This window comes from Chryseobacterium gallinarum (assembly GCF_001021975.1).
GTDB classification, from domain to species: domain Bacteria; phylum Bacteroidota; class Bacteroidia; order Flavobacteriales; family Weeksellaceae; genus Chryseobacterium; species Chryseobacterium gallinarum.
On the sequence record NZ_CP009928.1, the window covers coordinates 1,557,130 to 1,614,800 of the forward strand.

A 57,671-nucleotide genomic window follows, 5' to 3' on the forward strand; every position below is an offset into this window, starting at 1 on the left:
TAGTAATTTTTGGTAGTGACATCTTCAAGATCTTTACAGGAAAATTATAATTTTTTGGAAATTTTCCTAAAAAATATTTGTAGGGTATAAATATTCGTCCTATATTTGCACCACTTAAAACAAAGGACATTCCTCCTTAGCTCAGTTGGTTAGAGCATCTGACTGTTAATCAGAGGGTCGCTGGTTCGAGCCCAGCAGGAGGAGCAAAAGACTTACAGAAATGTAGGTCTTTTTTTTTGCCCGAAAAGAAAGACGAATTAAGAATGAAGTATAAAGCTGGGGAATTAGATTATTTATATTTTGTCTTTTAAATTTGATTTTCATCTAATGTTATAATTGAAAATAGCAAGGTAGAAGCAATTTCATTGCCCTTTCTAGCCTACGAACATCCATACATCCACTATCAAAAATTTCAAAAACATTAACTTATTTTTTCTACACTGAATTTCCAGAACTGAAATTAAAAATATTTCGTATTGAAACTCAATGTATTTAGCCTAAATTTATCGATAATCAGGGAGAAAACTTGACTGATATTAATATTCCTCCTATATTTGCACCACTTAAAACAAAGACATTCCTCCTTAGCTCAGTTGGTTAGAGCATCTGACTGTTAATCAGAGGGTCGCTGGTTCGAGCCCAGCAGGAGGAGCAGAAAGACTTACAGAAATGTAAGTCTTTTTTTATTATATTCAATTTATACCTGTTCCTCCATATTGGGTAATAAACTCCACTCCTATTACTACTTTCCGTTTACTCTTTAATTTCCTGATTCTTCATCTTTTAGCCTATAAAATTTCATATTTAATTTTTAGTAAATCGTAGTATTATTTTCGTTACATTTGCTGTTTTACGTAGAATAAAATTTTTTTTCTACTTTTTTCAATTTTTTAAAATAAACTGCATACTTTTTGTTTGTGCTAATTGCTTGAAGAAACGAATGATGTTAAACAATAATTCTAAACACAATTTTATATTATTTTTCCTGTTTTTCACTGGTTTAGCGTGGGCCCAAAATAAAGCCAGCGGTAAAATTGTGGATGAAAAAAGCAATAAAGAACTCAGCAAAGTAGATATCTTTATCAACGATAATAAAACACCTTCCCTTACCACTACTTCGGGCAACTTTATGGTGCAGTCTGACAGTATTATTACCAAGTTAAGGTTTTCCAAAAAAAATTATACCACAGAAACATTTGATGTTACCCCTGAAAACGCTGAAAACATTTTCGTACAGCTTTCCCAGGCAAAGGTGAGCAGTATTCAGGAAATTGTCATCAACAGCGGAAAACCGAAGTACAAAAACAAAAAAGAAAACCCCGCCTATGCCATCATGCAGAAAGTATGGGCACGGAAAAGGAATAACGGGCTGGAAAAGTTTGATACCTATTCCTATAAAGAGTATGAAAAAACCCAGTTTGACCTCAACAACATAGACAGCGCTTTCATGAAGAAGAAAATTTTCAAAAAACTGGATTTCATCTTCAGTTACGCAGATTCTACCGCAAGCGGAAGATTGGGGCTTCCCATTTTCCTGAATGAAGCCGTTTATGAAAATTACGGAAAAAACAAACCGGAAAAAGATAGCAAAAGAACGCTTGTTGCACAAAAGACTTCCGGATTTCAGGATAACCAGGTCATCACCGTTTCTGCAAAGAACCTCTACAGGGACATTAATATTTATGACAATACCCTGAATTATTTTGATATCGGGTTTCAAAGCCCTGTAGGAACGGATGGATTTGGCACCTATGATTATAGCCTGGTAGACACTATTAGTGTTCATGGTGAGAAAGCTTTCCATATCAGATATCAGCCTAAAAGAAAAGATGTACTCGCCTTTCAGGGTAATCTGTATATTGACACTGATACTTATGCTGTTTTAGGAGCTACCTTAAAATCTACCCAGAAAATAAATGTCAACTTCGTCAACAGTGTTTCTACCGAACTGGAATACGACAATCCTGATGAAACAACGTTTCTTCCTAAAAAGCTGGTTACCGAGTTTGAAATAAGTCCTTTTTCAAAAAAGAGAGGGTCTAAAAGCATTATTGCCAAAAGATCCGTGGATTATTCCAATTATGAGTTCAATAAACCTTTAGATCCCAGTGTTTTTAAACGAAAGGAAGAAGAGTATGAAGATAAATTCACCGACAAGGATGAGGCTTACTGGGCAAAAGCCAGGCCTGACACTTTATCCAAGTCTGAACAAGGTGTATATAAAATGTTGGATCAACTGCAGCAGACCCCTAAATTCAACCGCATGGTAAAGCTGTTTGAAACCCTTGGTTCCCGTTACTATAATGCTTTTAAAGGAGTAGATTTAGGACCAATTTTTTCTGTCTATGGCAGAAACGAAGTAGAAGGAGACAGAATAAGGATAGGGGCAAGATCTTATTTTGGATTAAATGATCCATGGAGGGTTCAGTTTTATACAGCGTACGGCTTCAAAGATCAACAGGTAAAATATGGTGTTGATGCAAGGTTCATGTTCAACAGGCTTAACCGGTTTATGATTGGTGCAGGAACCAGTAGGGATATCGTTCAGCTTGGCGGACAGCTTACATCAGGAGATGGAGTTGCTTCCAGATCCTTATCGTCAAGTACCTTTTTCGCCAGAGGAGAAAATATATCATTAAGCTCTGTAAACCAGACCAATGTTTTTGTAGCAATCGAACCCTGGAAAAACATTCAGTTCAGAGTAGACGGAGTAATGCAGAGTATTAAATCTGCCATTCCCGAGAAGTTCAACCTTATGTATTACCAGGATGGGCAATTAAGAAAAACAGTAAACGATTCTCATGTTACAATCAGTGTCATCGCAAAACCTGGTGCTAAATTCTCTCAAACAGGGATAGACCGGTACCAGGCAAGAAACCTAGCTCCCACTATCGTGCTGAGATACACCCGTGGTATTGAAGGACTTTTTAATGCCGATTTTAATTATGACAAATTACAATTTATGTTTTATAAACCCTTTCTTATTGGAACATTGGGTAAAACAGTTGTCAATTTTGAGGCAGGAAAGAACTTCAATACTGTTCCTTTAGCATTGCAGAATATAATCCCGGCCAATCTTTCATATGGGCTGGTTCCTAATACATTTTCACAGCTTAATTACTATGAGTTCGTAGCTGATGCTTACACCACCCTTCATCTGGAGCATCATTTCAATGGTAAACTGCTTTCTTATATTCCTTTAATCAAGAAATTAAAGTTCAGGGAGGTTGCATTCATCAGGGCGGCATACGGAACTTTAAGTGATGCTTCTAAGGCTATCAACGTTGAAGGCTTTAAATATTCTGCTCCAAGTGAACATATTTATTACGAGTATGGATTTGGCATTGAAAACATAGGAATAGGCAATCTAAGACTCTTCAGAGTAGATTTTAATTGGAGAGGAAATTATCTTGACAGACCAGATATTTCCAAATTTGGCGTTAAAGCCGGAATTCAGGTAGGATTTTAAATAGTTTCATCTATAATAATAAACAGTTGGGCGGCTTCTTCGAAGCCGCCCAACTTTATTTCCAATTGTGATTTAATTTCATCAATACCGGATAATTAAAAGCTAAATGCTTAGAACATCTTTCTCAATTATTAATAGCATCCACATCCGTCTTCTACATCCAGTAAACAACGCATCTTCTGCTTAGGGGTTAGTCCGCACCATATATCGCATGGATAGGTTTGGGTGGACACAATGCCGCACTGCCATTAATTGCCTTGAGGCTCTTCTTGGTTAATTTTTTAATTTTGATAATTCGTTTTAATGTTTGCCTACTCTACATGCTTTTCGGCTATCGCAATTTACTGAAAACAAATAGTCAACACGCACAAAAAAGCCTCTGCAAAATAATGCAGAGGCTTTTATTTTTTTATAAAACGCTTGATTACGCGTTTGGTTCTACAGATACGAAAGATCTGTTGTTTGCTTTCTTTCTGAAAACTACTTTACCATCTACTAATGCAAACAAAGTGTGGTCTTTACCGATTCCCACGTTATCACCTGGGTGGTGCTGAGTACCTCTTTGTCTAACAATAATATTTCCGGCAATAGCTGCTTGTCCTCCGAAAATCTTCACACCTAATCTTTTAGAGTGAGACTCTCTACCGTTCTTGGAACTACCGACTCCTTTCTTGTGTGCCATTTTATTAGTGGATTATTATTATTTGTTAAGTGCTTTAAAGTTTTCGATATTCTTAGCGATTGCTGCATCTACATCTTCATGAGTAAGAACATCTTTACCTAATTCAGCTTTTACTTCTTTACCTAAAGCGATTAAAGCTTCTCTGTTTTCTTTAGACTGAGACAATCCGTTTTTCTTAAGGTGGTAGTTCAATTCGTGATCTTCACCAAAGTTAACAGTTGCGTTGTCAGAAAGAACTTCTCCTTTCACAGTTTCTTTTTTAGCAGCTTTTTTAGCTCCGCCCTCAAAACCTGTAATACCAGTGATTACAATTTGAGTTAAAGATTGTCTGTGACCGTTTTTCACTTTGTAACCTTTTCTTCTTTTCTTTTTGAAAACGATTACTTTATCAGCTTTTACGTGATCAAGAATCTCTGCTTCTACAGTGATTCCGCTTACAGCTGGGGCGCCTACAGTGATTGCACCGTTTACAGTAAGAAGAACTTTATCGAAAGAAACTTTTCCTCCTTTGTCTCCTTTTAAACGGTTTACAAACAACTTCTGGTCTTGCTCAACTTTGTATTGAAGCCCTGCTATTTCTACAATTGCAAACATTGTTTATAAAATTTTTAGTTATTTCGAGGTGCAAATATACAAATAAAATTCTAATCTGCTTACAATCAAAGCAATGTTTTTTCAAAATTCACCTATTCACTATGTCTTGAATAATTTTTAACATTAAAGTATTCACACATATAAGAATATTTCATACCTTCGTTTTACCAAACTAATTTATATATGAAAAGAAACTTTAATCTCTGCTTTTTAGCAGGTGCCATTGCTGTATCTTCATTGACGGCATGTAGTGATGACAAAATGGATGACACTGTCCAGCCACAAGAAAATCTTAGCGCAAAAATTGAACAACCTGGAGACCGTGAAAAAGTTTGCTATTATGTAGACAATAACTGGAGCTCCACAGCTGTTTTGCTAACAGGTCTTCAAAGTTCTGCAGACACCAGTTTTATGAATTCCCAAATGACTAAAATTGCCGGCATGTGGGGAAGAAGCAATCCAACGCTGAGATTTGTAAATGACCCTTCCAATTACAATTCCACGTACAATGCTATTTCTTATTCTACAGGAAAGATATACTACGGATATGCTATCTATTATGATGCAAAAGCAAAAGGTGGTGATATCGTAAATGCAATGATTCTGGCTCATGAATACGGACATCAGCTACAGTACATTTTCGGGCTTCCTTCAGTAAATGAAAACACAGCAAGACCCAATGAGCTGGAAGCAGACGGCTTTGCAGGGTACTATCTTAGAAATCCTAATGGCTACAACAAAACTACCTTCTCGGAGATTGCTGCCGCTTATGAATTTGCACAAAGCATCGGGGATTACCAGACTTCAAGTCCCAATCATCATGGAACACCTGCACAAAGAAGATCTGCCGTACGTTTAGGATTCCTTTTAGCACAGGCTAATTCTAATCTTACAGCATCCAGCTTTGATTATAACTTCTTCTATTATTATCAGGGAGTTCTTAATGGCACTTACAAAATGGCTAAGAATACGGTAAGTCCAGAAGTTGATGCGTATATGAGCCAATATATTGACGAGCTTAGAAAAATTCAGACCGGGGAAATTTCTGCGGAAGAATTCAAACACTTAAAATAAACAAACATTCATTTTTAGCATATTTTAAGAAGGAGGCAGACGTAATTGTTCTGCCTCTTTTTTATTTAACAGAAGTTTATTTACTTTTGAACCATATTTGATACAATATGAACAGAGATCTTTATATTGATTTTGCCAAAGGAATGGCAACCCTCTCCATTATATTCATTCATACCGCCTTCTGGTCCGGACAGTTTTATATTCCTGCAGAAGTGAGGGTCTTTTCTCTGGTATTTGATGTAGCGCTTTTCTATGCGTTAAGCGGAATTACCTCAGGAGCAAACATTGAAAAAACCTTTTACAGATTATTAAAATTACAGATTACCTATATGATTTTTGTAACGCTTCTGTTCTTTTTAGATTATTTCTTCAAGGTTTTCGGGTTAAGTTTCTTTTCTATGGAGTGGCTTCAGGGCTTTTACTCTACATTTGGGTCAAAATATGCTACAACAGATATTTCCACCACACCGCAGTGGCAGAATCTCGGAAACTGGTACCTTCACCAATATACTAATGCCGATACATTCCCGGTAGTCATGGGAAGCTTTTGGTATCTCAAAGTCTATTTCATACTTACCGTATTTGGGGTACTTATCCTCAGGTTTTTCCCAAAACATATCAACTGGTTTATAGGCCTTTGTGCCGTTTTAACTTTGCTATTCAACATGGTACCGGAATATTATCCAACGGGGCAGGTAGGATATATAGCATTTTATCTTGCCGTTTTTTTAGTCGGCCATAAAATGCGTGGAAAGAAAATCCCCAAAAACATCATTCCTGTATTATATGCTCTGGTTGCCTGTCTCTTAATCGGAATGTTCTGGTATTACGGAAATGACATTTTCTATAAAATCAATAAAAATAAATTCCCTCCTAAAATTCCTTATATTATCTGGGCCCAGTTTTCCCTTTTAACCCTATTTGTTCTTTATAACAGGCTAAAGATTACAAAAGATAATATCATCACCTATATTGGGAAGAATGCTATATTCTTCTATTTTGCTCAGGGAATAAGTTCATCGCTGGTGTATTTCCTTGTGGTTCCTTTAAAGGAAATTATGCCTTGGTGGATTTTAATGATTATCATTTACAGTATTAATATTATCCTGGCATTTATTATTTCGGCAGGGTTGAAAAAGGTAGATACCTTAGGCTGGAATATTCTGGAATTTTTAAGAAGAAAGACTACTTCTTAAGACTTTCGTGACTAAATTGAAATAAACTTAAGTTTTCTTATTTCAATTTGTTTAAATTTACAAAAATTTTATAACATGTTTAAGTTGAAACTTCCTACCGATCCAAGGTGGGCAAATATTGCTGAAGGAAACATTGGAGAAATTTTAACGGATCATGCCTGGTGTGAGCAAAAAGCTGCTACCAATGCCATTACATTGATCACGATGCTTCCCGAATATCCTGAAATTGTTACAGAGCTGCTGGCTATAGCACAGGAGGAGCTGGACCACTTCAATCAGGTTCACGAGATTATTAAGAAACGAGGTTATACTTTTGGAAGGGCAAGAAAGGATGATTATGTGAATGAACTGGCAAAATTTATTATTCAGGGGAGCAGAGAAGATCTGATTGTAGATAAAATGCTTTTTGCCGCCATGATTGAAGCCAGAAGCTGCGAAAGATTTAAAGTGCTTACAGAAAATATCAAAGATGAAGAACTGAAAGTTTTCTACAGGGAGCTGATGATCTCTGAGGCTAATCACTATACAACATTCATTGGATTCGCAAGACAGCTCGGAGATCCGGATAAGGTGAACAAGCGCTGGGATGAATGGCTGGAATATGAAGCAAACATTATCAAATCCTACGGAAATAAAGAAACCATTCATGGTTAAAATATAAACAGTAAAGAACAAACGTTGAAGAAGTCCGCTTTTGAAAATATAGCCAACCTTTTCCTGAAAAACTTTTTTCAGGGGCTGGTAATTATTGGTCCGATAGGGCTTACCATTTTTGTGATCTGGTATATTGTAAGCGCTATTGACAATCTTGTGCCTTCTCTTGCCAGACAGGTTCCTGGACTTGTTTTTGTCTCTACTATATTGTTTACTGCTATTTTAGGATACCTGGGTAATAAATTCGTTGTAGGCAGGTTCTTTTTTGATACCATGGATAGCCTGTTGGAAAAAACACCCGGAGTAAAACATATCTATACCCCCACAAAAGATGTTATGTCTTCATTTGTGGGCGATAAGAAAAAATTCAACGATCCTGTCTGGGTAAAAACCAACGAAAATCCTGAAATATGGAGAATCGGTTTTTTGACACAAAAAGAAATGGCAGACGTTGATAAACATAATTACGTTGCGGTATACCTTCCCCATTCCTATGCGATTTCGGGCTGGGTAATTGTTACTGAAGAAAAAAACATCAAACCTGTAGTAGGTATGACTGCTGCTTCAGCAATGAAGTTTGCGGTAAGCGGCGGTGTGGCCGGGTTCCATTCTGATGAAAACATATTTAAAGCTCCGGAGTAATTTTTTCACTCCCCTTTACTTACTTTGATGAATTTGAAATTATTTTCAAACCATTTTCTTTATCAACAATTTAAAAAACATACTTATCCCATGAATTTACCGTACGCGGAACCCTTCCGCATTAAAATGGTGGAAGAAATCCGTCTATCCACAAGAGAGGAAAGAGAACAATGGCTGAAAGAAGCCAGATACAATCTTTTCAACTTAAAATCCTCACAGGTTTATATTGATCTTTTAACAGACTCAGGAACAGGAGCTATGTCCGACAGGCAATGGGCTGCTCTCATGACCGGAGACGAAAGCTACGCAGGATCCCGTTCGTTCGAACAGCTTCAAAATACCGTTGAAAAAATTACAGGTTTTAAATATTTATTGCCAACCCACCAGGGAAGAGCAGCTGAAAATGTTCTTTTTTCAGTGCTGGTGAAAGAAGGGGATGTAGTTCCCGGCAACTCTCATTTTGATACCACAAAGGGACATATCGAATTCAGAAAGGCGCATGCCATCGATTGTACCATTGATGAGGCTTTTGATATCAATGACCTTCATCCTTTTAAAGGAAATATCAATCTTGAAAAACTGGAAGAAGTTTACAAAAGCCACCCGAAGGAAAATATCCCTTTTTGCTTGATTACCATTACCTGTAATTCTTCGGGGGGACAACCTGTTTCTCTGGAAAACATGAAAGCTGTGAAAGAACTTTCCGATCGATATGGAATCCCTGTCTTTTTTGATTCGGCGAGATTTGCAGAAAATGCTTACTTCATAAAAAAAAGAGAAAAAGGGCAGGAAAACAGAAGTATCAAGGAAATCTGTAAAGAAATCTTTTCATACGGGGATGGAATGACAATGAGTTCTAAAAAGGATGGATTAGTAAACATCGGAGGTTTCATTGCGCTGAATAGTGAAGAGGTTTTCAGAAAAGCTTCCAATTTCACCATCATCTATGAAGGGTTTATTACCTACGGGGGAATGGCAGGAAGAGATATGGCTGCATTAGCTGTAGGACTGGATGAAGCCACAGAATTCGCATATCTTGAAAGCAGAATCTCCCAGGTGGAATATCTCGGAAATAAACTAATTGAGTACGGAATTCCCGTACAAAAACCGATTGGAGGGCATGCCGTGTTTATTGATTCTTTAAACTTCCTTCCCAATATTTCCCGCGAGGAATATCCGGCCCAGACCCTGGGACTTGAAATTTATAAAGAAGCCGGTATCAGAACAGTGGAAATCGGTACTCTATTAGCCGACAGGGATCCAGAAACAAGACAAAACCGCTATCCGAAGCTTGAACTGGTACGCCTGGCAATTCCCCGAAGAACCTATACCAATAATCACATGGATTATATTGCTGCAGCGATTAAAAACGTTTATGAAAGACGCGAGGAAATTTCTAAAGGGTATAAAATTGTCTGGGAGCCTGAAATTTTAAGACATTTTACGGTTCAGCTTGAAAAAGCATAAAAAACAAGGCTGTTTCAAAGGTCTAAAAACAGGCTTTTTTGAAACAGCCTTTTCTTTCTGAGAACATACCTCTTTCCTATTCTCCCCTGGTTTTATTCTCTTTCTTAAAACCTTTCCGGCATATACTTATCCTAATTCTTTTCTTCAATAAAAAATTTAATCAACCACTGTTTTTCTTCCGATATCTGTAAACAGGTCCGTTAACATATTTCCGGTTGTAGTTAATTTCTATCCAAAACTAAAATTTAAAAATCTTTTTTTGTGTTTTTTGAAAAATATGAATCTATTTAAATTTACATTTGCAGTTTCCTTAAAATTTTGCAATTTGAAATTTAAGCACTAACCTGAAAACATATTATTCCGAAATGAAAAATATTGCTGTCGTGGGCGCTGGTATTTCCGGTTTGAGCATGGCGAATTACTTAGAAAAACACAACTTAGACTATCATATTTTTGAAAGAAGAAAGAAAGAAGATCTGGCAGGACATGGATTTCTTCTTCCACAGGAAGGTCTTGAATATCTTTCCCGGATCATAGACTGTCAGCTTCTTTATGAACAGGGAAATTTTTTAGAAAAATATATACAATATTCTCACAATGGAAAAATGCTTGCCGAAAAGAATCTTGATCGTGTTTTTGCTATTTCAAGGCAGGCATTAATCAATATTCTGTCTCAAAACATTTCCCAGGAAAAAATAACTTATGGAAAAACCGTCACCCTTTATGATATAGAAAAAGGGAAACTACAGTACAAGGATGGAAGCTATATGAATGCCGATTTTACCATTATCGCTGATGGCTCAAAAAGCCGTATCAGGGGAGAAGTATTCAAAGAAGAAACAATCAGAACTGTGAGAGAAAGCGAAGTTGTTAATATTGTTAAAAATAAAGATATAGCCCGGTCCATCAGTAATGATTTCATGAAATTTCATCATGAAAAAGGAGGGCTTACTTTCGGGATCCTTAAATTATCTGCGGATACTATTCTATGGTATTCTCAGTTTGATAATGAGAAATATAAGATTAATGAATGTCCTCCCCAGAATTTAAAAGCCTATATGCTTGATATTTTTAATGAATGGCATTCCCTCATTCCATCGATTATTCTGCAATCGGACTATGAAAATGTTCATCTATGGCATGTTTATGAATTGGAAAAGCTCAATCCGTTTTATAAGGACAAAATCGTTTTCATAGGAGATGCAGCCCATCCTCTTATACCATTTACAAGCCAGGGAGTAACCTCAGCATTGAAAGATTGTTTTGCCTTAACGGAATATTTAGTTGAAAAAAGGAATATATACGATGCTTTCAGGAAATATGAAGAAGAAAGAAAACCGGAAATTGAAATCCATATTAAAAACGGAAGAGTTTTATTAAATCAGTTCCTTTTGCCTCTTAATCAATACACAGAAAATATTTTACCCATATCTTATAAATAAAAATGTTCAGCAATAACGATATTAATTTTGAAGCCCTGAAACGGAAAGCCTATAATGGAAGATGGGCCACATTGGAAGACGGAGTTATTCCGCTTACAGCGGCAGATCCTGATTTTAGGATAGCCCGGGAAATAGAACACGGAATCATTGAGTATATCAAAGATGGCTATCTAAGCTATGGCCCTTTTTCCGGATTGCCCGAGTTTAAGAAAAGCGTTGCGGATCATTTCAATAAAGAAAAATCCGGAAACTTTTCTCCTGAAAATGTACTTGCCGTCAACAGTGCCGCACAGGGAATGTTTTTGATTGCCTCCTATGTCCTGAATCCCGGAGATGAAGCCATTATTCTGGACCCCGTTGATTTTTTGTTTAAAAAATCAGTAGAAACGGCTGGTGGAAAAGTAAACCTGTGTCCGGTGGATACCCATACCGGGGAAATTGATTTTGAAACATTAAATTCTCTGATCCATTCAAAAACAAAACTTATCAGCATCTGCAATCCCCACAACCCCCTTGGCAAGGTCTATTCCCCCGATGTTCTGAGAAAAGTAGCCCAAATAGCTTCTGCCCATGATCTATGGGTAATGAGCGATGAAATATGGAGCGATATTATCTATGACAACAGAAATTTCCATACCTATTCATCTGTCTCTGAAGAGGCAAGGAAAAAAAGCTTTACCGTATACGGGTTTTCTAAATCTTTCGGAATTGCCGGATTGAGAATTGGGGCCGTTCTCTGCAATGATGTGGATATTCTTACCGATTTTACAGAAAAATCAAATTTTAACTCTACCATAGAAGGCGTTTCAACATTATCACAGATGGCAGGAAGCATAGCTTTGGAGAAGGCAAAGCCCTGGTATAAGGAATTTTTAAAACATTTACAGGGCAATCGTGACTTTGCGTTTAACATATTAAGCCATTCCGGAATTGTAACGCCTAATCTTCCTGAAGCTACCTTCGTATTATTTCCTGAAATTAAAAACGGATTAAGCAGTGAAGAATTCGCCCGCCATGCCCTACAACACGGAAAAGTAGCCATTGTTCCCGGTTCTGAAAGGTGGTTTGGGAAAGGTGCTGAAGGCCATATAAGAATCTGTTTTTCCACCTCACAGGAAATTTTAGAAGAAGGGCTTAACAGAATGATCTCCAGTTTTAACGATTAATAATTTTCATTAAAAACATCAAAAATGTGATTATTATTCTATATTTTGCTACAAGTAGCATAAAATTAATATATCCTTAACAAATAACGATATTTCATATTGATTTAAAAATAAAAAATGATAATTTTGAGTAAATCACCACTCAAAAGCTTCAATATGAAAATAAAATACATAAGCGCTGTTTTACTGGGGGCCTCTACCTTATCATATGCCCAACAGGTAAATGATACCATTACAAAGGAATCTAAGATAGATGAAGTTGCCATCACGGGAAGCCGGAATAAGAAAAGAACGGTTACGAATACCCCGGTTCCCATTGATATCATTGACATCAAACAAGCCAGCCAGGCAACAGGCCAGGTAGAAGTCAACCAACTGTTACAGTTTGCGGCTCCTTCCTTCAATTCCAACAAACAATCCGGATCAGACGGTGCAGACGCCGTAGATCCGGCAACACTGAGAGGGCTAGGACCTGATCAAACCCTTCTTTTATTAAATGGAAAAAGGTACCATCAGTCTTCTTTGATTAATCTTTTTGGAACCAAAGGAAGAGGAAATACAGGGTACGATATGAATACCATCCCGATCGGAGCTATAAAAAGAGTCGAAGTCCTTCGCGACGGAGCTTCAGCACAATATGGTTCTGACGCAATTGCAGGGGTAATCAATGTAATCCTTAATGACCGGGATAAGGGTTTTGAAGGAAATGCATTTTACGGAATGAACCTTTTTAAAAGTCCCGGCAATAATGATGTTGTATCAGACCATAAAGCAGATGGAATCACTTTTGACTTCAGTGGAAACCTGGGTACAAAAATTGGCAACAAAGGAGGTTTTGGAAACTTTACTGCAGAATTTGTCAACAAAGATTATGCAATCAGGAATGCTAACCCTCAAATGTATAATGCTCCAAGGCAACGTTTCGGAGATGCCAAAGCTCAGAATGTCTATTTCTTCGGAAACATTGAACTTCCATTATCCGACGGCCTGAAATTTTATTCACGTCAGGGATTTTCCCACAGAAATACCAAGGCTTATGCCTGGACAAGAACCCCTGAAGCTAATGGGAACGTTCCGGATATCTATCCGATGGGATTTGATCCTATTGAAGATACAAGCATCAGTGACTTCACCTTCGATAACGGTTTAAAATTTAAAGTGGCCAACTGGGATGTGGATTTTTATAATGCCTTTGGAAACAACAGATTTACGTATGACATAACCAATACTGTCAATGCGACTCTAGGCTCTAAATCCCCGACTCAATTTTATGCCGGCGGGCATTCATTACTGCAAAACACAACAGGTTTTAACGCTGTAAGGCAGTTTAAGGTACTTGAAGGGCTAAATATTGCATTCGGATCAGAATTCAGATATGAAAAATTCAATATTATTAAAGGAGAAGAGGCGTCTTATACAATGTATGATATTAATGGGAATCCTGTAACTCCTGATACCCCAGGTAACTTACTGGCAACCAACCCTCTTGCCGATCCGGAAGATAACATAAGGCCGGGTGGTTCACAAGGATTCCCCGGTTATTCTACTGATATTGGTAAAAGCAGAAATAATTTTGCAGCTTATGTAGATACTGAGCTGGATGTTACCAAAAACTGGATGATAAGTATAGCCGGAAGATTTGAGAATTACAATGATTTTGGAAGTACTTTAAACGGTAAATTTGCTACACGGTATGCAATTACTCCTCAATTTGCCTTCCGCGGATCTGTCTCTACAGGATTCAGAGCCCCTTCTCTTGCTCAGAAATATTACAGCCAGCAGTTCACGAACTTTCAGGGAGGGAAGTTGGTTACCATCCAATTGGCGTCGAATGATAGTGATCTCGCCAACAGATTGGGTATTGAACAGCTGAAGCAGGAAACATCTGTAAACGGGAGTGCCGGATTTACTTTTAATACGGGAAAATTCACCGCAACGATTGACGGATACTATATCAGTGTAAAAAACAGAATCGTTCTGACAGGAAATTTCTCAAGAGATGATTTACCTACCGATGTCCAGAATGATTATCCTTATATTGATCAGGCGCAATTTTTTTCCAATGCCATTGACACAAGAACCAAAGGGATTGACCTTATCCTGAGTTACAGTGAAAGTTTAGGTTCAGGGAAATTAACGGCAACTTTAGCCGGAAACTATAATGATATGGAAATTACCCAGGTCAATACTTCACCCAAACTGCAGGGTAAGGAAGACGTTTATTTAAGTGCCAGGGAAAGAGCTTTTATTCTGGCTTCAGCTCCTAAAACAAAGATTAACCTTAATCTTAACTATAAGATCAATAGGTTCAATGCAAATCTTCAGCTGGTAAGGTTTGATAAGGTTACATTAATTGGGTATGATGATGCTGAACAGATATACAACCCAAAGGTAACAACGGATCTTTCTTTTGGATACGAGTTTTCTAAAAACCTGAATCTGACTTTGGGAAGTAAGAACTTATTCAACCGATACCCTACATTACAAACCACTCAGGTATCAACCGGAAATACCGAATCCGGAGGCATTTTCGATCCCGTACAAATGGGATTTGCCGGACGACAGGTTTTTGCCAGACTTAATTTTAAATTTTAAGAAGATTGGAAGAGTTTTTATTATCATGACTGTAAAGGCTTCCTCTTCCGAACTCCTGTTTCCTTATAACAAGGCCTGCTGAAAAATTTTCAGCAGGCCTTTTTTATTTCTTTGAAATTCTATATAATTTTCCGCTATCTGTTACAGCGTAGAGATTTCCATCCATGCCATCCAGTACATCCCTGAAACGCTCTTTCTGATCGGCAAGAAGACGCTCTTCCCCTACCACTTTATTATCCTTCATTACAATCCGGTCAATATGTTCACCACTTAAGCATCCAATAAACAGGTTGCCTTTCCATTCGTCAATATTCCCTGTGTAAAATGTTATTCCGCTTGGAGAAATTACGGGATCCCAATAGTATACCGGCTGCTCTGTCCCCGCTTTCTGCGTAATCCCTTGTCCTACCTGGTCTCCTGAATACTCAATACCATATGTCACATCTCCCCAGCCGTAATTTTTCCCCGGCCGGATAAGGTTAATTTCATCACCCCCTCTGGGACCCATTTCAACATCCCAGAGATTTCCTTGCGGATCCAGGGCCAATCCTTGCGGGTTCCGTAATCCATAGGCATAAATTTCCGGCTTATATCCCTGTTTACCAATAAAAGGATTTCCGGGTGCCGGCAAACCTTCTTTGGTAATCTTCATAATTTTACCTAAATAATTATCCGTCTTCTGAGCATATACTCTTGTCACTTTATCTGATCTTTCTCCCGTACTTACATATAAATTCTGATCTTTATCAAAAACCAGGCGGCTTCCATAATGCTTATCACCATCATAAGAAGGTTCTGCCCTGAAAATTACCTTGATTCCGGAAATACTTTTAAGATCAGGGGATAATGTTCCCTTGGCTACAGAAGTCAGGTTTCCTTTTCCAAACGGTTCTGAGAAACTGAAGTAAATAATATTATTGTTTTTAAAATCAGGATCCAGCGCTACATCCAGCATTCCTCCCTGCCCTTTTGCATCTACTTTTGGAAAACCGGTAATTTTAGAAACCTGTTTTCCATCTTTGGAAACCACATTCATATATCCTGTTTTTTCAGTGATGAGAAATCTCCCGTCCGGCAGATTAATAATTCCCCATGGCTTTCCGAGTTCTTTATTCAAAACTTCCACTTTATAAGGTGTTTTTGTTTTTACAGCCTTAATTCTTGTCTGTCCCTTAAAGGCTGGCTGATATTCAGAATTTGGTTTTTCGGTTTCCACACTCCCGTCACTTCCTATCTGCTGTGCATTGGCATGGCCTTCTTTACATGATGATAACATCAATAAGACACTCACAGCTGCAATATAAAATTGATTGATTTTCATAACATTATGATTAGTGTTATAAAGATAAATAGAAAAATAATGCCATAAAATTTGTACAATACAATTTTTATTCTACATTTGTAGAACAAAATACAAAACTGTAGAATGAAAGATATCAAATTAACCGACGCCGAGAAAGTACTGATGGAAATCCTTTGGGAGAATAAAAATATTTTCATGAAGGATATCCTGGAGGCTTACCCCGACCCTAAGCCTGCAGCTACCACAATTGCCACCTTACTGAAAAGAATGCAAAACAAGGACTTAGTAGGCTATACACTTTATGGAAATTCCCGTGAATACTACCCAAAAGTAGAAAAAGGAGAATATTTCAAGGAAGAAATGACTTCCATGATTGACCGTTTTTTCAACAGCTCGGTAACCCAGTTTGCCTCATTCTTTACCTCTAATTCAAAACTTACACAGAAGCAGCTGAAAGAACTTCGTGATATCATTGATAAACAAATAAAGGAATGAATATGCTTATCATTATCATAAAAATAATATTGTGTTCTTCTTTGTTTATTGCCATTTATTACTGGTTTCTGGAAAAGGAAAGAATATATAGATTCAACCGGTTTTATTTACTTGGTTCGCTGGCACTCTCTTATCTGATTCCGTTTATTAGCATTAGCCTGCAACTGCCGAAAGAGAAAATAAGCAGACCGCAGCTCATCATTGAAGATACGGCACAAAAAATAATTGCTATCCATAACGAACCTGAAGGTTTACACTGGATGAGTGTACTATGGATTATATACGCTGCTGTAACTTTGCTTTTCCTGCTCAGGAGCATATTTGCTGTTCTGAAGATTATAAGAATAAAAGGAAATACAATCATCTATAAAGGACAACGGGTACTGTTAACGAATGAAAATCTTTCTCCGTTTAGCTTCTGGAATACGATTTATTTAGGGAGAGCCTATCTTAAAGAAGATGAAATAGACCCAAGAATTTTCCTCCATGAGAAAAGCCATATTTCCCAAAAACATAGCCTTGATCTTATATTGATAGATGTATTAAAGATTTTCACCTGGTTTAATCCCGTTCTGTTTTTATATAAAAAGACTATTGTTACGAACCATGAGTTTCTGGCAGATGAAGCTGTTTTGAAAAATCAATTCAGCATCAGGGAGTATCAGAATCTTATTCTTGACGAAATCATCAATACTCAAAGCTTACCGCTTACCCATACCTTTAATTTTAACAATACCAAAAAACGATTTATTATGATGACCACAAAAAAAACAAAATTCAGCCTGCTTAAGAAAACCGCAGGAATTACTTCACTGATTGCAGCCATCGCTGTATTTTCTGAAAAAACATACGCCAATAATTCAGTGTCTGTTTTTAACAACCATAACACTTCTGCTATATCTTCTCAGCAAATAAACCCTGTTAAAACAGGCACTTCGCATGAGATAAGTTCAGAATCACCGGCTCGTGATGAAAAGTCAACAGTCCTTAAGCCCGCAACAGCAGAAGTCCTTAAGAAAGAAGAGCAGAAGATGGTATCAGATACGATTACTCCTAAAACAGCCATTAAAGAGGAACCAAAAGCAAACGCTACAATAGATTCCGGCAACGGAAAGGACTTTGTAGAAGCAAAATATCCGGGAGGAAATGCCGAGCTACGAAAAAAAATAGGCAACACCATGGATATGGCGGTAATAAATCCATTAAAAGGGACAATTACCTCAACAGCGTATATCCAAATTGATGAAACAGGTAAAGCAACTCAAATAACAACTTCAGGTAATGACGAAGTTTTCAACAAAGAGTATCTTAAAACAATAACAGCAATAAGCAATGAAACAACCTGGCAGCCTGCTACTAAAAATGGCAAAGCAATAGCTACTTCATTAAAGATTCCCGCAACAATGACCTTTGAGAATTTTAAATAATAGATAAGCGCTTTTCAGCGCTTTTTTTATGCCTGTAAATTCCGTTTTTTCTATTCCATTTCTTAACATTTTTCTGTGAGCAATACGATAATGACTTCACCTGCCAGTATTATAACTGCAATCTGTTAAATTTTTCTTATCAAAATATTCATCTTCAAAACTTTATCAAGTCTAATAATTTCTTTCGTATTTTTGTTGTATACATTCTTTTCTATGGATTTTAAGCTTCAATCAGAATATAAACCTACCGGAGATCAGCCTCAAGCAATCGAAAAATTGACTAAGGGAATAGAAATCGGTGAAAAATACCAGACTCTTCTCGGGGTGACAGGCTCAGGGAAAACCTTTACTGTTGCCAATGTGGTGCAGAATGTTCAACGGCCAACATTGGTATTGGCCCATAACAAGACACTGGCTGCCCAGCTTTTTATGGAGTTCAAGGAATTCTTTCCTGAGAATGCGGTTGAGTACTTTGTCAGTTACTACGACTATTATCAGCCGGAAGCTTATATTGCAACAACCGGAACTTATATTGAAAAAGACCTGAGCATTAACGAAGAAGTTGAAAAGCTACGTCTTTCCGCCACCGCCAGCCTTTTATCAGGAAGGAGAGATGTCTTGATTGTTGCGTCTGTATCCTGTATTTACGGTATTGGAAATCCTACTGAATTTCATAAGTCGTTAATTTCTATTGCAATCGGTGAAAAAGTGACCAGGACCGCATTGCTTCATTCTTTAGTTAATGCGCTCTATGCCAGAACACTCAATGAGTTTCAAAGAGGTACCTTCCGTGTAAAAGGAGATGTAATTGATGTGTTCCCAGCCTATGCAGATAACGCCATCAGGATCCAGTTTTTTGGTGATGAGATTGAAAAGATTCAAAGCTTTGATCCTGTGACCGGCAACGTAGATAGTAATTTTGATCAGATCCAGATCTATCCGGCTAATCTTTTTGTGACTTCCAAGGAAACCTTAAACGGTGCCATAAAGGAAATTCAGGATGATATGGTAAAGCAGGTCGACTTTTTCAATTCTATTGGAAAGCCGCTGGAAGCTAAAAGGCTTCAGGAAAGAACTGAACTTGATCTTGAAATGATCAAAGAACTTGGCTATTGCTCTGGAATTGAGAACTATTCGAGATATCTGGACGGTAGGCTTCCCGGAACAAGGCCTTTCTGCCTGATTGATTATTTTCCCAAAGACTTTTTAATGGTTATTGATGAAAGCCATGTAACAGTACCCCAGGTACACGCCATGTACGGCGGAGACCGGAGCAGGAAAGAATCCTTAGTGGAATATGGCTTCAGACTCCCTGCTGCAATGGATAACAGACCTCTGAAATTTGAAGAGTTTGAGGCTATGCAGAATCAGGTTATCTATGTTTCTGCAACGCCTGCCGATTATGAGCTTGAGAAAACCGGAGGCGCCTATATTGAGCAGATCATCCGTCCTACGGGACTTCTGGATCCTGTTATTGAAGTACGACCTACATTAAACCAAATTGATGACTTAATGGAAGAGATCCAGAAGAGAGCGGATGTTGACGAAAGGGTTCTGGTCACTACTTTAACCAAAAAAATGGCTGAAGAGCTTACCAAGTACTTTACCAAATTCGGAATCAGAACGAGATACATCCATTCCGATGTAGAGACCCTGGAACGGATCCAGATTATGCAGGATTTACGTTTAGGACTTTTTGATGTTTTAATTGGTGTCAACCTGCTAAGAGAAGGATTAGACCTACCGGAAGTTTCATTGGTAGCAATTTTAGATGCCGACAAAGAAGGAATGCTGAGAAGCAGAAGATCCATGATTCAAACGGTGGGACGTGCAGCAAGGAATGTCAACGGGAAAGCCATTATGTATGCAGACAAAATCACCAAGTCTATGCAGGCTACTTTAGATGAGACAGAATACCGCCGTGCCAAGCAAATGCAATATAACGAAGAGCATGGTCTGAAACCGCAGGCACTTAATAAAAAGATATCCGAAAGCCTTGTCGGGAGAAGTAAAGATTTTCCTGATGAAAAATATACCCAGAAAGAAATTCTTCAAAAGGTTGCAGAAACAAAAGCCAACTACGCCAGTGAAGATATTGATAAGATGATTGCATCGAAACAAAAAGAAATGGAAGCAGCAGCCAAAAACCTCGACTTTATAAAAGCAGCTAAGCTGAGGGATGAAATTGCAGCTTTGAAAAGCTAATTCCATTTCCTTACCTATAAAGTTTCGGCGGCATCTTCGATGCCGCCGAAACTTTTATAGTAACTGATCTCTGTTTATTTTCCATTTCTGACCATGGCTCTGATTGGTGTAAGCAAATCTGCCAAACCATTCAATTTGATCTCATAAACTGTTGAGAGCTGCATCCCTAATTTCCCTTTAGGCATTCCTCCATTCCGGAGGAACCACTCCAGATAACTTACCGGAAGATCGGCAAGAATTGTTCCTTCGTATTTACCAAAAGGCATTTTAACAATACAAATCTCTTTTAATATTTCCGGGTTTATTCCTTCCAATTTTTTAAAAAATTAAATTAATTTATCATTCAGGTCATTCTGGACAGGCAGCTCAAGATCAGGAGGCACATTTTCATCAGAAAACTCATTTCTGTATACCTGGATCAGTAAAAGGGTAAATGAGATTAAGATCGGCCCAAAAATAAGCCCCATAAATCCGAAAAGATTCATCCCCATAATAATCCCGAATACCGTATTCAACGGATGTATATTTTCCAGCTTCTTCAAAAGAGTGAAACGGAGCAGGTTATCTGTAAGCCCTACCACGACCACACAATAAATTGCCAGGCCAATTCCCTGTGCTGTATTTCCTTCTGCAATCATAAAAATACATACGGGAACATACACAATAGCGGTTCCTACCACCGGAATCACGGAGGATACTGCCGTGAGTGCAAAAAGCAGAACAGGTCCCGGTGCTCCAAAAATGAAATAACCAATAACGGCAACTATCCCCTGACCAACTGCCACAACAGGGATTCCGATAGCATTGGCCATGATTAATTTTCTTAATTTATCGCCGATTAAAGAGATGTTTGCCCTCTTTAAAGGAGCTGAAGAAGTAAGGATCCTTTCAAACAACCGTGGTTTTTCCAGCATGAAATAAAGGATAAAATACATGGATATCACTACGGTTAATGTATTGAATGTCCCGCTGAGAGCTGAGGTAGAAATCTTACCTACAGAATTCTTCAGCTTATTCATATTTTCCTGGCTGAGGATATCAAACTTGGTTTTTGAATAAATATAGGCATGTATCTTATCAAGAAACACATTGAATTTAGCCATATAAGCCTGTGCATTTCCAAGTTTATCAATAAGCAGGTCGGCAATAAAATAAATAGGCAAAATAAGAATAATAAGACTGGCAAACATCAGGGCAAAAGCAGCAAGTGAAGGCTTCCATTTTCGCTCTTCCTGTAAATAAAAATTATACTTACGGCACACAACATAAATGGTAATTGCCCCTAAAACCGAAGGAATAAACAATGAAAGGTTAAAACAGATCAGTCCGGCAAGCACTATGATAATGGCCAGCAAAGAAATCTGTTTGATAACAACACTGCTTACATGTTTGTCTTTATTATTCATCATTTGTTAAAATTCTAAGGTTGCTTGTACATGATCTGTCTCGGCTTTCCTAAATAAGCACAATAAGTAGAATACATGACAATCATAATAAACGGAGCTGTCAAAATTATACCGAATCCACAAAGAATTACTCCGGCTACAGATATAATGCCTCCCAGAAGAGTGGTTAGCAAAAATGTACCATAGTTTTCCTTGGCAATGCTGAAGGATTTTCCTAAGGCCTCAGTGGCGGAAGCATTTTCAAAAAGTAAAATAGGATATCCGATTAAAAGAAACGGATACACAAAAACAATAGGTAACACACATAATGCCAAAGCAATTGTGGAGATAATCCCCGAAAGGATACTATAAATTAAAATATTAACAAAATTCTGACGATATCCAATAAACAAATCGGAAAACTCAATCTGGTTTTTAGTATTGAATTTATTTACAATATAAATCAGTCCCACATATAAAGGCGCCAATAAAAGCCCGAAAAAGCTGGATAATGTAGCATACATTGTAAATCCGGGAGCATTCCAGTAGCTGAAGTCTCCACCGGAAGTTCTCATCTCTTCCACCATAGCCGTTGAATTGAATCCCGTAGCCGTTTGGATAATAAAACCTCCTACAAGATAAATAACCATAGCAACGATACCATAGCCAAAGACCCCTTTATACATTTCAAAAGCGTGCGAAATAATCGATCCCGTATCTCTGTTGGGAACAGAACCTTGCTGATCAAATTCGTTAAATTCAGACATAGTTTAAATATTTAATGATTTTACCAAATTTAACTTTTTTTGGTAAAAAAACATATTAAACTAAGGTAAAATTTAGTATTTCTCTGAAAAAACCGTTTTATAAAGCGAATAAATCACTGCATTCCAAAAAGGAAAGGTAAAAAGACCTCCAATAAAAAACAAAGTGAACCCCAGATATTTGAACAATACGGCTACGATTATACACACCATTATCTCAATAAAATACATCCTTAACGCCTTCAGGTTTAAGGAGATCGCTTCAAAAATCCTTTTATTGGCAAAGAACATCAATGGCGCAACAAACACCGTCATCGCCACCCAGACTACTGCCAGAAATAAAGTCGGAATAGTAAATCTATAGATCAGGAACCAAAACACGTAATAACCCAGATATTTGAAAAAGTTGAGTCCATTGTACCCTACAAACAGATCTCCAAGCTCCACTTTCTCATTCATATCTATTTTTCTGAAGATCTGAAACAGCCCAAGATTTAAAGGATACAGAAAAGCGGTTGTTCCCCATACTGCATAGGTAAACATTTGATAATTTTCAGTAGCGCTCAGCTCAGTGATCTTTTCCATATAAGCTTTGGTTCCCAGCTTAAGGGCTTCTGTTAATTCCTGGCTTTGTGCCCAAATTCCATATTTCGCACCAAAGAAAAATAAAGAGGTAAGGAAAATTCCAAAAAAGACCATCGAAAACATCAACTGAAAAACCAGTGTTTTATTCCAATAAAAAAAAGCCTGCTTCAATATAAAATCTATTCCCGGTTTCTGAGGATATTTGCTCTGCATTTTAAAAATTTTATGCAAAAGTAAACATCAATAATTATTTTTGCCGAATGTTTTCAGTGAATCATCAAAAATTTATAGAAATGGATGAGCTTTCTCTTCAGAAGGTTCCCTATTTTTTCATGGTAGACTTTCTTTCCGGGAAAGTAGAAATATACCGAAAGGAAGAAATTGAACAATCAGGATTAATCATTGATTTTCAACACTTTTCCACTATAAAAAAACATCCTGAACTCACAAAAAAAATAGAATGGAAATCATTTCCTGAAACCCTTGAAAGTTTTAAAACAGGCTTTGACAAAGTTCAAAAAAATATCCGGTTGGGTAATTCTTATCTGGTAAATTATACCCGGAAGACCAAAATTGAAACCAATTTAACACTGGAAGAAATTTTTTATCATTCTGTTGCAAAATATAAAGTTTTTTATAAAGATTTTTTTGTATTTTTTTCTCCGGAAACTTTTGTAAAAATCATTGACGGTAAAATTTTAACTTATCCAATGAAAGGAACGATTGATGCCTCCCTGAAAAACGCCGCAGAAGTATTGAAAAATGATAAAAAAGAAAAGGCTGAACATTATACTGTTGTAGACTTGCTCAGAAATGATCTGAGTATGGTGGCTGATGAGGTGACTGTAGATAAATTTCAGCACATCGATTTTATCAAGACACAACAAAAAGATCTGTACGCCATGAGCTCTGAAATTACAGGAAAGCTGAAACCAGAATTTGATGGAAAAATAGGAAGCATTATGCAAAAATTACTTCCTGCCGGTTCTATTTTAGGAGCTCCAAAACCCAAAACACTGGAGATCATTTTAGAGGCCGAAGGATATAAAAGAGGCTATTATACAGGAGTTTGCGGCTGGTTTGACGGTAAAAATGTCGACAGCTGTGTGATGATACGCTTTATTGAAAAAGAAGGAGATCAGCTTTATTTCAAAAGCGGTGGCGGAATTACCCACATGAGTAAATTAGAAGACGAATATCAGGAAATGAAAAACAAAATTTATGTCCCAATTCATTGAAAGCATTAAGGTAGAAGACCAGGAAATTTTCTTATTGGAACTGCATCAGAAACGTGTAGATCAAACGTTCTCTCACTTTGGAAAAGAAGGAAGTATTGATCTTGCTAAAATATTCAAAAGCCTGCAGCATGATGAAGACGGTCTTTTCAAATTAAGAATCGCCTATGATCTTGATAAAAAAATCAGGACCCAGATGATTCCCTATGCGATCCCTGAAATTAACGATTTCCAGCTGGTAGAAAACAATAGCTTCGATTACTCCTTCAAATTTGAAGACCGCAAAGAACTGGATAAAATGAAAATGAAGGCAAAAGCGGAAGAAATCATTATTGTCAAAAATAACCACATCACCGATACTTCTTTTTCTAACCTTTTGTTTTTAAAGGGAAAAGATTGGTTTACGCCTAACTCTTATCTTTTAAACGGAGTGCAGAGGCAAAATCTTTTAAAGCATAAAAAGATCAAAGAGACTGAGATTACCTTACAGAACATAAAGCAATTCTCCCACTTTCAGATCATCAATGCTTTAAATGATTTCGACGATATGTTTATTTATCCTATTGACAGAATAATCAATCTGCCGGGAAATGAAGAATATCTTGACCTTTAGCTTTCTTTCATAAAGTTAAAATAAGCCTTTTGGATATCAGCACTATTCTTTCCGGAAGTATTGACTTCCAGTATTTTAGGCAGCACATCAGGTTTAAAGAAATTCTCAAGAACCCTGTCCAGAGTAAGCTCATCTTCCACCTTAATGTAAGAAAATCCAAAGTGTTTTGCCAAATACTCTGCTGTTTTGCGGTGCTTTGTCGCAATAAACTCATCTAATGTGTTCGGATTGGCATTGCCGGGTCCCGGAATAATCTTAAAGATATTTCCTTCTCCGTTATTGAAAATCATAATCCGTACAAATGGAGGAATATATTGGTTCCAAAGGCCGTTAATGTCATAAAAGAAACTTAAATCCCCTGTTATCAGCAAGGTTGGATTCGCATTTTTAATCGCAAATCCCATTGCTGTAGAAGTAGACCCGTCAATTCCGCTTGTTCCCCTGTTGCAATACATTCTTCTTTTACCGAAATCAAACAATTGTGCATATCTGATAGCAGAAGAATTGGCAAAATGGATATTGTAATTTTCAGGAATGGTCTGTGAAGCTTTATTGAAGAAATAAAAATCTGAAAACTCAACCGTATTTAGAAACTGTTCATGCTTTGCATCTTTTTTATCCCTTAAAACATCCCAAAGGTTGAAATAAGGCCTTGGTTCAAGATTAATATATTTCAATAATTTAGAAAAAAAGACCTCAGGTTTCACTTCAATCTTTTCCGTTAAAGAAAAATACGTATCAGGCTGCCATACCTCATCCAAATGCCAATGTTGCTTCGGACGTGCATTTCTTAAAAATTGTTTTACTTTTTTGGAAACCACATTTTGTCCTACCGTAATCAAAAGGTCCGGGGCATATGTTTTATAATCTTCTTCGGTAAAATTAAAGATATAACGATCAATATGCCTGAAAAATTTCTCGTGGTATAAATTGGAATTCACTTCACTTAATACCACTACAGAGTGGTTTTTTACCAGCTGAGTCAATTGATTTTCCAGTTCGGGGCTGTAATCCCTTGTTCCGACCAGCAGCATGATTCTCTGAGAAGTATTCCATTCTGCAACCAGGTTGGATGGAATTTCATATTCTTTATGCCTGATGGTTTTTTCAACGGTAGGAAAAGGCGGAAGCTCAGAAACCAGTTCATATAAAGGTTCTTCCAGCGGTATATTGATATGGACCGGCCCCTGCTTTTCAAAACAAAGTTCGATCGCTTTTTTAATCGTGTCGAAATTAATATCTTCTGCTCCTTCCTTACTGTCTTCCAGCAGTTGGAAATCACCATAAGAGTGCTGATGAAATACATCCTTCTGCCTGATTGTCTGCCCGTCAAATATATCCACGAAATCCGTTGGCCTGTCAGCCGTTAACACTAAAAGTGGAATATTCTGATAAAATGCTTCTGTGACCGCAGGGTAATAGTTAACCACAGCGGAACCGCTTGTACAGGTAATGGCAACAGGTTTTTTCTCACTTTTTGCCATTCCCATCGCTACGAAAGCTGCACTTCTTTCATCTACAATGCTGAAGCAGTTAAAGCCATCCACTTCTGAAAAGTGAATCGCCAAAGGGGCATTTCTTGATCCCGGGGAGATCACAACATCTTCTATTCCGTACTGCTGAAGAAGATGTGCAAGTATTTGGATACTTCTCTTAGAAGAATATTTTTTCATACAGCAAATTTAACTTATAAATAATGATTTTAAAATCATTTAATTTAAAAAAAATGTAATTTTGCTACTCGTAAATTTCTATAAATGGATAAAATACCTAGTGTAGACCTGCGTGATTTCCTTTCGGGCAACCCGGAACGCAAACAGAAATTTGTAAATGAAATCGGAAAAGCTTATGAAGAAATTGGCTTTGTAGCTTTAAAAGGCCATTTTCTTGATGACCAACTAGTAGATGAACTGTATGGAGAGGTTAAAAACTTTTTTGAGCTGCCTGTGGAAACTAAACAAAAGTATGAGATTCCAGGAATTGGTGGCCAGAGAGGGTATGTAGGATTTGGTAAAGAAACCGCAAAAGGTTTCAAAAAAGGGGACTTAAAAGAGTTCTGGCACTTCGGACAATATCTGTCTGAAGATTCCAAATACAAAACAGAGTATCCTGACAATGTAATCGTTGAAGAACTTCCGAAATTCAACGAAGTAGGAAAAGAAGCCTTTCAAATGCTCGAAAAAACAGGGCAGTATGTTTTGAGGGCACTGGCCCTTCACCTTGGTTTAGATGAATTTTATTTTGATGACAAAATTGCAGAAGGAAATTCTATCTTAAGACCTATTCATTATCCACCTATCACAGAAGAGCCGGATGATGCAGTAAGAGCAGCAGCACACGGAGATATCAACCTGATTACCCTTTTAATGGGAGCACAAGGTAAAGGCCTCCAGGTCCAGAACCACAACGGGGAATGGATTGATGCTATTGCAGAGCCGGATGAGCTGATGATCAATGTTGGAGATATGTTATCAAGACATACCAACAATAAATTGAAGTCTACGATCCACAGAGTGGTGAACCCTCCAAGAGAGTTGTGGAGTACATCAAGATATTCAATCCCTTTCTTTATGCATCCCATCAGTGGCATGTCTTTAAATGCTCTTGACAACTGTGTTGACGAAAACAATCCAAAATTGTACGAAGATACAACAGCAGGAGAATTCTTACATGAAAGGCTGATAGAACTAGGCTTGATTAAAAAGTAATTATAACAATAGTCAGTAATTGAATTACTGACTATTTTTCTATTCATTACGCCATTATGCAATAATACTGCGGACAAGGTGTAGATTGTGTAAAAGTTCCCCATGGACATATGCAGGTATACATATCTCCACCTCCACTTCCCGGACTACCTCCTCCGGTTCCCGGATTCTCTACGTAAGGAACACATTGTCCTCCTGAACAAATATACCCGGCAGAACAGCCCCCTGTGCCCGGCCCCTCTCCCTCAAAACAATAGGCAGGCCCTATATCTCCTGCTACGGTCCTCTTTTTTTCTTCTCTGGAAAGTCTTTTGAAATTTTTCATAGCTTTTAATGTTTGTTTTTTTTTACTCATAGGCCTTTTCAGATATGCCTGTTTAAAAATAACATTTATTTAACTATTAATCAAATACTTAATTAATAAAATCACTTTTAAATAGCAATATATCCCCCTATTCTTTATTATTTTTTATTTTTAACATATTAATTCTATATTAATTAAAATATTTAGTTAATTTTACTTTACTATCAATTTTTTAATTAAAACAATATGAAAAATTTAAAAAAACTAAGAAAAGACCAATTAAAAGGTATTTCCGGAGGCACAGAACTTCCGGGAGCTGAATTCTGTATGTATTATTGTAATGGTACATTAATTTGTGCAGGCTGCAGTGACGATTTTAAATGTCCGGACATAAGCAATGATATGTAAAACGACTCAAAATGAAATACATGAGGCCGCATCACTTGATATGGCCTCATTTTTTATTAATTACTTAATCAAAAAGCCTTAGTTGCTGATCCCGGCTTCCCGTAAAATTTGCAGTTGAAAGTTTGGGAAATTCCTTTCCTTCAAAAAACTTCTTTCTGCCAATTTTAAAAGTAGTATGAACCATTTCAGCAATGTTTCCTTCTCCCTTTTGTCTTTCAAAATATCTTTTATCCCCCAGTTTTCCGCCACGCATAGAACGAATCAGATTCAATACTTTCTGGGCTCTGTCCGGAAAGTGAGCTTCAATCCAATTGACAAATACAGGTTCCACCGTATCATTAAGCCTTACCAGTGTATAGCCAAAGCTCAATGCTCCTGCATCAGAAATCGTTTTCAATATTGTCAGCGGTTCATCACTATTTAATCCAGGAATGATAGGAGCTACCATAACATGGACAGGAATTTTATTTTCAGAAAGAATTTCTATAGCTTTCAATTTGTTGGAAGCAGAGCTTGTTCTGGGCTCCATCTTTCTTCTAAGCTCTTCATTGATTGTGGGAATACTTAGCGATACTGATACCAGGTTCTGTTCTGCCATAGGTTTTAAAATATCAATATCCCTTAACACCAGTGCATTTTTGGTCAGGACATTGACAGGATGTCTGTAGTCAAGACAAAGCTGCAGTAATTTTCTGGTAATTTCAAATTGTCTTTCTGCGGGCTGATAGCAGTCCGTATTTCCGGAGAGTAAAATCGGAGCTGCTTTATATCCTCTTTTTTGAAAAAATTTTTCGAGAAGCTCAGGTGCATTTTTTTTCACCATGATTTTTCTTTCAAAATCAATTCCCGCACTATAGCCCCAGTATTCATGGGTAGGCCTTGCAAAGCAATAAGAACAACCATGTTCGCATCCCTGGTACGGATTCATAGAATATTCCATAGGAAGATCTTCGCTCTTCACCTGGTTGACAATGGTTTTCGGAAAAACCTCCGTAAAAGAGGTTTTCACGGTTTCGAAATCTTCATCATCAGGCTCATAGGTATACCTGTCGAAACGGTTGATAACGTTTCGCTGAGCTCCCTGACCTTTTATGAAATTTTCGTTTGCCATTCTGATGTAAAATTAGAGTGGAATTTTTATAAAATAATAAGTTTTAACACTAAAGTTTTCCACAAAAAAATCCAACACCTTCAAAAGCGTTGGATTTAAACATAATTAAATATATTTTCTTACTACTTCAGCGCGTAAAATTCCACTCCGTGAGTTTCATCGTCGTGGTTTGTTTGATCAAAGTGTCTGTGATAATCCGAATAGGTATCACTATATTTTTTATCTTTTTTAGTCAAAATCTTCTTAATTCCTATTAAACTCAATACTGCCAAAAGACCAACTCCTCCTGCCAGTAAAACTCCAACTTCTTTTTTCATATTTTCCTGATTTATTATTATTACCATTGCAAAAAGTATACCTATCTGAAGTTGCCGAATTATAAATTTTGTTAACATTCAACTTTATTTTTAAAGAAATTATAATCCTTTATTTTTCTCATATCAGGAAGGGTATGGTTTAATTATTGTACTTATCTGTAAAAAATATTATTATGGAAAATCCAGAAAACATAGACAGAATGACCACCTTAAGCCAGGTCATGAAAACCCTTTCCGAAAGAGGTATTCATAGAGAATTCAGGATGAATGAAAGTTGTGAAATGAAGTTTGAAAATTCTGACAAAATTTATAAGCCCAATGAACTCACAATTTTAAAGACCTATCGTTTTGAGGGGGATAGTAATCCTGATGATAATGCTGTACTTTATGTGGTAAAAGACGATGCCGGAAATCGTGGAATGATCATCGATTCTTACGGAGCAGACAGCAATTATCCTGGTGAAGAATTTGACAAATTTTTAAGAGAAATTCCCATTCTTGAAAGTGACGAATTTAATTTTTAGATAGCGCACCTGACTAAATATATTTTTAAACCATTAAGACCGTTTTAACTAAAAAATTTTTCACGCCAATTGATTAGAGCAGCCCGTTAGAACGCTTAATGGTTTAAAATTTATTCTGTAGCCGAATCTTTTTTCTTTTTAAAGAGCCCCTTCAGAAATCCCTTTTTCTCTTTTTTACTCTCCCGCGACGGTGACGTCGTAGTCTTATTTTTTATTTCCTGCTTTATTTCCCTGACAGATTCTTTCATTTCTTTTACAGAGGAAACAGCATTTTTCACTTTCTTCTCTGTTTTTTCCACATTAGCGCCAATCAGCGTTTTCTTTAAACCTTGTTCAATTCCTTTCCAGAACAGGTTAAAAAATGATTTTGTAGGGTCACGCTCAACATTTTCCACCGTTACAGATTCGGGAAAACTTCCTGAATCCGATTTAAGAAAAACATTCACCACGGCAGTTAAAAGGCCCTTCTTTTCATGGTTATTTTTATTTAAAACAGCAATTTTCAGGTCTTTATGCTTCATATTGAATGTTCCGTGCAATCCTGCCGGATTTCCTTTAAAATTAAACAACAGTTCCTGAATTGTCCCTTCTGTAGCAGTCACATGCAGATAAGGACGGATAAAAGGGTTAATTCCTTTCGCCGGAAGTCCAGCAATTCTTCCCGAAATAGCAAAAACATCATTTTGATCTGCCACATCAAAATTCCAGTTTACAGAAAGGGGGGCCAGGTTCATAAACGAGCAGTTGATTTTAATATCAACTTTTGTAGGTTTTCCTTTCGTCTTGGCAGAATTCAGGTTTTTGACGTTCATATTAAAGTTGCTGAATGTCAGTTTTCCAGGGCCCATACTTTCGGGAGTGTCTTCTTCATATACCAGGATTGAATTCTTTAGATCCATATCCGCAATAGTCAGCGGAATTTTAACAGACCTGAGCATTTTCGAGTACAGGGCTTTTATTTTAGGATCATCCTTGGGAATTTTACTCCTGAAAATATTAGCATCTGCAGATTGGATGGTCACATGCGAAGCGTTAACAAATTTATGCTGAGAAAACAGCTCCCAGTTTCCTTCTGCAGTGATCTGTCCTGCCTTTAAATCATATAAATCTCTTTCAACAGGTATCATTTTGATAAACTGCGCCCTCGAAACGAGCGGCTTCATGGCAAAATTATTAGCCTGAATCCTGTTTTTGTTAAGTTTCAGCAGGCCAAGGTTAATATTGTAAAACCGGGTTTTATAAGCAAAATTACGGGTGGTGAGAAAATAATTTTTAACCTGGAAGGAAACCCCCTTTCCATTTGGCCCGGGAATAAGCTCAATATCATTAAACGTAGCATTCAGATCATGAAAAGATAGAGGTTGTTTTCCTTTATCATAGGTAATATTCGAGTTTTTTAAAGAAGCTTTTCTCACGATCAGGGAATGAATAATACCCGGATTTTTAGAAACATCAGGTTTATCTTCCCTTCCATGGAGTGTTCCGTTTACATTTTCTATAAGAAGATCTTTGACATCCAGCATCAGTTTTTTATCAATAAAATCCAGTTTATTGACATGAAAGGCAATATGATCGGATTTTATACCCATATTGGTTTTCCCATCCGCAGAGTTTCCCGGTGTAAGTGAAATATCCCTGAGTTCACCGTTTGTTGGTTTTAGGGCGATGCTTCCAATATTGATATTCTGGTGATCGGTATACACAATATCTTTTCCTGAAAATGTGAAGTCCTTATATCCGATAGGAATGACCCGTTCAGAAGTGTCTTTGTTGAACATCAGTTTATTAATATTCAAATTAAGATGTGCTGCTGACAAGAGCCTGTTTCCATCCGGCTTATTAATGTATACTACGGCGTTGTTCAATTTTACATTTTCAAGATTGACCTCAAAATCAGATTTTTTTTCTGTTTTTTTTGCTTTGATTCCGGTATTGTAAACGGTAAGAACAGGACTTTTAAAGTCGACATTGGCAAGGGATACCTTATTTTTATTTAAAACAATATCTTTAAAATCCATCCTGGGAATGGAGAATTCAAACAATCTGGCTTTTTGGGGATAGAATTTTTTAAACCGGGCAAAAGATAAAAGTGGAACCAACTTAAAATTTACAACCGACATCTGTCCGTTTGTTGTATGTATAGATCCTATAGTTATTGCATATACATTATCCGGACGAAAGAAAAAGTTTTTACCTTTAATACTGTAGTGGTCAAAAACAACCGGTAATTTATTCTCTACAGATTCCTCGGTCATCTGTAGGTTTTCAACTAATAAATCCAGTTCCTGTACTGATAAAAATTTCTGTCTGGTATGCCTGAAAATAGTAACTGTTCCGTTGCTGATCCTGATGTTTTCAAATAAAACGGGATTTCTTTTTTTGCCTGTTTTGCGATCAACAGGTTTAGCCAGGGTTACATTCAGACGGGGTCTTGCCAGCAAGAGGTCAGAAGAGCTTATTTTTTTGTTGAAAACAGCATCATAAATACCCAACCGGCTAATTTTCAGAGTATCAATGGTGCCTTGAAGTCCTATAACATTGTTATTTTGAGGATCTTTGTTATTGACAGCGATCCCTGTAGCAAAAATATTTCCGGTTCCCAGATCTATATCCAGTGTTTTATAGGATACTTTATAATCCGAATGATTCTTAATATAATCAGGAAGCTGGGTTTTAAGCCATAAATTCAGTCCGAAATTTGCAATAAGAAGAAGAACAGCAAAAATCCCGAACCCTATTAATAGTTTTTTAACCCATTTTTTCATATTTGTGATCTGGTTTTATTGGTGATATATATTAGGATTTATTTTTTACTTCCAATTCAATAAGGTATCCTTCATGTCCCCTTACATTAATGAAGTTTCCGCCTTCAAATCCCAAATACTGTCCTTTGATTCCGGTAAGCCTCCCCTTAAACTCGGGTTTTTTGTCCAAGCTAAAAGAAGTTACTTTTTCCGGTTTTTCAAAAGGATAATCAAACATCCATAAATCTTCTCCATCTCTGTAGAATTTTTGGAAATCTTCAGGGAAATATTCCTTAATCTTTTGTCTGAAATCCGCAAGATCTATTTCTCCTTCAAAATCATCCTGAAGCATTTTCCTCCAATTGGTTTTATCAGGCAAATGATTCTTTAAGGCGACTTCTATCATTCCAGCCTCATAACGATTGTCTGTCCTGGCGATCGGCAGGGCAAAAGTTGCTCCCTGATCAATCCATCTGGTAGGAATCTGGGTGTTTCTGGTCACTCCTACTTTTACGTCTCCCGTATAAGCCAGATAAACAGTGTGAGGCTGAAGCTGAATTTCTTTTTCCACTTCAAGGTCACGTTCAGCAACTCCCAGGTGTGCAGTAGAAAGTTCCGGACGGATAATTGTGTCACTGGCATACGGGCTTTCAAAAAAACAATTTTTGCAGAAGCCCATCCTGTAAACAGGTTTATCCTCCCCGCAGTTTACACATTGAAACCCTATATGCTTTATGCTTAGCTCCTTTCCAAAAAGTTCATTCATGTGGATCAGATCACCTGAAAGATTAAGATAGTATTGAATCGGCTTCGCATCGTAGCTCGTCATTTTTAAAATTTGCCCTTGAAACTGCATATTAATTTTATATTACTTTTTTAAGTAAATTTAATGATTATATTTTCAAAACGTAAAATTTATATTTTTGTACTAATAAAAAATCACAGATGATTTACCTTGTAACAGGAGGCAGCGGATTCATTGGTTCTCATTTAATTGAAAAATTATTAAGAAATGGACATTCTGTCATAAACATTGACAATTTTGATGATTTCTATGATTATCAGATTAAAATTAAAAATACATTAGAGTCAATTGGTGTAAATCCGGATTTTGAGTTTTCCGGTAAAGAGACTGATATACGGCATTTAATTTCACTTTCCTCATCGGAAAAATATACTCTTTACTACCAGGATATCAGAGACAAAAAGGGGCTTGAAAGCATTTTTAAAAATCATCATATTGATATGGTCATCCACCTGGCTGCCCTTGCCGGGGTGCGCCCTTCTATTGAAAGGCCTTTGGAATATGAAGAGGTTAATGTCCGTGGTTCAATGAACCTTTGGGAATTATGCCGTGATTTTAATATTAAAAAATTCATTTGTGCCTCGTCATCAAGTGTTTATGGAAACAATGAAAAAATTCCTTTTTCGGAAACCGATAATGTAGACCATCCTATTTCCCCTTATGCGGCCACTAAAAAAAGCGGGGAAATATTAGGACATGTCTATCATGAGCTGTATCACATTGATATGATTCAGCTCCGTTTTTTCACCGTATACGGGCCCAGACAAAGACCGGACCTTGCGATACATAAGTTTACCCGTCTTATTTCAGACGCCCGGGAAATTCCTTTTTATGGAGATGGCAATACAGCCCGGGATTATACTTATATTGATGATATTATTGATGGTATCGTTAAATCTATTGTTTACCTGGAAAATCATTCCGGGGTGTATGAAATTCTTAATTTAGGAGAAAACCAGGTGGTCACCTTAAATGAAATGGTAACTGCCATTGAAGAAGCGCTGGGGATGGCAGCCACCAAAAAAATTCTGCCAATGCAGCCGGGAGATGTCACAAAAACTAATGCAGATATTACCAAAGCGAAGGCTTTAATAGGGTATCAGCCGGGCACAGACTTCCAAAATGGCATAAAAAAATTTGTGGAATGGTTTTTGAGAAAACGTCATTAAGTAAAATACTGACATACTGCCATGCAGCTGTGACAGACATTTATAAGAAAAAAATTATAAAAAGAATTGAAAATCAAGTATAAAAAAGTTTATTATACAACCTATTTTTATACTTTTGCAAAAAATTAGAAAATTATGTACTGGACATTAGAATTAGCTTCATATCTAAGTGACGCACCTTGGCCAATGACAAAAGCAGAGCTTATTGACTACGCAATCAGAACTGGTGCACCAATGGAAGTAGTGGAAAACCTTCAGGCAATTGAAGATGAAGGAGAAATTTATGAATCTATTGAGGAAGTTTGGAGTGACTATCCTACTGACGAGGACTTCCTTTGGAACGAGGATGAATATTAATAAAGCGATAAGCTTTAAGCTGCATGCTTAGAGCTTTTTTGCCCTTTTTATATATTAATTTACACGATAAGCGTGTCATTTAAACGCTTAAAGCATTTGCATTAAGCATAAAGCAAAAAATTTATGAGTTTTTTAAACAAAGTTCTTAAAGGGTTTTTGGGAGACAAAAAAGCGCAGGACCTAAAAGAAGTAAAAAAAGTTGTAACAAAAATCAAAGCTGTAGAACCTGACATCCAACAATTATCGGATGACGGTTTGAGACAAAAGACGGCTGAGTTTAAAGAGAATATAAAATCTGCAACCAGCAAGATTACAGCTCAGATAGAACAGATAAAAGAGCAGATTAAAAATTCAACTAACGTTGATGAAAAAGAAGCTCTTTTCTCAAAAATTGAGTCTTTAAAGAAAGAATCATACGAGATTGAAGAAAAAGTCCTGGTTCAGCTCCTTCCTGAAGCTTTTGCATTAGTGAAAGAAACAGCAAGAAGATGGGCACAGAATGGAGAAATCCGGGTAACAGCAACTGACTGGGATAGAGAGTTGGTAGCTGCAGGAAAAGACTTCGTAGAAATTCAGGGAGACCAAGCTGTTTGGAAAAACTCATGGGACGCAGCCGGAACTCCTGTAGTTTGGGACATGGTCCACTATGATGTTCAGTTTATCGGGGGGATTATTCTTCACAGCGGTAAAATTGCCGAAATGGCAACCGGTGAAGGTAAAACTCTGGTAGGAACATTGCCTATTTACTTAAATTCTCTTCCGGGAAGAGGAGTTCACGTGGTAACTGTGAATGATTACCTTGCCAAAAGAGACTCGGCATGGATGGGACCTCTTTATCAGTTCCACGGAATGTCTATTGATTGTATCGACAACCACCAGCCGAATTCAGACGGAAGAAGAAAAGCATATAACTCAGATATTACCTACGGGACCAACAACGAATTCGGTTTCGATTACCTGAGAGATAATATGGTGACTTCACCTTCAGAACTGGTACAAAGAGAACTGAACTTTGCCATTGTGGATGAGGTGGATTCTGTATTGGTAGATGATGCAAGAACACCACTGATCATCTCTGGTCCGGTTCCCCAGGGAGACAGACAGGAGTTTGATGTCCTGAAACCTTCTATCGACAGAATTGTTGAAGTACAGAAGAAAACGGTTTCTACTATTTTTAATGAAGCCAAAAAACTAATCGCTGCCGGAAACACCAAAGAAGGTGGTTTTAAATTACTTCAGGCGTACAGGGGACTTCCAAAAAACAGACAATTAATTAAATTTTTATCGGAAAGCGGAAACAGAGCATTGCTTCAGAAAGTGGAAGCGCAGTACATGCAGGATAACAACCGTGATATGCCGATTGTAGATAAGGATCTTTACTTCGTGATTGAAGAAAAGAACAATCAGGTAGACCTTACAGACAAAGGTGTTGAATACATGTCTCAGGGAAATTCTGATCCAAACTTCTTCGTGCTTCCGGATATCGGAACTGAAATTGCAGAACTGGAGGCTAAGAACTTATCTAAAGAAGAGGAATTTGAAGCAAAAGAAAGGCTTTTCGCTGAATTTGCTGAAAAGTCAGAAAGGGTTCACACAATGAGCCAGCTACTGAAAGCTTACACATTATTTGAAAAAGATGATGAGTATGTAGTAATTGATGGTGAAGTAAAAATCGTTGATGAGCAGACGGGACGTATCATGGAGGGACGTCGTTATTCGGATGGTCTTCACCAGGCAATTGAAGCTAAGGAAAATGTGAAGATTGAGGCAGCTACCCAAACTTTTGCAACCATTACGCTTCAGAACTATTTCCGTATGTACAACAAACTTGCGGGAATGACCGGTACTGCAGAAACAGAGGCAGGTGAGCTTTGGGAAATCTATAAATTAGACGTTGTTGTAATTCCAACAAACCGCCCTATCTTAAGACAGGACAAACAGGATTTAGTTTATAAGACTAACAGAGAAAAATATAATGCCGTAATTGAAGAAGTTGAAAGGTTAACAGCAGCCGGAAGACCGGTACTTGTAGGGACCACTTCGGTTGAAATCTCTCAATTGCTTTCCAAAGCATTACAATTAAGAAAAATTCCGCACCAGGTATTGAACGCTAAGCTTCACAAAAAAGAAGCAGAAATCGTTGCCGGTGCAGGACAGCCGGGAGTGGTAACTATTGCTACCAACATGGCTGGTCGTGGTACAGATATTAAGCTTTCAAAAGAGGTTAAAGATGCAGGAGGCTTAGCCATCATTGGTACTGAGAGACATGATTCAAGACGTGTTGACAGACAGCTGAGAGGTAGAGCAGGACGTCAGGGAGATCCGGGAAGTTCCCAGTTCTATGTATCTCTGGAAGATAACCTGATGCGTCTCTTCGGATCTGAAAGAATTGCTAAAATGATGGACAGAATGGGTCATAAGGAAGGCGAGGTTATTCAGCACTCCATGATCAGCAAGTCTATTGAAAGAGCTCAGAAAAAAGTAGAGGAAAACAACTTCGGAACAAGAAAAAGACTTCTTGAGTATGATGACGTTATGAACAAACAACGTGATGTGATCTATAAGAGAAGAAGAAATGCCCTATTCGGAGATCATTTGAAGTATGATATTACGAATATGATTTTCGATGTTGCCAACTCTATCGTAGCAAAAGGAAAAGCCAACGGAAGTTATAAAGATTTCGAATATGATATTATCAAAACCTTTACGATGGAGTCTCCGGTTTCCGAAGAAGATTTCAAAGGTAAATCTGTTCAGGATTTAACAAATATCCTATTCAAAGCTGCCCAGGAGGATTATCAAATGAAACTGAACCTGTTGAAAGAAAAATCGTTCCCAATCATTGAGAACGTATATCAAAATCAGGGTTCAATGTTTAAGATGATTCAGGTTCCTTTCACTGACGGGCACAAGACAATGACTATCGTAGCTGATTTAAAAGAAGCCTATGAAACGAAATGTGAAAGCCTGGTGAATGATTTTGAAAAGAACATTACCCTGTCTATCATTGATGAGAACTGGAAGCTTCACCTCCGTGAAATGGATGATCTGAGAAGATCTTCACAGGGAGCCGTTTACGAGCAGAAAGATCCATTGGTAATTTACAAACAGGAGTCTTTCCATCTATTCAGTGAAATGATTGATAAAATGAACAAAGAAATTATTTCGTTCCTATACAAAGGAGAAATCCCTTCATAAGGAATTATTAATAATAATATAAGAAAACCGCGCCATTACTAATGGTAGCGGTTTTTTGTTATCTATTGTATATATTTTTATGATAAATGTCAATAATATTATTTATTTAGAATAGTTAAAAATAATATATTTGCATAAAATTTGACTTTCATGAAAAATGTACTGTTTTGTGCCTCATTATTAAGTTCTATTATAGTGGTTGCACAGGAAAAAGATTCCACCAAATCTAATCATATTGAAGAAATTGTAGTCAATGGTAAGTATTATAAGAAATATGTAGAAAAGCAGGGATCTTCTTCTCTTCGTCTGGATGAAGCACTAATAAAAATTCCTCAGAACATTTCAATCATCACCAATAAAGCTTTAGAAGATCAGCAGGTAACTACTTTAAGTGACGGCGTTCTAAGAAACGTTGCCGGAGCCCAAAGACTGGAACATTGGGGAGATATGTATACAAGAGTAAATATGAGAGGAGCCAGAGCAGCAGCTTTTATGAACGGAGTCAATGTTACCTCCAACTGGGGGCCTTTAAGCGAAGATATGAGCTATGTAGACCATATCGAGTTTATAAAAGGTCCTTCAGGATTTTTAATGTCAAACGGAGAACCGAGCGGAATCTATAATATTGTTACGAAAAAACCTACCGGAAACGCTTTAAACGGAACAGCAAGAGTTACACTCGGAAGTTTCAATATGTACAGAGGAGAAACGGATATTGACACAAAAATCACGAATAAAGTAGCATTCAGATTAAATGTAATGGCCCAAAACAAAAAAAGTTTCAGAGACTATGAATTCAATGACAGGTACATTATTAATCCTTCATTAAAGGTGGATCTTAGTGATAAAACTACTTTAACAGCAGAATATATTTATCAAAAAGCAAAAATGTCCGAAGTGGGCTCTGCTTATGTATTCAGTGCAGACGGTTATGCTACCCAACCGGTTGAATACAGCATTACAGATCCCAGCATTGATCCTACAAGGGTTACCAACAATACGATTAATGTAAACCTGCAGCATAAATTTAATGAGAACTGGAAATTAACATCGCAGCTTACTTATGTCAATGAATATACATTAGGAAGTGATATCTGGCCTACAAAGTTTGAAGGACAGTATATGCTTCGCGGTTTAAACTATTGGGAGGCAAGCAATGAGATGAAGTTCGGACAGCTATTTCTGAATGGTTATGCCAAAACAGGATCTGTTTCTCATAAAATCTTAGCCGGATTAGACCTTGGAAGTAAAAAATATATTGCAGACTGGAATCAGAACTACAGCCTGGATAAAAACAACGAAAATGGAGATAATGGTACGCCTGATTACAGATATTGGTTTAATGTAAATACCCGCAATTATGATATCAATGGTGAAAGCTCTTATTCAGGGCCCAATGGCACTTATAAACCATTTGACACGAGTAAGCCTCTTTCTGTAAGAGCTGGTGCCGGGGGTACAATTGATCAAAATTATACGGGGTTATACTTACAGGATGAACTGGGGTTTTTAGATGATGCCCTGCGCCTTACTTTAGCCGCCCGTTATACTACCGTAAAGGAAAACAACTACGGCACATTGTCTGAGGCCAACAGAATCACCCCCCGTATTGGCGTAAGCTATTCTATTGATGCCAATACATCTGCTTATGCTTTATATGACCAATCATTCAACCCGCAGGCAGGTTTGTTCAGGGATGGAACAACAGCAAAGCCTGTAACAGGAAGCAATATGGAGATTGGCTTCAAGAAAGACTGGTTTGCCGGAAAATGGAATACTACATTATCATTGTATAGCATTAATAAAAACAATGCTATTACAGGAGATCCATCAGATCCTACCTATAAATATTCTATTCTGCTTGGAAAAACAAGGGCACAGGGAGTGGAATTTGATCTGAAAGGGGAAGTATTTAAAGGCTTAAATGCAATATTCAACTATGCATTCACTGAAAACAAATTCACTGAAACAACACCAAAAGCAAACAAAGGAGATAAAGTTCCGGGATATGCCAAACATACGGTGAACGGATGGTTAAACTATACATTTACAGTAGGTGAACTAACTGGCTTTGGATTAAACTTCGGAGGAACGTATATGGGTGATAGAAGCAGCTGGGACTGGGGAAGCACAAATACCTTACAAATGGGTGATTATGTAAAATTCGATGCCGGGGCGTCCTGGGAAAATGCAAAATTCAGGATCAACCTGAATGTGTTCAATGTCTTCAACAGATATTTATACTCAGGAACTCCATATGCCGGGTATTATTATTATCAGGCAGATGCACCTAGAAATTTCAGATTATCAATCGGATATAAATTTTAATAATAAAGTTAGCCCTTCAGGGTTAACTTTTGCTATGAGAAAAAAGCATCACCATAAAAAGAAGGTTTCTCCAACAAGGAAATGGTCTGCCAGACTGCATCTGTGGTTTGGCTTGTCCGTTGGTATTATCGTTTTTATTGTGTCTCTGACCGGCACTTTATATGTTTTTAAGGATGAAGTACAGAATATCCTTCGTAAGGACGCCATTTATATAAAACAGGAAGATACCGGTAAACAACCTTTATCAATTTCTATTCTTCGCGAAAAAGTAACCTCAGCAGTTAATGAGCAATATCCGGTAAATTCTGTAGAAATTCCTTTAGATAAAAATAAATCTTACCGCTTTCTTTATTATGAAAAAAATAAGAAGGGATGGAACTATTTTCAGGAAGTTCTGATGAACAAGCAGGTATATGTTAATCAATACACTGGTGAAATTCTGGGTATTTACAATGAAAAATATGATTTTTTCAATATTTTAAAATATATTCATTGGGGACTTCTTCTCAATTCAGACTGGGGCAAGTATGTCGTGGGAATTCCTTCCATACTTTTTATCTTTATGCTGATCACCGGAATTATATTATGGTGGCCCAAAAACAAAAAAGCAAGAAAAGGACGGTTCTGGTTCAGTTGGGAAAATGTAAAAACCTGGAAGCGCAAAAACTATGATCTTCATAATATTTTAGGATTCTATGCTTCATTTATTGCTTTATTAATGAGCATTACCGGAATTTATTTTGCTTACCCGTATGTGAAAAATGCATTCAACCTTACACTCTCAGGCTCTTTTGAACTGCCTAAAGAAAAAGAAATCAAATCACCTGATTCCCTGATGCCAAAAAACCAGGCGACTTTTGATCTTGCAGCGGTACAAACACAAAAATTATATTCCGGATCATCCAGCTTCAGAATATCCTTAAACGGAAAAAATAAAAAAGGAAAAGAGCTTAAAAATCTTCCGGTCACAGTGTATGGCCAGGAAGGAAGGTTCAGTGAAAGGAACCTTCTCATTTTTGACAAATATTCAGGAAAACTTCTCGCCAATAAACCTCATCACAAACTCAATAATGCTGAAAAATATGCGAATGCCAATTACGATATCCATACAGGTTCCTACTTCGGGCTGTTTGGAAAAATCATATGGTTTATCGCCGGCCTCATTTGTACCTCACTCCCGGTCACCGGATTCTTAGTCTGGTGGGGGAAAAGAAAGAAAAAAGGAAAGAAAATATAATGAAAAAAGTGATTTTGTCAGCGGCCTGTTTAGGAACCACGATGGTCTTTGCGCAGGTTAAGGATAGTTTACAAACCCAAAGCGTTGAGGAAGTTGTGATGACAGCCTCAAGAAAGAAGGAAAATATCAAGGAAATTCCAGGCTCAATCACCGTGGTTGCGGAAAAGCAGATTCAATCTCAATTGACGGTCAATTCGGATATTACGAGTATCCTGCAGTATACCGTTCCCAGTTTAGGAACCAATTCCGGGCAGACATCGAATACCGGACAAACATTAAGAGGCCGCCAGGTCCTGGTATTAATTGACGGAATTCCACAGTCTACTCCTCTCCGAAACGGGGCAAGAGACCTGAGGGTTGTTGATCCTTCAGCGATTGAAAGAGTTGAAGTCATAAAAGGAGCATCCTCCATCTATGGAAATGGTGCCGATGGTGGTATCATCAATTATATTACGAAAAGAAGTAAAACAGATAAGAAAATCTCCGGGATATCACAGATCGGTTTTACCGGCCAGCCTTACGGAGGAACCCTGGGAATAAGAGCCAGCCAGCTTTTAACAGGAAAAATTAACAGGTTTGATTATACCTTTTCACTAGCTTATGAAAGAACAGGTTACATGAAAGATGCAAGCGGTGTTTATCTGAGTCCAACATACAGTACTGCGAAGATGGATAATTACAACGGAATGTTGAAATTAGGCTACAATATCAATGATAATCAAAGAATTGAAGCATCTTATATTGGTTACTCCTCAAGATCTGATCTTAACCTGGGGCTAAGTACAGGAAAATATGGCATCAGGCCAACCATAGGCGAAGGAGTGGGGAAAAGCCTTGAAACAACACCACAGGGAACTCCAAAAAACCACAACATCAGGGTAAGCTATGACAATAAAAACCTGTTTGCAGGAACATCATTGAATATTAATCTTTATTATCAGGATTTTAAAACAGTCTATGGGTACAGTGATACTTTTTTGAATGGAGGGCAATCCAATGTTATTTCTAAAAAAGCCGGGGCGCGATTCAATTTTGACACCCAACTCTGGAATTCTGGCAATTCTCAGGGAGAAATTATCTACGGAGCCGATATCCTGAACGACCAAACCGTACAAAAACTGGAAGACGGCCGTTTCTGGACTCCCAATATGAATATGACCAATATTGCTCCTTTCCTATTGACAAAAATTGACCTGTTTAAGAAACTGACCATTAAGGCCGGGCTTCGTTACGAAAATATCAGGGTGAATGTAGATGATTTCAACACCCTTTCAGTACTTAAAAGTGATGGAACTTTTACAACCAGCATTCCTGTTGCAGGAGGAAAATTAAATTATAACGCCTTAGTAGGAAATATCGGTATCCGCTACAATGTTCAGCCTTATATTAATCTTTTTGCAAGCTTTTCACAAGCCTATTCTATCAACGAGCTGGGAAGAATCTTAAGAACCTCAACTTCCGAAACGATTAAAAGTCTTGAAACCAAACCTATCATTGTCAACAATTATGAACTGGGAGCAACAGGACAGCTTTCAAACTGGCTGAATTATGAATTAACTTCCTATGTGAGTACTTCCAAACTAGGAGCTTCTTTTGTACAAAGCCCGGACAGAGCATTAATGATCCAGAGGTCACCGGAAATCGTTTATGGTGTGGAAGGCTTTTTACACTTTACTCCCCTACACTGGCTTCAATTTGGTGGAAGCTACAGCTGGATGGAAGGAATTACTTCTCTAAAGGATGACGGGAATTATTCTGCAAAAATCAACAACAGCAGGATTTCTGCTCCGAAAGTGCTTGCTTATGTTCAGGCAAAACCCATACCGGTGCTGTCCTTAGGTCTGGATATGCTTCATTCATTCACCCAAAGCAGATTTGAGCCTAATGCAAAAACAGGGTTGTATGCTTATGGTGAAGGGTATGTTCCTGAATATACAGTTTTCAATTTCAAAACAAGCTTTGAGGTTAACCGTAATTGGAAATTGTCTTTAGGCATCGAAAACCTGTTCAATAAAAAATATCAGCCTGCTATTGCCTGGTGGTCGGCAAGAGACAATGAATTCGTTAATGCCTTGGGAATGAGGGGAACTCTCATGGTGGAATATAAATTTTAATTAATCTAAATAAGATTAAGATTATCTTTGTACTATTTTACTGCGATATGAAGAAAAAACATCATCATAAAAAGAAACCGGGATTTTTTAAGAAATGGTCCGCTAAACTCCATTTATGGTTCGGGCTGGGAATTGGTTTTTTAATTTTTATCATTTCCATTACCGGAGCCCTTTATGTTTTTAAGGATGAAGTGGAAAATTTCACCCGGAAAGAAGTGATGTATCATCACGAGCAGAATATTGATCAAAAACAGGTTCTTCCCATCCGCATGATGGAAAAAGCTGTTGCAGAACAGGTAAAAGAAAAATATCCTGTCCATTGGGTCAATATTCCTATCGACAAAAAAATGTCGTACTCATTCTTTTGGTACGAGCACAATACGAAAGGCTGGAACTATTTTGATGAATTTCCCATCTATAAACAAGCCTATGTAAATCCTTACACCGGAAAAGTATTAAGGGTTTATGACGAAAAAAATGGTTTTTTCAATATTGTAAAAATGATTCACTGGAGCTTCCTTCTAAAACAGGATTGGGGAACGTATGTTGTGGGAATACCGGTCATTATTTTTATTATCATGCTGATAAGCGGTATTATATTATGGTGGCCTAAAAATAAAGCAGCAAGAAAACAGCGATTCTCTTTTAAATGGAAAAATATCAAGGGCTGGAAAAGAAAAAATTACGATCTCCATAACGTACTGGGTTTTTACGCATCCATATTTGCTTTAATTTTTTCTATTACAGGGTTATTTTATGCTTTCTTTGTTGTACAGGCAATGATCTATCTCATCTTTTCCGGCGGGAAAACACAATACCCGGACTTCTCCCACATCAAAACCAAAGCACCTGTGGAACTGAGAACAGAAGGAACTCTTGATAAAATCATCAATACTGTAAAGCTGAAATATCCGGATTCTTATGGTTTTGCCATAGATCTGGGTCATGAGCATATGGATGATCATGAGCATCCCAATTTTGAAGTATTTGTAAAGCATTTATCATATTCTTATCATAAAAGCAGCAGCCTGATTTTTGATGAAAACTCAGGTGAATTGCTTCATGTACACGATCCCAAAGACAAGAATTTCGGGGAAAAAGTTGTCAATGCCAATTATGACATTCATGTAGGAGCCATACTAGGGCTTCCCACTAAAATTATAGCCTTTGTAGTAAGCCTGATCTGTGCATCACTTCCGGTAACAGGTTTCCTGATCTGGTGGGGAAGAAAAAAGAAAAAGCCAATAAAAACGGCTTAAAATGTAAATAATGCTCAGTTCATAATCTATTAATACAATCTTTTTTATAATTTTAGCCCACAGAATTTAAGAATAAAAATGTCATTAATAGATTTATCAAAACAAGTTGCCCTGGGAATTGATATCGGCGGAACCAATACCAAGTTCGGAATTGTCAACCATCGCGGAGAAGTTTTGGACAAAGGAAACCTGAGAACCGATGCCTATGACAAAGTCGAGGATTTTATAGATGCTTTACACGAGCATGTTTATCCTTTAATGGAAAAACATGGTAAAGAAAAAAACTTCGATGGAATCGGAGTGGGTGCCCCCAATGCCAACTATTATAAAGGAACCATTGAACTTGCCCCTAACCTGCCCTGGAAAGGAGTAATTCCTTTTGCTGAGCTCATGAAGGCTAAATTCAATTTGCCCTGTACGGTTACCAATGATGCCAATGCTGCTGCTTTAGGGGAGATGCTTTTTGGTGCTGCAAGGGGAATGAAAGATTTCATCATGATTACCCTGGGAACCGGTGTAGGAAGCGGAATCATTGCTAACGGCAGCTTAATCTATGGACATGACGGTTTTGCAGGAGAGCTGGGCCATACCATCGTAAAACCTGGCGGAAGAAAACACTGGAGTACGGGTTCAGAAGGAAGTCTTGAAGCCTATGCGTCTGCTACGGGGATTACCATTACAGCTAAAAAAATGAGAGCTGAATTCCCGGAATCTATGCTGAATCAGTATCCTGAAGATGAGATCAATTCTAAAACGGTTTATGAATGTGCTATGAAAGAAGACCCTATCGCCATTGAAGTTTTCCGATATACAGGACAAAAGCTGGGAGAAGCATTAGCCAATTTCGTCATGTTTTCATCACCTGAAGCCATTCTTTTATTCGGCGGGGTAATTAAAGCAGGAGACTTTATTTTAAAACCTGCTAAACTTCATATGGAAAGAAACCTTCTTCCAATCTTCAGAAACAAAGTAAAATTAGTATTCAGTGAACTTAACGAGGCTGACGCTGCTATTTTAGGAGCAAGTGCCCTGGTTTGGGAAAAGTAACCGAGATCTGAAGCTGAGAGATGGAAGTCATGGAGTACTAAGGATAGCCATTCATCTGTTTTTTTCTTTACAATAAATTAATGGCGTTGTTGACTGAACTTCCAGCCTTTTACTTTAACCGAACTTAGATTAAATAATATGAAGCATCCTTTTTCAGGGTGCTTTTTTAGTAACTAGTGAATACGTTGCAATTTGAGTTTAAGAACCTGAAACCTTACTCAAATGAAAAACTTTTTCTTACTTTTGATTAACCTTTTCCGGGTCATTCCCTTACTATGGAAAGGATGTAAAACAGGATAATACCAAAAAAATGAATAACAATAATTTAGAAAAAATCGTTTTCGGTGGTGGATGCTTTTGGTGTGTGGAAAGCTGCTTCAATATGTTGAAAGGCGTACAATCTGCTATTTCAGGATATTCAGGCGGGCATAAGGATAATCCGACCTATCAGGAAGTATGTACCGGCGAAACTGGACATGCTGAAGTAGTGGAAATTACTTATGATCCTTCCATCATCTCTTATGAACAATTAATGGATGTTTTCTTTTTCCTGCACGATCCTACTCAACTGAACAGACAAGGTAATGATATAGGAACCCAATACCGTTCTGTTATTTACTATAAAGATGATGTTGAAAAGGCAAAGGCTGAGAAGGCAATTAAAGTGTCTCAGGAATCAGGAAGATGGACAGGAACCTATGTTACAGAGTTAGCACCATTCGAGAAATTCTGGCCGGCGGAACAATATCATCAGGGGTACTATAATGAAAATCCTACACAACCGTATTGCAGCGCAGTTGTAGGTCCTAAAATTCAGAAATTTAAGAAGCATTTCGGAGAGTTGGGAATGCTAAACCAGGAATAATACAGAGCGGAGAGACATCTTCGCTTTTTTTATGAGTAGGCAAGTCTTTGGCTGAAAAATCAAATTTATAATTTACTCCTCAACAACTAACGAATCATATGGCTTCCCCGCGTATTTGAAAATAATGATAGGGGATGTCTTTCTTAATTCTCTCCCGTTATCCGGATCTACCCCATCATCTGTAAAAAATTCAACTTCATTATTATATTTTGAATACCAGGTTTTCCCTAATGCATTGAGCTCGGTCAGAGTATCTTTTCTCATAATTTTTCTAAAGTGCAGAAGCTTATGGGCATCCATAGCTACAATATCAATTCCGGGGCGGATATAGCTGCTGTCTGTTCCGATATATCTTTCACCATTCCAGTACATATATTTTTTCTCCGTCATTGGTGCCATAGTGGACATAAATCCTAAATGAGATGAATAGTTGCCACTTATTTTCTTATTTCCAGAAAAAACAACATTTCCTGTGACAAGGCATAAAATAAAGGCCATTTCAATAATTCCCAACCCATTCTGCTTTATAAATTCAGGAACTTTGAAATGCTGTTCGTTAGTAATATTAATAATAATGTTTGATATTTTTTCCGATAACGACTCTTCATGTTCATCCACTTTTATTTTAACAGTGGTTCTATTGGTATCTTCCTCTTCTTTGACAAACGTTCTCGAAAACTCAAGAAAGTTTTCGTACCCTATATATTGACTGAGCTTATTAAAAATTTCCTGATCTTTTATATCAGGCTCTCTATCATCACGGATACAAGCATTATAATATCTTACAAAGGTTCTTTGGTTTATCATAAAGTTCCAGGTTTTCTCAAAATAATCAGAAAGCTCATCTGCCCAACCGCTTTTTGTATTTCTGTTGGGAAAGTCTTCCTGTGCTTTTTTGAACACCTCATGAATTAGTAGTTTTTTCTTGGACATATATAATTTTTTGAGCCATTACAAAATAGATAATTCCCAATCAGATCACATTACGGATTCCCATAAAGCCTTCAGTGTCCATTCCGTGTCCTTAAATGTCCAAAACGTGACTAACACATGCGTCACCTTTTGTCGCATCTTTGCTTCAGAAATCAGTGATAAACAAAACATTACAAAAACAAATTTACAAAACTGATTTCAAAATCACCTGATAAGCGGAGGAAAAACTCCGGGTTGGGAAGCAGATGTTTCTCCTCCGTTTTGATGGTTCACTTCCCAAAAATTTAGAAGCGCTTCAAATTTTTTAATCGTGTAGCTCTACCTGTGATCGGTTTCACTGGCAACTACAGAAATGCCTCAATTTTAAATTTTTAAGGAAATGATCCAGTTTATATTAATGCTATTAGGTTTAGCATTCCCCAATAATAACGCGAATACAACATCTGATAACAACCAAACTCCAGTAACAGTAAGTGCATCTGTAGAATTAGGAGAGGATACAGGAGGAGAAACAATACCATTGCCTCCAAAAAAATAGTAAATAAGTGAGAGAGGTTAGCTTCTCTCACTTATTCTTTTTTTATTAGATACCATAAAATTATAGAAGTAATTTTATATTTTTATGAAAACTAATTATTTTGAAGCTTAACATTTTTGTATTTCTAGCACTAAGCTTAATAATCTGTTCCTGTACAAAGTATTTGGAAAAAGAGACAAATCAGGAAATATTCAATTCTGATTACAATAAAGCCTATACATTCGATTCTTTAAGTAATGGAGATAGTGCTTATGTTTATTATGGTAGAGCTCTTGAGATTTTTAAGCAGAATAAAGACCAATTTGGTCAGGCAAAATGTCTTCTAGGAATGGCTAAAATACTAACCTCTCATGGTGATTATTTTAAAAGTCAGGATTTTTCATTGAAGGCAAAAACCTTATTCAATACAAAAGATTCTGCTCAATTCCATCATATTACAGATAATTTCAACAATTTAGGTATGGTAAGTAATAGTTTGAAGCATTACTCTGAATCCCGTAACTATTATAATTCTGCTCTAAAATTCGCTGGAAACTCCTATAACAAAATAGCAATACAAGTAAATATCGCAACCTCTTATAAGGAAGAAAAAAATTATATCCAAGCGATAAAGATCTATGATAGCATTCTTCCAAAAGCAAAACAATTACATGAGATGATCTATGCAAGGATCCTATCAAATTTTTCATATATAAAATGGCTATCTGATAAAACATATGATCCCATCCCTACTCAACTGCAGGCTCTCACAATACAAAATGAGATCAACGACCATATGGGAAAGAATGCAAGCTATTCCCATTTAGCAGATTATTATGAAAATAGGGATTCTGAAAAAGCTTTACAGTATGCGGAAATGATGTACAATGTTGCAAAAGAAGCAAAAAGTACCGATGATGAATTGGAAGCTTTGCATAAAATTACTGCTTTTGATTCTAAAAATTTTCAAAAAAATTTCGATCAATACACCTCTCTAAGAGACAGTATACAAATATCCAGAGACATTGATAATAATAAATTCGCTACTATCGTCTATGGCGTAGAAGAAAGCAAGACTGAAAATCAGAAATTAAAAACACAAAAAGCTGAAAGAGAAAATCAGCTATTATGGCTTTCTTCCCTTTTGGGTCTACTTATCGCTACTATAATTGTAATTATCACTTTATATAAAAAAAGACAAACAAGGCTCAAGCAAGAAAATGAATTAAAAATAAACGAAAATAAACTCAGGCTCTCTAAAAAAGTTCACGACGTCGTAGCCAACGGGATCTACCAGGTAATGACCAAGATTGAGAACCAGGATAATTTTGATAAGAACAAAGCTCTTGATGAACTTGAGTTTGTTTATGAGAAATCCAGAGATATTTCCTATGAACAGCCGGATGTTAAAGATATTGCAGCATTTGATGAAAAAATATCCAATCTCATTGGGTCATTTAAAAATGACAATGTAAAAACCTTTTTGGCCGGAAATGGAAAGAATATCTGGGTAGGTATAAATGATTCAAAAAAAGATGAGGTATATCAGGTGATCCGTGAGTTGCTGGTAAATATGAAAAAGCATAGCCATGCCAGCCGCGTTGCCTTTAAGTTTGATAAAGTGAACAATATTATACAGATTCAGTATACTGATAATGGCATTGGTATCCCAGGAGAACTTTCTTATAAAAACGGATTAAGAAATACGGTTTCCCGTATTGAAACCATTAATGGAGAAATTACTTTTGACAATACAACAGAAAAAGGACTGAAGATATATATTTCATTTCCCGCTTCTTAAATAAAGAAAAAAGAATGTTCAAAAAAATTTTAATAGCCGAAGACCACGAAAGCAGCAGTATCTCTGTGCAAAAAACATTGGAAGATCTCCATATTTCCAATGCAGACTATGTATATTATTGTGATGATGCAGTAGCGAAAATTCAAAAATCAATCCGGGAAAATAATGTTTATGACCTGCTGATTACTGATCTCTCTTTTGAAGAAGATCATCGTGAGCAAAACATCAAAGATGGCAAAGAATTGATCAGAGCAGCCAAAATGCTCCTCCCCTCCTTGAAAGTAATTGTCTTTTCAGCAACCCACAAATCCGGGGTTATAGATTCTCTTTTTACAGAATATGGAATCAATGGATTTGTTCGTAAAGCCCGCAACGACTCCAAAGAGCTAAAAAAGGCAATCGCATCAGTGTATGTCAATGAAAACTATCTCTCACTTGATCTTAAGCAAGACATTAAAAAGCTGAATAGTTATGAGTTTTCTACTTACGACATTACCCTTGTCTCTCTTCTTTCTCAGGGAGTTTTGCAGAAAAACATTCCTGTTTACCTTCAAAATAATGACATCAGGCCCAACAGCTTAAGCAGTGTAGAAAAAAAACTTAACAGTTTGAAAGAGGACCTGGAAGTTACCAGTAACGAGCAGCTTGTTGCTTTTTGTAAAGATTTAGGAATTATTTAAGCATTTTTATATACTTTTGTTAGTAAAGAAATAAAACTAACCATGAAATGGCCAAAATAATTTTCCAAAATGAGGATCTCAACCTCAATTTTGAAAAAAAAACAAGAAAATACAGCAAATACTTCCGGCTTTCTGAGTGAACGTGATTATTTAAAAAAACGTTCTGAAGGGTATATAAACCTGATCAAAAACATGGATACCGATATGCTATCGCAAACCGGAGGCAAAGAAGAATTCATGAAAAAACTTCAGGAAGAATTTGGAACTACAGATCCTGCACAGCTCCCCATCGGGATATTGGCAAAATGTTTTTTAGAACATCCCCATGATGTTCACACATTGGATCTGAGCAGTAGCGTAATTCTTAAGCATTATGTCATAGGAGAGGCTCTTCCTCCGGATTTTGAAAAGGCAAGAAATACCGCCCTTCACAATGCCTATGCTTTTGTAGAGGTATATAAAGATAAATTCATTGTCATCCATTGGGACGGCACCGCGACCTTTCTTGCTAAAGCTATAGACTCGATTGTTAACTTTTTCTCCGGAGGAGACGCTAAATAAAAAAACACAAAATGTCACAGGAAGATTATTTTCTCAACAACAAACTTAGAGGGATAGACAATGATCTGGATCATGTCAACAAAAACTTAAAAAACCTCAATTCCCAACTAGGCAGTATCAATTCTGAAATAGGTAGTATCCATAGCAAGCAGGATATTCTGGACGACAGAGTGGACAGCCTTTCCGATGAGCTGCAGGATTATATAGAAACCGATACCCTGAATAATGAAATTCAGCTTGCCGAAGTCAGACAGGGAAACCTGAAACAGGAACTTCATAACAGATATGGATATTATGAAGAAATCCGAAGAACGGTTTTAGGAATTTTACAGGCTGTAGACAGCGGATTGGTGACCCATGAAATATTGCAGAACACAGTGGGTTCTTTAATGATCAAAACTCCGGATTATTGGCTTGCTCCTGCCTTGGTAACCCTTACGGCATGGCTTCGTGATGACCGTGAAGAAGCAGAAAAAGCATTAAAAGAAGCCATAAGAAGGGATGACTATAAAACCACTCTTTTCTTTATGCTTATTACCAGAAGAATAGGAAGAAACAATGCTTGCCATCAATGGATGGAAAGATACTTGCTGCATCAGGACCCCTATAATCTGGACCGGGAATTTATTACTGTTCTGGAAGCGGTTTCAACCGGAGCATTTCCTCCTGCTTCCCGGCAGCTGATGATGTCCACTCTAGAACAATGGATAGAGCAATTAAAGCAAAACGGCCAATATCTCAATGACCAGAAAACACAATGGTTTAATTTCTTTGAGAATGACCGTTTCTTTAGTGAAGAAGATTATCCCCTGCTTAAAGATTATTGCACCAATTGGGCAGACTTTATTGCCCAAATGAAAAAAGCAGGATTACATCAGGCTTTGGAAACACATTTTAAAGCTATTTTCAATAGTACGATAGACCATACTAAAACCTCACAAAATCAGCTTGACGATCTCCTTTCATTATTGGTGACCAATTTTGATGGCGAAGAACTTGAACTCAAAGAGCAGGTAAGGCTCAATCAACTGATTATAGATAAAAAAGGCAACAAAGCTTTAGCCACCTCATCCCATACCTCCGAAAGAAAAATCTTTGATAAAACAACCAATTTCCTTCAGATGCTTACCAATGCAGCATTTAACCCGGAAATGTCTGGCGTTTCAAACGCTACCCAGACATTAGCTGTAGCCATAAGCCGACCATGGATTATTGAAACATATGATTCCTATAATGCTGAATACCGTATGAAAGGTATCCCAGCAGCTGAATTAGAGATCAATAGCTACCAGACATCCATAACAGACGGATCTGATGAGACAGAACAGCTAAAAAAACATGAAGAATATTGGAATGAGGATCTGAAAAAGAAAATAAGCAAAGCCAATTATTCATGTTTTGGAATGGGAGCCGGCATTGCGATTTTGGCTTTTAGTATGATTCTTCTAAATGACAAAGCCTATTATGCCTTTGCTTTTGTTGCTTCCATAGGCTCTTTTATCATTTATTCAATTATTTCAGAAACCACTAGAGAAAGAGCAGCTATAAGAAAAAAAAATGATGCCGAAAAGACATCTTCACAAACCATTCTGCGGGGCTGTATTGCCGAATTGGTGGATTTCAGAACAGCATATACTAAAGAAGATGAAAAAGCGGAAAAGATAAGAAACATGCTACAATCTGTTTCTGCAGCAGATTTTTCTGCCAATTCCAGAGATACCAGACCCTTATTATAAACATCAAAACAAAAATGAGCGATTTCAATATCAATTCTGAAGAAAATAAAAACATCAGTAAGGGCGAAACAAAACCCAATACTCAGGAGAAAAAGAAAAAAGAAGAAGTAAAATTTCCGGAATGGGATGTCCTTCCTCCCGGACAGATCATTAATCCAAGAATAAAAAATCAATAATGAAACCTCCTGTTACCTATGCCGATTGGGCAGACTTATTTGAACGTTTTGGAAAAGGAGAAGAGGTTGCTGAGGCAATGAATTCCGGCAGGTTTGAACTTGATGCCGGAACAGCACAACGATTTTATGCAAGAGCAGAAGAAGGTTATAGAGCCCGGAAAAAGCTTTGGCTGGATAATTTTCAAAGGAACTTTACCCTTGAAAATATAAGAACGATTGAAGAGCTGGAATTTGTCCTTCAGAATAATAAAAAGACCTTAGCTGCCTTATCTGGATTTGCTTATTCCAAAGGCCTTCCGAAAGAATTGAGAGAAAACTTCACCAATGATTTCAAAGCATTTGTAAGTGAGTTTAAAAAAACACTGAAAGACAACACAGGGAAAGATAACAAAGACAGGGAGAAAATGTTAATGGTCATTAATTCCTTTAATATGAATGAAGTTCCACAGGATCCGATTATAGATGAATATAAGGATTCTACACCTTCAACCGGAAGAAAAATTATTTTTTAATTATGGCAAACAAAGAAGAATTTAAAACTTCTCTATCGAGGATGTTTCGTGCGAGAATTCCTTTTATCTCCATACGAAGTATAGAAAGAGCAAGAGTTTTAGAAATCATACAACAATTATCAGAGGAAATTAATATTCCTATCTACATTCATAGTCTGTCCCATGGAACGATGGAAATCAAAACGAAAAAAACCGTCAATGATGACCGTTCTGTAGCAGGAGGGATTGACTTTGCAGTCCAGAATATCTCCCAAAGGCAAAACCTTACCTTCATTTTCACTGAAGTAAGTGATATTGAAGATGATAATATTGTCTCCAGACATATCTACGATTGTGTTGTTCAGGCCATTGAAAAGGGAGGTAGCATCTGTATCATTTCTACGAAAAGCGTATGGTCACAGCTTCAACGTTTAGGGATGACCCTTACCCTGGATCCTCCTAACGAGGAAGAAATGCTTTCTATTGTTAAAGATTGTGTGATGCCTTACAAAGGTTCTATTCCTATCGATTGGGAAGATGCCGATTTCAAAATGGCCGCAACTATTTTAGCCAACATGACCAAAATAGAGGCAGAAAATGTATTGGCTACGCAAATGGCTAAAGGTTCCCTTACCAAAGACGATATCAAAAGCCTGAGCATGGAGAAAGATAAACTCTTCAGTGATATTTCCGGTCTTGAAAAAGTAAAAGTAGATCCTTCAATGATTTCTGTAGGGGGATTAAGTGGTCTGCATCAATGGCTGGATAATCAAAAACAGTTGTTAACCGCTGATTTAAAAACCAGAAAACTTCGTCCGCCAAGAGGTGTTTTATTAGTCGGAGTTCCCGGTTGTGGAAAATCCTTATCTGCAAAATTCATTGCAGCAACCTGGAATCTCCCCCTATATAGGCTTGATTTTGCCTCCATACAAGGAATGTATGTAGGACAGTCTGAAAACAGATTAAAAGAGGCTCTTGAATCTGCTGATAACGCTGCCCCATGTATCTTATGGATTGATGAAATTGAGAAAGGCCTTGCAGCTAATGCCAGCGACTCTTCCGGAGTGACTACCAGGATGATCGGACAGTTTTTATTCTGGCTCCAGGAAAGTACGGAGAAAGTTTTTGTGGTAGCCACCGCCAATGACGTTTCCAAACTTCCTCCGGAACTTCTCCGTAAAGGCAGGTTTGATGAGCTTTTCTTTGTAGACCTTCCCCAAGATCAGGAAAGAGCAGATATTATCAATCTTTATATCAAAAAGAATCTTCTTCCCCCACCTTCGCTTCAGACTTTTGAAAAACTGGTAGCCTTATCGTCCGGCTTTGCGGGCTCTGATCTGGAAGGTGCTGTACGTGACGTAGCCATACAGGCTGTGATTAATGGTGACTCTTTCATCACAGATGAACTCTACGAGAAGTGCTTCCAAAATATCGTTCCGCTGAGCAAAACCAGCCCGGAAAGAATTGAAGCCATAAGAAATTGGGGTAAAGAAAGAGCCCTTCCGGCTTCAGGACTTTCGTGGAACTCCTCTCCCAATGATAAAGTTTCTCCTAAGCGTACCATTATTATTTAATCAGCACTTATGATTTCTATAGCAACCTTTCAAAAATTTGAAAGGTTTTTTCGTTTTACGGATTCCCATAATTTTTATTTTAGTCCTCCCCCTACTTTTGTGAATATAACAACCTCCAATTGTTGTTTTAAAATAATACTATGGGAAAAATAATCTTTCAGAATGCGATACCGAATATAGGTTTTGAAAGTCCAAAGCCCTCTTCCAGAATACTCAGCGACAGAGATATTCTGAAAAAGCGCTCGGAAAATTATATGAGTCTAATCAAAGGTATTGATTCAGATCTGCTTTCTGAGACAGGAGGTAAAGAAGAACTGATGGCAAAAATCCGGAGTGAATTCGGAACGGCAGAACTCAACAGCCTTCCTTTGGGAATTTTAGCCAGATGTTTTCTGGGGCATCCCTATGAAGTCCACACCTTAGACCTGAGCGGAGAACAGATCATTAAACATTATAAAACAGGAGAATCTCTTCCGGAGCATTTTGAAAAAGCAAGAATATTAGCTAAACATAACGCCTACGCCTTTGTGGAAATTTATGCGGACAAGCTTATCCTTATTCGTGAAGACGGCGTTGCAGCCAAACTATAACGATGAAAACTCAATTAAAATGTCACAAAAAGTAATTTCATACGCAGATCTTTCGATCATCAACAGTGCTTTAAAAGCTATCAAAGCAGATCTAAGGGAGGTAAATCTGGAATTAGGAAGCCTCAATAACAAGCATGATCATCTCAAAGATGATTTGCTTACATTGGCGAATTCTTTCGCTGATTTTGTTGAAGCCGATCTCAAAAACAAAGCCCTACAACTCGCTGAAACCCGGCAAGGTAACCTCAAGCAGGACCTTCAGATTAAATTCGGATATTATGCCGAAATCAGGAGAATGGCAACAGGTATTCTTCATGGAGTAGACGTTGGAATTGTAAGTGATGATACGTTGAAACATGCTACAGAAGAAATCATGATAAAGGCTCCCCATTACTGGCTTGCTCCCGCCCTGATTGTGTTAACATCATGGATAAGAGATGACCAATCTACTACCAACAAGGCTCTTCATGAAAGTTTAAAAAGAGACGACTATAAAACTACGCTTTTCATGATGCTTATTATGAGAAGGCTGGAAAGAAACGAGGCCTGCCTGCAATGGATGAAAAGATATTTTCTTCATCAGGACCCTCATCATCTTGACAGGGAGTTTATTGTTATTCTGGAAGCAATCACTACCGGGGTTTTCCAACCTGCTTCTCATCAGCTTATGATTACTCATATAAAGAACTGGATAGAACAGCTTACTCAAACGGATAACTATATCGATAAACAAAAGATACAATGGATTAGTTTTTTCAAAACCCAAAGTTCTCCTTCTTCTAAAAATTATATCCTCCTTGAAGAATTCGCTGGCAATTGGACAGAATTACAACTATCATTATCGAAGGCAAGATCCCATACTCCGCTTGATCTGCATTTTAAAAACATTTTTGAGAATACGGCAGATTATTCCGAAGCAACAAAAGTGCAACTCGATGAAATTCTTTCCCTGCTGGTTACCAATTTTGATGATGAAGAACTTCCTCTTCAAAACGAAGTAAGATTAAATCAACTGATCATCCAAACCGATGGAGATAAAATGGCAGCACAAGCTTTAATGAACAATGAAAAACACATTTTTGATGAGAAAGTAGACTTTCTCCAACTCTTAACCAACGCCGCAT

At 37.3% G+C, this 57,671-nt stretch carries 51 protein-coding genes and 2 tRNA genes (2 of these 53 only partly in view); 39 read left to right on the forward strand and 14 right to left on the reverse strand.

The annotated features are described in order from the left end of the window. The 4 genes from rseP to OK18_RS06980 all read left to right on the forward strand — a co-directional run. Positions 1-50, forward strand: the 3' end of a protein-coding gene (gene rseP, locus OK18_RS06965) for an RIP metalloprotease RseP (protein WP_053327547.1). The gene continues 1,441 nt to the left of window position 1, outside the view; the window shows 50 of its 1,491 coding nt (coding positions 1,442-1,491); its start codon lies beyond the left edge, outside the window; the stop codon is at positions 48-50. Positions 51-130: 80 nt separating this feature from the next. Further along, a tRNA-Asn gene (locus OK18_RS06970) sits at positions 131-204 on the forward strand. A gap of 374 nt (positions 205-578) precedes the next feature. Continuing rightward, positions 579-652 (forward strand) — tRNA-Asn (locus tag OK18_RS06975). A gap of 288 nt (positions 653-940) precedes the next feature. Continuing rightward, entirely contained in the window at positions 941-3,469 is a 2,529-nt protein-coding gene (locus OK18_RS06980) for a DUF5686 family protein (protein ID WP_228377705.1), read from the forward strand. A gap of 424 nt (positions 3,470-3,893) precedes the next feature. Here OK18_RS06980 and rpmA read toward each other — a convergent pair whose 3' ends face one another. Beyond that, entirely contained in the window at positions 3,894-4,151 is a 258-nt protein-coding gene (gene rpmA / locus OK18_RS06985; protein ID WP_027372929.1) for a 50S ribosomal protein L27, read from the reverse strand. 18 nt (positions 4,152-4,169) lie between these two features. Next, the gene (gene rplU / locus OK18_RS20865) at positions 4,170-4,745 is read right to left on the reverse strand and encodes a 50S ribosomal protein L21 (protein WP_082129156.1); all 576 of its coding nucleotides are present in this window, start codon (positions 4,743-4,745) and stop codon (positions 4,170-4,172) included. A gap of 183 nt (positions 4,746-4,928) precedes the next feature. Here rplU and OK18_RS06995 point away from each other — a divergent pair, with 183 nt between their 5' ends. The 8 genes from OK18_RS06995 (at position 4,929) to OK18_RS07030 (ending at position 14,981) form a co-directional block, all read left to right on the forward strand. Next, positions 4,929-5,819, forward strand: coding sequence for a neutral zinc metallopeptidase (locus tag OK18_RS06995; protein ID WP_053327549.1), 891 nt, complete (start codon positions 4,929-4,931; stop codon positions 5,817-5,819). Between the two features lie 107 nt (positions 5,820-5,926). Further along, positions 5,927-7,015, forward strand: a complete 1,089-nt coding sequence (locus tag OK18_RS07000) for an acyltransferase family protein (protein ID WP_053327550.1) — start codon at positions 5,927-5,929, stop codon at positions 7,013-7,015. Between the two features lie 75 nt (positions 7,016-7,090). Further along, complete coding sequence (gene miaE / locus OK18_RS07005) at positions 7,091-7,669, forward strand: tRNA-(ms[2]io[6]A)-hydroxylase (RefSeq protein ID WP_053327551.1); 579 nt, start codon at positions 7,091-7,093, stop codon at positions 7,667-7,669. 24 nt (positions 7,670-7,693) lie between these two features. Next, positions 7,694-8,311, forward strand: a complete 618-nt coding sequence (locus tag OK18_RS07010; RefSeq protein ID WP_050021843.1) for a DUF502 domain-containing protein — start codon at positions 7,694-7,696, stop codon at positions 8,309-8,311. 90 nt (positions 8,312-8,401) lie between these two features. Continuing rightward, positions 8,402-9,778 carry a tryptophanase gene (locus OK18_RS07015; RefSeq protein ID WP_050021842.1) on the forward strand — a complete coding sequence of 459 codons (1,377 nt, stop codon included), beginning with the start codon at positions 8,402-8,404 and terminating at the stop codon, positions 9,776-9,778. Positions 9,779-10,143: 365 nt separating this feature from the next. After that, positions 10,144-11,220, forward strand: a complete 1,077-nt coding sequence (locus OK18_RS07020) for an FAD-dependent monooxygenase (protein ID WP_053327552.1) — start codon at positions 10,144-10,146, stop codon at positions 11,218-11,220. Between the two features lie 2 nt (positions 11,221-11,222). Next, positions 11,223-12,386: a pyridoxal phosphate-dependent aminotransferase gene (locus tag OK18_RS07025; RefSeq protein WP_053327553.1), complete on the forward strand. Its 1,164-nt coding sequence runs from the start codon at positions 11,223-11,225 to the stop codon at positions 12,384-12,386. A 156-nt stretch (positions 12,387-12,542) separates the two neighbouring features. Then, positions 12,543-14,981 carry a TonB-dependent receptor plug domain-containing protein gene (locus tag OK18_RS07030; protein WP_053327554.1) on the forward strand — a complete coding sequence of 813 codons (2,439 nt, stop codon included), beginning with the start codon at positions 12,543-12,545 and terminating at the stop codon, positions 14,979-14,981. Between the two features lie 103 nt (positions 14,982-15,084). Here the strand turns inward: OK18_RS07030 and OK18_RS07035 are convergent, their stop codons facing one another. Further along, on the reverse strand, positions 15,085-16,302 hold the full coding sequence (locus OK18_RS07035; protein ID WP_050021839.1) for a PQQ-dependent sugar dehydrogenase: 1,218 nt from the start codon (positions 16,300-16,302) through the stop codon (positions 15,085-15,087). A 105-nt stretch (positions 16,303-16,407) separates the two neighbouring features. Here OK18_RS07035 and OK18_RS07040 point away from each other — a divergent pair, with 105 nt between their 5' ends. The 3 genes from OK18_RS07040 to uvrB all read left to right on the forward strand — a co-directional run bounded on the left by OK18_RS07040 (position 16,408) and on the right by uvrB (position 20,411). Then, positions 16,408-16,779 carry a BlaI/MecI/CopY family transcriptional regulator gene (locus OK18_RS07040; RefSeq protein ID WP_050021838.1) on the forward strand — a complete coding sequence of 124 codons (372 nt, stop codon included), beginning with the start codon at positions 16,408-16,410 and terminating at the stop codon, positions 16,777-16,779. Continuing rightward, entirely contained in the window at positions 16,776-18,206 is a 1,431-nt protein-coding gene (locus tag OK18_RS07045; RefSeq protein ID WP_053327555.1) for a M56 family metallopeptidase, read from the forward strand. Before OK18_RS07040 ends, OK18_RS07045 begins: the two co-directional genes overlap by 4 nt. 213 nt (positions 18,207-18,419) lie before the next feature. Next, the gene (uvrB, locus tag OK18_RS07050) at positions 18,420-20,411 is read left to right on the forward strand and encodes an excinuclease ABC subunit UvrB (protein ID WP_050021836.1); all 1,992 of its coding nucleotides are present in this window, start codon (positions 18,420-18,422) and stop codon (positions 20,409-20,411) included. 74 nt (positions 20,412-20,485) lie between these two features. On the opposite strand, the gene OK18_RS07055 is transcribed toward uvrB, so the two are convergent. The 4 genes from OK18_RS07055 to OK18_RS07070 all read right to left on the reverse strand — a co-directional run bounded on the left by OK18_RS07055 (position 20,486) and on the right by OK18_RS07070 (position 23,358). Then, positions 20,486-20,716: a DUF3820 family protein gene (locus OK18_RS07055; protein ID WP_053329312.1), complete on the reverse strand. Its 231-nt coding sequence runs from the start codon at positions 20,714-20,716 to the stop codon at positions 20,486-20,488. Between the two features lie 21 nt (positions 20,717-20,737). Beyond that, entirely contained in the window at positions 20,738-21,817 is a 1,080-nt protein-coding gene (locus tag OK18_RS07060; RefSeq protein ID WP_082129257.1) for an AI-2E family transporter, read from the reverse strand. Positions 21,818-21,831: 14 nt separating this feature from the next. Then, a complete protein-coding gene (locus tag OK18_RS07065; protein ID WP_050021834.1) occupies positions 21,832-22,563 on the reverse strand; it encodes a beta-carotene 15,15'-monooxygenase in 732 nt (243 codons plus the stop codon). A 72-nt stretch (positions 22,564-22,635) separates the two neighbouring features. Then, positions 22,636-23,358: a hypothetical protein gene (locus OK18_RS07070; protein WP_053327556.1), complete on the reverse strand. Its 723-nt coding sequence runs from the start codon at positions 23,356-23,358 to the stop codon at positions 22,636-22,638. A gap of 47 nt (positions 23,359-23,405) precedes the next feature. Between OK18_RS07070 and OK18_RS07075 the strand changes: the two genes are divergently transcribed. Further along, on the forward strand, positions 23,406-24,383 hold the full coding sequence (locus tag OK18_RS07075; protein WP_053327557.1) for an aminodeoxychorismate synthase component I: 978 nt from the start codon (positions 23,406-23,408) through the stop codon (positions 24,381-24,383). Beyond that, positions 24,367-24,993, forward strand: coding sequence for an aminotransferase class IV (locus OK18_RS07080; protein ID WP_050021833.1), 627 nt, complete (start codon positions 24,367-24,369; stop codon positions 24,991-24,993). The genes OK18_RS07075 and OK18_RS07080 overlap by 17 nt, the downstream gene beginning before the upstream one ends. Here OK18_RS07080 and menD read toward each other — a convergent pair. Then, entirely contained in the window at positions 24,990-26,666 is a 1,677-nt protein-coding gene (gene menD, locus OK18_RS07085) for a 2-succinyl-5-enolpyruvyl-6-hydroxy-3-cyclohexene-1-carboxylic-acid synthase (RefSeq protein ID WP_053327558.1), read from the reverse strand. The genes OK18_RS07080 and menD overlap by 4 nt on opposite strands. 84 nt (positions 26,667-26,750) lie before the next feature. Here menD and OK18_RS07090 point away from each other — a divergent pair, with 84 nt between their 5' ends. Then, a complete protein-coding gene (locus OK18_RS07090; RefSeq protein ID WP_053327559.1) occupies positions 26,751-27,701 on the forward strand; it encodes an isopenicillin N synthase family dioxygenase in 951 nt (316 codons plus the stop codon). A gap of 46 nt (positions 27,702-27,747) precedes the next feature. On the opposite strand, the gene OK18_RS07095 is transcribed toward OK18_RS07090, so the two are convergent. Further along, a complete protein-coding gene (locus OK18_RS07095) occupies positions 27,748-28,026 on the reverse strand; it encodes a hypothetical protein (RefSeq protein WP_156173237.1) in 279 nt (92 codons plus the stop codon). Positions 28,027-28,251: 225 nt separating this feature from the next. Between OK18_RS07095 and OK18_RS21445 the strand changes: the two genes are divergently transcribed. Beyond that, on the forward strand, positions 28,252-28,413 hold the full coding sequence (locus OK18_RS21445) for a bacteriocin-like protein (protein WP_167336353.1): 162 nt from the start codon (positions 28,252-28,254) through the stop codon (positions 28,411-28,413). A gap of 64 nt (positions 28,414-28,477) precedes the next feature. Here the strand turns inward: OK18_RS21445 and OK18_RS07100 are convergent, their stop codons facing one another. Together OK18_RS07100 and OK18_RS07105 are read right to left on the reverse strand one after the other, a co-directional pair. Further along, positions 28,478-29,524, reverse strand: coding sequence for a PA0069 family radical SAM protein (locus OK18_RS07100; RefSeq protein ID WP_053327561.1), 1,047 nt, complete (start codon positions 29,522-29,524; stop codon positions 28,478-28,480). Positions 29,525-29,646: 122 nt separating this feature from the next. Continuing rightward, positions 29,647-29,868, reverse strand: coding sequence for a hypothetical protein (locus tag OK18_RS07105; protein WP_228377706.1), 222 nt, complete (start codon positions 29,866-29,868; stop codon positions 29,647-29,649). 146 nt (positions 29,869-30,014) lie between these two features. On the opposite strand from OK18_RS07105, the gene OK18_RS07110 reads away from it, so the two are divergent. Continuing rightward, positions 30,015-30,365: a hypothetical protein gene (locus OK18_RS07110; RefSeq protein WP_050021905.1), complete on the forward strand. Its 351-nt coding sequence runs from the start codon at positions 30,015-30,017 to the stop codon at positions 30,363-30,365. Between the two features lie 110 nt (positions 30,366-30,475). On the opposite strand, the gene OK18_RS07115 is transcribed toward OK18_RS07110, so the two are convergent. Both OK18_RS07115 and OK18_RS07120 read right to left on the reverse strand, forming a co-directional pair. After that, positions 30,476-33,130: an AsmA family protein gene (locus OK18_RS07115; RefSeq protein ID WP_053327562.1), complete on the reverse strand. Its 2,655-nt coding sequence runs from the start codon at positions 33,128-33,130 to the stop codon at positions 30,476-30,478. A 31-nt stretch (positions 33,131-33,161) separates the two neighbouring features. Continuing rightward, positions 33,162-33,965 (reverse strand): DUF2797 domain-containing protein, encoded by an 804-nt coding sequence (locus OK18_RS07120; protein WP_050021828.1) that lies wholly within the window; start codon positions 33,963-33,965, stop codon positions 33,162-33,164. Positions 33,966-34,054: 89 nt separating this feature from the next. Between OK18_RS07120 and OK18_RS07125 the strand changes: the two genes are divergently transcribed. From OK18_RS07125 to msrA, 9 genes are all read left to right on the forward strand, one after another. Continuing rightward, the gene (locus tag OK18_RS07125) at positions 34,055-35,083 is read left to right on the forward strand and encodes a GDP-mannose 4,6-dehydratase (protein ID WP_053327563.1); all 1,029 of its coding nucleotides are present in this window, start codon (positions 34,055-34,057) and stop codon (positions 35,081-35,083) included. Positions 35,084-35,218: 135 nt separating this feature from the next. Beyond that, a complete protein-coding gene (locus OK18_RS07130; protein WP_002662059.1) occupies positions 35,219-35,440 on the forward strand; it encodes a DUF2795 domain-containing protein in 222 nt (73 codons plus the stop codon). A gap of 123 nt (positions 35,441-35,563) precedes the next feature. Next, positions 35,564-38,638, forward strand: coding sequence for a preprotein translocase subunit SecA (gene secA / locus OK18_RS07135; protein ID WP_053327564.1), 3,075 nt, complete (start codon positions 35,564-35,566; stop codon positions 38,636-38,638). A gap of 150 nt (positions 38,639-38,788) precedes the next feature. Continuing rightward, positions 38,789-40,966, forward strand: coding sequence for a TonB-dependent siderophore receptor (locus tag OK18_RS07140; RefSeq protein ID WP_053327565.1), 2,178 nt, complete (start codon positions 38,789-38,791; stop codon positions 40,964-40,966). 34 nt (positions 40,967-41,000) lie between these two features. After that, a complete protein-coding gene (locus OK18_RS07145; protein WP_053329313.1) occupies positions 41,001-42,203 on the forward strand; it encodes a PepSY-associated TM helix domain-containing protein in 1,203 nt (400 codons plus the stop codon). After that, positions 42,203-44,317: a TonB-dependent receptor gene (locus tag OK18_RS07150; protein ID WP_053329314.1), complete on the forward strand. Its 2,115-nt coding sequence runs from the start codon at positions 42,203-42,205 to the stop codon at positions 44,315-44,317. The genes OK18_RS07145 and OK18_RS07150 overlap by 1 nt, the downstream gene beginning before the upstream one ends. 47 nt (positions 44,318-44,364) lie before the next feature. Next, complete coding sequence (locus OK18_RS07155; RefSeq protein WP_053327566.1) at positions 44,365-45,576, forward strand: PepSY-associated TM helix domain-containing protein; 1,212 nt, start codon at positions 44,365-44,367, stop codon at positions 45,574-45,576. A 78-nt stretch (positions 45,577-45,654) separates the two neighbouring features. Next, positions 45,655-46,623, forward strand: coding sequence for an ROK family protein (locus OK18_RS07160; protein WP_050021824.1), 969 nt, complete (start codon positions 45,655-45,657; stop codon positions 46,621-46,623). Between the two features lie 310 nt (positions 46,624-46,933). Beyond that, positions 46,934-47,488 carry a peptide-methionine (S)-S-oxide reductase MsrA gene (gene msrA / locus OK18_RS07165; protein ID WP_050021823.1) on the forward strand — a complete coding sequence of 185 codons (555 nt, stop codon included), beginning with the start codon at positions 46,934-46,936 and terminating at the stop codon, positions 47,486-47,488. A gap of 72 nt (positions 47,489-47,560) precedes the next feature. Here msrA and OK18_RS07170 read toward each other — a convergent pair whose 3' ends face one another. Beyond that, positions 47,561-48,421, reverse strand: a complete 861-nt coding sequence (locus OK18_RS07170) for a hypothetical protein (RefSeq protein ID WP_053327567.1) — start codon at positions 48,419-48,421, stop codon at positions 47,561-47,563. Between the two features lie 397 nt (positions 48,422-48,818). On the opposite strand from OK18_RS07170, the gene OK18_RS21685 reads away from it, so the two are divergent. The 10 genes from OK18_RS21685 to OK18_RS07210 form a co-directional block, all read left to right on the forward strand. Continuing rightward, positions 48,819-48,959 carry a hypothetical protein gene (locus tag OK18_RS21685; RefSeq protein WP_156173238.1) on the forward strand — a complete coding sequence of 47 codons (141 nt, stop codon included), beginning with the start codon at positions 48,819-48,821 and terminating at the stop codon, positions 48,957-48,959. Positions 48,960-49,122: 163 nt separating this feature from the next. Further along, positions 49,123-50,739, forward strand: a complete 1,617-nt coding sequence (locus OK18_RS07175; protein ID WP_053327568.1) for a tetratricopeptide repeat-containing sensor histidine kinase — start codon at positions 49,123-49,125, stop codon at positions 50,737-50,739. A 14-nt stretch (positions 50,740-50,753) separates the two neighbouring features. After that, positions 50,754-51,419, forward strand: a complete 666-nt coding sequence (locus OK18_RS07180; RefSeq protein ID WP_050021818.1) for a response regulator — start codon at positions 50,754-50,756, stop codon at positions 51,417-51,419. 90 nt (positions 51,420-51,509) lie between these two features. Then, entirely contained in the window at positions 51,510-51,980 is a 471-nt protein-coding gene (locus OK18_RS07185) for a hypothetical protein (protein ID WP_156173239.1), read from the forward strand. 11 nt (positions 51,981-51,991) lie between these two features. Further along, positions 51,992-53,716, forward strand: coding sequence for a hypothetical protein (locus OK18_RS07190; protein ID WP_053327570.1), 1,725 nt, complete (start codon positions 51,992-51,994; stop codon positions 53,714-53,716). A gap of 14 nt (positions 53,717-53,730) precedes the next feature. Then, a complete protein-coding gene (locus OK18_RS21135) occupies positions 53,731-53,892 on the forward strand; it encodes a hypothetical protein (RefSeq protein ID WP_156173240.1) in 162 nt (53 codons plus the stop codon). After that, positions 53,892-54,404, forward strand: a complete 513-nt coding sequence (locus OK18_RS07195) for a hypothetical protein (RefSeq protein ID WP_053327571.1) — start codon at positions 53,892-53,894, stop codon at positions 54,402-54,404. Before OK18_RS21135 ends, OK18_RS07195 begins: the two co-directional genes overlap by 1 nt. A 2-nt stretch (positions 54,405-54,406) precedes the next feature. Then, on the forward strand, positions 54,407-55,957 hold the full coding sequence (locus OK18_RS07200; protein WP_053327572.1) for an AAA family ATPase: 1,551 nt from the start codon (positions 54,407-54,409) through the stop codon (positions 55,955-55,957). Between the two features lie 140 nt (positions 55,958-56,097). Then, complete coding sequence (locus OK18_RS07205) at positions 56,098-56,547, forward strand: hypothetical protein (RefSeq protein ID WP_050021812.1); 450 nt, start codon at positions 56,098-56,100, stop codon at positions 56,545-56,547. Between the two features lie 19 nt (positions 56,548-56,566). Next, positions 56,567-57,671: the 5' portion of a hypothetical protein gene (locus OK18_RS07210; protein WP_128572440.1), read on the forward strand. 599 nt of this gene lie beyond the right edge of the window; the window shows 1,105 of its 1,704 coding nt (coding positions 1-1,105); its start codon is at positions 56,567-56,569; the stop codon falls past the right edge of the window.

Excerpts from the sequence above, each read along its gene's own strand:
- OK18_RS07115 (WP_053327562.1), bottom strand. The coding sequence starts at position 33,130 with ATGAAAAAATGGGTTAAAAAACTATTAATAGGGTTCGGGATTTTTGCT.
- OK18_RS07125 (WP_053327563.1), top strand. The coding sequence starts at position 34,055 with ATGATTTACCTTGTAACAGGAGGCAGCGGATTCATTGGTTCTCATTTA.
- OK18_RS21135 (WP_156173240.1), top strand. The coding sequence starts at position 53,731 with ATGAGCGATTTCAATATCAATTCTGAAGAAAATAAAAACATCAGTAAG.
- OK18_RS07140 (WP_053327565.1), top strand. The coding sequence starts at position 38,789 with ATGAAAAATGTACTGTTTTGTGCCTCATTATTAAGTTCTATTATAGTG.
- OK18_RS07150 (WP_053329314.1), top strand. The coding sequence starts at position 42,203 with ATGAAAAAAGTGATTTTGTCAGCGGCCTGTTTAGGAACCACGATGGTC.
- OK18_RS07020 (WP_053327552.1), top strand. The coding sequence starts at position 10,144 with ATGAAAAATATTGCTGTCGTGGGCGCTGGTATTTCCGGTTTGAGCATG.
- OK18_RS07170 (WP_053327567.1), bottom strand. The coding sequence starts at position 48,421 with ATGTCCAAGAAAAAACTACTAATTCATGAGGTGTTCAAAAAAGCACAG.
- OK18_RS07100 (WP_053327561.1), bottom strand. The coding sequence starts at position 29,524 with ATGGCAAACGAAAATTTCATAAAAGGTCAGGGAGCTCAGCGAAACGTT.
- OK18_RS07200 (WP_053327572.1), top strand. The coding sequence starts at position 54,407 with ATGGCAAACAAAGAAGAATTTAAAACTTCTCTATCGAGGATGTTTCGT.
- OK18_RS06980 (WP_228377705.1), top strand. The coding sequence starts at position 941 with ATGATGTTAAACAATAATTCTAAACACAATTTTATATTATTTTTCCTG.
- OK18_RS07195 (WP_053327571.1), top strand. The coding sequence starts at position 53,892 with ATGAAACCTCCTGTTACCTATGCCGATTGGGCAGACTTATTTGAACGT.
- OK18_RS07045 (WP_053327555.1), top strand. The coding sequence starts at position 16,776 with ATGAATATGCTTATCATTATCATAAAAATAATATTGTGTTCTTCTTTG.
- miaE (WP_053327551.1), top strand. The coding sequence starts at position 7,091 with ATGTTTAAGTTGAAACTTCCTACCGATCCAAGGTGGGCAAATATTGCT.
- OK18_RS07035 (WP_050021839.1), bottom strand. The coding sequence starts at position 16,302 with ATGAAAATCAATCAATTTTATATTGCAGCTGTGAGTGTCTTATTGATG.
- secA (WP_053327564.1), top strand. The coding sequence starts at position 35,564 with ATGAGTTTTTTAAACAAAGTTCTTAAAGGGTTTTTGGGAGACAAAAAA.
- OK18_RS07065 (WP_050021834.1), bottom strand. The coding sequence starts at position 22,563 with ATGTCTGAATTTAACGAATTTGATCAGCAAGGTTCTGTTCCCAACAGA.
- rpmA (WP_027372929.1), bottom strand. The coding sequence starts at position 4,151 with ATGGCACACAAGAAAGGAGTCGGTAGTTCCAAGAACGGTAGAGAGTCT.
- OK18_RS07090 (WP_053327559.1), top strand. The coding sequence starts at position 26,751 with ATGGATAAAATACCTAGTGTAGACCTGCGTGATTTCCTTTCGGGCAAC.
- OK18_RS07025 (WP_053327553.1), top strand. The coding sequence starts at position 11,223 with ATGTTCAGCAATAACGATATTAATTTTGAAGCCCTGAAACGGAAAGCC.
- uvrB (WP_050021836.1), top strand. The coding sequence starts at position 18,420 with ATGGATTTTAAGCTTCAATCAGAATATAAACCTACCGGAGATCAGCCT.
- OK18_RS07190 (WP_053327570.1), top strand. The coding sequence starts at position 51,992 with ATGTCACAGGAAGATTATTTTCTCAACAACAAACTTAGAGGGATAGAC.
- OK18_RS07030 (WP_053327554.1), top strand. The coding sequence starts at position 12,543 with ATGAAAATAAAATACATAAGCGCTGTTTTACTGGGGGCCTCTACCTTA.
- OK18_RS07130 (WP_002662059.1), top strand. The coding sequence starts at position 35,219 with ATGTACTGGACATTAGAATTAGCTTCATATCTAAGTGACGCACCTTGG.
- OK18_RS07040 (WP_050021838.1), top strand. The coding sequence starts at position 16,408 with ATGAAAGATATCAAATTAACCGACGCCGAGAAAGTACTGATGGAAATC.
- OK18_RS07000 (WP_053327550.1), top strand. The coding sequence starts at position 5,927 with ATGAACAGAGATCTTTATATTGATTTTGCCAAAGGAATGGCAACCCTC.
- OK18_RS07105 (WP_228377706.1), bottom strand. The coding sequence starts at position 29,868 with ATGGTAATAATAATAAATCAGGAAAATATGAAAAAAGAAGTTGGAGTT.
- OK18_RS07060 (WP_082129257.1), bottom strand. The coding sequence starts at position 21,817 with ATGAATAATAAAGACAAACATGTAAGCAGTGTTGTTATCAAACAGATT.
- rplU (WP_082129156.1), bottom strand. The coding sequence starts at position 4,745 with ATGTTTGCAATTGTAGAAATAGCAGGGCTTCAATACAAAGTTGAGCAA.
- OK18_RS07075 (WP_053327557.1), top strand. The coding sequence starts at position 23,406 with ATGTTTTCAGTGAATCATCAAAAATTTATAGAAATGGATGAGCTTTCT.
- menD (WP_053327558.1), bottom strand. The coding sequence starts at position 26,666 with ATGAAAAAATATTCTTCTAAGAGAAGTATCCAAATACTTGCACATCTT.
- OK18_RS21685 (WP_156173238.1), top strand. The coding sequence starts at position 48,819 with ATGCTATTAGGTTTAGCATTCCCCAATAATAACGCGAATACAACATCT.
- OK18_RS07180 (WP_050021818.1), top strand. The coding sequence starts at position 50,754 with ATGTTCAAAAAAATTTTAATAGCCGAAGACCACGAAAGCAGCAGTATC.
- OK18_RS07205 (WP_050021812.1), top strand. The coding sequence starts at position 56,098 with ATGGGAAAAATAATCTTTCAGAATGCGATACCGAATATAGGTTTTGAA.
- OK18_RS21445 (WP_167336353.1), top strand. The coding sequence starts at position 28,252 with ATGAAAAATTTAAAAAAACTAAGAAAAGACCAATTAAAAGGTATTTCC.
- OK18_RS06995 (WP_053327549.1), top strand. The coding sequence starts at position 4,929 with ATGAAAAGAAACTTTAATCTCTGCTTTTTAGCAGGTGCCATTGCTGTA.
- OK18_RS07145 (WP_053329313.1), top strand. The coding sequence starts at position 41,001 with ATGAGAAAAAAGCATCACCATAAAAAGAAGGTTTCTCCAACAAGGAAA.
- OK18_RS07160 (WP_050021824.1), top strand. The coding sequence starts at position 45,655 with ATGTCATTAATAGATTTATCAAAACAAGTTGCCCTGGGAATTGATATC.
- OK18_RS07155 (WP_053327566.1), top strand. The coding sequence starts at position 44,365 with ATGAAGAAAAAACATCATCATAAAAAGAAACCGGGATTTTTTAAGAAA.
- OK18_RS07070 (WP_053327556.1), bottom strand. The coding sequence starts at position 23,358 with ATGCAGAGCAAATATCCTCAGAAACCGGGAATAGATTTTATATTGAAG.
- OK18_RS07080 (WP_050021833.1), top strand. The coding sequence starts at position 24,367 with ATGTCCCAATTCATTGAAAGCATTAAGGTAGAAGACCAGGAAATTTTC.
- OK18_RS07015 (WP_050021842.1), top strand. The coding sequence starts at position 8,402 with ATGAATTTACCGTACGCGGAACCCTTCCGCATTAAAATGGTGGAAGAA.
- OK18_RS07120 (WP_050021828.1), bottom strand. The coding sequence starts at position 33,965 with ATGCAGTTTCAAGGGCAAATTTTAAAAATGACGAGCTACGATGCGAAG.
- OK18_RS07110 (WP_050021905.1), top strand. The coding sequence starts at position 30,015 with ATGGAAAATCCAGAAAACATAGACAGAATGACCACCTTAAGCCAGGTC.
- OK18_RS07095 (WP_156173237.1), bottom strand. The coding sequence starts at position 28,026 with ATGAAAAATTTCAAAAGACTTTCCAGAGAAGAAAAAAAGAGGACCGTA.
- msrA (WP_050021823.1), top strand. The coding sequence starts at position 46,934 with ATGAATAACAATAATTTAGAAAAAATCGTTTTCGGTGGTGGATGCTTT.